The following is a 57,671-nucleotide window of genomic DNA, read 5'->3' as shown; positions in this document are numbered from 1 at the left end:
GATATTGGCTCAGAACCGCAACAATTTCATCCATTGTCTCTTTACTTGGCGGGTTTACGCCTTCAAGAGGGTAGTCCAAACCAAGAGCTTCCCATTTATGCGCCCCCAATTTGTGATAAGGAAGCAGCTCTACTTTTTTGATGTTATCCATGTCTTTAATGAACTCACCAAGTAGATGTGCATCTTCTGGTGTGTCTGTGTATCCAGGAACAATCACGTAACGGATCCAAGTCGTTTTACCAATCTTATGAAGGTAACGGGCAAAATCGAGAGTACGCTTGTTAGATACACCAATGAAATCATGGTGAATTTCATCACGCATGTGTTTCAGGTCGAGCATCACAAGATCAGCGGCGTCTAATACTTCATCAACCACTTCTGTGTGCTTACGAATATAGCCATTGGTATCAAGGCAAGTATGGATACCTTCAGCCTTAGCAGCTAGAAAGAAGTCACGGACAAACTCAGGCTGTAGCATTGCTTCACCACCAGAACAGGTGATGCCACCGCCAGAAGCTTTCATGAAGTGACGGTAAGATTTCGCCTCGTTGATGATTTCTTCTACAGTGACTTCTTTGCCATCATGAAGGTCCCATGTATCGCGGTTGTGGCAGTACATACAACGCATTAAGCAGCCTTGAAGAAATACAATAAAGCGGATACCAGGGCCATCGACAGTACCACAAGATTCGTATGAGTGAATGCGACCAGTTGTAGACATGAGCTATTCTCGGAGAGGAATTTATGCCCTTTATTTTATTACAAAAACGGTACATAAAATAGGGTCAAATCGTAACGAGACCTTTAAAAATAAAGGCAATCACCACGGAAGATGATTGCCTTTGTCAAACTTGAAAAGTAAACGTGAAAGCTTGAGTGATTCGCTAGAAGAACGCGAACATGGTAATGCCACCGGTGGTGTAGATAGACTCTTTCGCTTCTTTGTAATCTGGTGTTTTTGCGGTTAGTGCGAAGGATGCACCAACGTATTGGTTGTACCAAGCCATACCCATGACTGCTGTCGCTTGAAGGTTCTCTAGAGTTACGTCGTAGATAGCTGGATCTTCATTGTTTTTATTCGCGTATTCATCAACACCAGAGCGGTCACCTTCAATCGTTAAGTCATTGAAACGGTAACGACCTTCTAGGCCTGCATAGGTAAACCAGCCTGTGTTCGAAGCACCGATCATCCCTGGTTTAAATGGATTTTCGCTTGTGATATTAGCCGCACCAAAGTTACTACCTAGGTCAGTACCCCAACGGAACATAAAGCCTGATGAAATATCGCTTCTAAAGTTACCCACGTTGATTTCTGAAACGTTAGAGATCTCGAAGTCGGTATTCGCCAACGCTTGATTACGCATTAGGTTGAAATGACTTAGGTAACCAACGCTGCCTGCCCACTCATCATCAACTTGGTATTCCCAACCTAAAGGCTCATCTGATTTAGTGATCGAGTGAACAAGTTTTTGAGCATCTTCAGAAAGCGCTCGTTCACCGGTGGTACCAAACGTAATGTTAAAACGCTGAGCTTGTTGTGGGTTCAAGCTGATGTAGTTGAGTTCTGTGTGTAAGTAACCTGCGTATGGGCGGTCGTTCGCTGATGGCGTTTCTAATTCGATATCAGAAGGGGTATACATTTTGTGGCCAAGGGTGACCTCCCATTTATCTAAAGAGCTCGCGCCCCAGTAAGATAGGCTTAATGGTTTTACCCAATCGTATGGCGTAATGCTTGATGATGTGTAACCCAGAAACAGTCCGTTGGTATAGTCTTGGTCAACGCCAAAAACTCCATCATTGTCTAATGCGAAAGTGACCGTAGAACGTTCAGACGCCAAAGATGAAAAAGAGAGAAGAAGCAAGGGTAAACAACGAAGGTATTTCATGGAGCAGTTACTCTTAAATTATGAACCGCGATATTACCGTACTTTACTTGAATTTGTGGAAAAAAAGTGAATAGAAAGCGCCTTTTTTGTTCAATCTAACATTTAGGGAGAATGTTGGTGTTATTGGAATTAGCATCAGATATAAAAAAGCCCCGCACATTGGCGAGGCTAATTATTATTTACTGTCTATTGAGCGTGAGCTTATAGAGACTCAGTAAATGTACGTGCGATTACGTCAGCTTGTTGCTCTGCAGTTAGAGAGTTGAAGCGTACAGCGTAACCAGATACACGGATTGTTAGCTGAGGGTATTTCTCAGGGTGCTTAACTGCGTCTTCTAGAGTGTCGCGGTTAAGAACGTTCACGTTAAGGTGTTGACCACCTTCAATGCCAGCTTCGTGGTGGAAGTAACCATCCATTAGGCCTGCAAGGTTCGCTTTCTGACCTTCAGCATCTTTACCAAGAGCGTTAGGTACGATAGAGAACGTGTACGAGATACCATCTTGTGCATCAGCAAACGGTAGTTTACCTACAGACGTTAGTGACGCTACAGCACCTTTCTCATCACGACCGTGCATTGGGTTAGCACCAGGAGCGAAAGGAGCACCAGCACGACGACCGTCTGGAGTGTTACCTGTTTTCTTACCGTATACAACGTTAGATGTAATAGTAAGAACTGACTGTGTAGGGATAGAGTTACGGTAAGTCTTAAGCTTACGGATCTTGTTCATGAACGTAGAAACTAGTTCACAAGCGATATCATCTACACGAGCGTCGTTGTTACCGTATTTAGGGTAATCGCCTTCGATTTCAAAGTCAGTTGCGATGCCATCTTCGTCGCGGATTGGTTTAACAGTCGCGAACTTAATTGCAGATAGTGAGTCAGCTGCAACAGATAGACCAGCGATACCACAAGCCATAGTACGATGAACGTCACGGTCATGAAGAGCCATTAGAGACGCTTCGTAGCTGTACTTGTCGTGCATGTAGTGAATGCTGTTTAGTGCAGTCACGTACTGCTTAGCTAGCCAGTCCATGAATGTGTCTAGACGAGCCATTACGTCATCGTAGTTAAGAACTTCGTCAGTGATCTTGTCAGAAACAGGACCTACTTGAAGTTTTAGCTTCTCATCTACACCGCCGTTGATTGCGTAAAGCATTGTTTTCGCAAGGTTAGCACGAGCACCGAAGAACTGCATTTGCTTACCAACGATCATTGGAGATACACAACAAGCGATAGCGTAGTCATCAGACTCTAGGTCAGGACGCATTAGGTCATCATTTTCGTACTGGATAGAAGAAGTATCGATAGATACCTTCGCACAGAAACGCTTGAAGCCGTCAGGTAGTTGCTCAGACCAAAGAACAGTAATGTTTGGCTCTGGCGAAGGACCCATTGTGTATAGAGAGTTTAGGAAACGGAAGTTAGAACGCGTTACTAGCGTGCGACCGTCGATACCCATACCACCCATAGACTCTGTTGCCCAGATTGGGTCGCCAGAGAATAGCTCATCGTACTCAGGAGTACGTAGGAAACGAACCATACGTAGCTTCATGACGAAGTGGTCGATCATTTCTTGAGCTTCAACTTCAGTGATCTTGCCAGCAGCGATATCACGCTCGATGTAGATGTCTAGGAAAGTCGAAGTACGACCTAGAGACATTGCAGCACCGTTTTGAGACTTAACAGCCGCTAGGTAAGCGAAGTAAGTCCATTGGATAGCTTCTTGAGCAGTTTGAGCTGGCTCAGAGATATCGAAGCCGTACTTAGCAGCCATCTCTTTGATTTGACCTAGAGCGCGGTGTTGCTCAGAGATCTCTTCGCGAAGTTGCATTGTTTCTGCTAGATTTTCGCCGTTTTCGAATTGCTCTTGAAGAGAAGCAAACTGAGCTTGCTTGTCTTTCATTAGGAAGTCGATACCGTATAGAGCTACACGACGGTAGTCACCGATGATACGACCACGGCCGTAAGCATCTGGAAGACCAGTTAGAACACCAGACTTACGACATTTTAGGATGTCAGGTGTGTAGATATCGAAAACACCCGCGTTGTGTGTTTTACGGTATTCAGAGTAGATTTTAGAAACAGCTGGATCCAGAGTTTCACCGTATGCTTTACAAGAACCCTCAATCATACGAATACCACCGTTAGGGATGATCGCACGCTTAAGGGGTTTCTCTGTTTGAAGACCAACGATAGTTTCTAGATCTTTTTCGATGTAACCCGCATCATGAGATGTGATGGTAGAGATAACAGAAGTATCGAAATCTACAGGTGCTTTAGTTGCGTTTTCCTGTTTGATACCTTCCATTACCGAAGCCCAAAGCTTGTTAGTAGCCTCAGTACCTTCAGAAACTAGGAAAGACTCGTCGCCTTCATACGGCGTGTAGTTCTTTTGAATGAAATCACGAACGTTTACTTCGCTTTGCCACTTACCTGCAGCAAAATCTTCCCAAGCTTTAGCAAATTGCTCTGCCATGACATACCTACCTTTTTAGTAGAAAAAACACGTACATTAACACTGTAGAGCCAGCGCCCCTCGTAAGGGTAGTACACTCTTATTAATAACAATATATATGAGCATATGTGCTTAATATGGTTATATATATTGTCACTACTTTTTATATGTTATCTTTAACTCTATGTAATCAAGACTAAGCTAAAAAATTTCTGTAAACCTTAAACTAAATCAATAAATGCTAAAAAAAGTTGAAAAAAATTGAGTGACAGGGGTTGCCACCCAAACTTTTTTTTAATCCGGTTACTACTTTTGTGTAGTAAAGCAGCTTATAGCCAAGCTTTTAGACCATATTGGTTTCCTAGCATACCAACTGCAAGCATTGCTACTAGACAGGTAACCAAAACACCAACTGGGATAATAATCTTGTCTACAAATGATAGACGCTTAGCACGCTCTTTATCACCAATTAGGCCGTTGTTATCTAGAAGCATAGTCAGTGCCCATGCTAGTACAGGGTTAACGACCGCTGAACCGAAGATACAGATACCAGCTGCTTGAGAATCTTTTGAATCTTTAACCATCTGCATACCCGCTTCAAGTAGAGGTAGAGATACACCTACAAGTAGCGCAACACGCATCACTGGTGGCCATACTGCTACGTCCATTGGGAAGCCAAGAATCGCAACAATAATACATAGAGAGCCAAGCAAGATTGCGCCGCCAGGGATTGGACGTTTCGCGATAGCCGCTGGGATCATGTAAGTACCCCAAGATGAAGTGATGTTACCACCACCAACAGCTGTACCTACCATTTGACGAACTGAACACATAGTCATTGTGTCATCAACATCCATCAGAACTTTTTCAGACTTTTTAGGGTAGTTCAGTTCTTGGAAGATACGGTGACCTAGGAAGTCTGGTGACCACATTGCTACCGCTAGGATTGCAAATGGTAGAGAAGCGATGAAGTGCTCAACGTTTGGTAAACCAAGCATCCAACCTTCTTCAGTAGAACCCCACCAGTAGATTGGGTTTAGGTTTGGAATACCTGTTTCAGTTACGAATTTGATATCGAAACCAGCACCAAGTACTAAAGCAATAGCTAGACCAGTGAAAGCACAAACAGGGATTGCTAACCAACGCTTGTTCACTTTAGCAAGGAATGCGTATAGGCCGATAGTAACGGCAAGAACAATCAAACCAATGTAACCCATGCTACCAGCAGCCACAGTGTCAGACTGAAGACCAACCGCCCAAGCTTGAATAGAGTTGATTTGGCTCATGGTACCGGTTAGACCCAAGAAGATGAGCAAGCCACCCGCAGTACCTTCAGAGGTAAGGTTAACAAGTTTAGACCCACCTTTTAGGAAGCTAAGGATAAGACCGAAGACACCGATAAGGATTGCCAATGCAAGAGGGTGAGCACCAGCAAGAGCGATGGTACCAATAAGAGGAATCATTGGGCCGTGGTTACCGGCGAGGTTTGCTTTAGGGTTGAAGAAACCAGAAGCAAGAATACAGAATAGCAGTGCAGGGATAAGCATTTCTACACGAGCAACTTCGATAGCAAACTCTTTACCCAGGTTTACGTGATCCCAAGCTTGAGTTAGACCTTCGGCCCAAGACATCATTACTGCAGAGTACATCGCGATGATACCAATGGTACCAGCAAGTGCAGGAATAAGGTCTTCGAGTTCAAAGCGGAAATCACGGCCTGGAAGGTTTAGGCCAAAGCGACGAGGCTTCATAATTTGAAGTTCGTGATCTAGATAATCTGAGCGGTTCTCAAATTCAGAAGCAGGACGGTGTAGCTCTTTATAGCTTTTCTCTTCTACTTCAGAGTTCGCATTATTGACAACGTCTGACATAGATTCCTCATATTTTTATGTTCGTAATTCAAAGTTGAATTCTATAATTTCGCGTAATTGTGTTATTTCTTACTTACAACTCATTAGCATTTTGTTGCACGGTGTTGATGTGCTTTATGCAGCTAAGTTAGAAGAAATGTATGGCATTTTTTATGCCTTATTGTGTTTTGAGGAGTCTAACAAGCTTACCCTTTAGGGTGATTGATCTTGATCACTTTATGAGTGTATGTGAAAGAAAGCTACAGAATGCAGCGTTCCATTAACGTACCGTTGATAAATCGTGTAATTTGTTTTCACAAATTGACGTTTACCTCCTTTTATAAAGCATAGCTAATGGCGGAGTGCTCTGATTGACTGATTATTATTGAGTTATTTCATTTTTACCTACCTTCCACGATACCCAGTTCCACCGCTTACAATACAGTAGCCTTAAAATAATCGTGGATCATAGAGTGTGTCGCTTGCTGAATTCGTATTTATGGCTTTGTTGTTAACGACACTTCTTCGTTCACCAAACTTGTTTTTCTTGTGAGACGTTAGGCTACGAGAATCTCATTTTGGTTAACTTTATTTAAACAATGTAAGCGTTGGATTTATAGCTTATTGATAGAAGTCATTCATAAAATTGAGGTTAAAACGCTACATTTTGCATAATAAGTCAGAGTGAAGTGCTATTTATTCCAAATTATTAGGTTAATAATTTGTTGCATGTTAATCCGTGTGGTGCTAGTTTGTATCGCATGAAAAGGTCGGAGTACCTTGCATTTTCACAAACTTGGGAGAGAAAGCGCATGAAAGATGTACCGGCGCTGGACATAAAGGATCTACACAAAACGTTTGGTCAAAATGAAGTTTTAAAGGGAATTTCACTTTCTGCGCATAAAGGCGATGTGGTATCGATTATCGGATCTTCAGGTTCGGGTAAAAGTACTTTCCTTAGATGTATCAACCTTCTAGAGACACCTACTGCAGGCGAGATTTGGGTTAATGGTGAATTAATTCAGATGAAAAGTAACCGCCAGGGTGTATCTGTCCCTGCTAATGAAAAACAAGTTCAACGAATCCGTTCTCGTTTAGCGATGGTTTTTCAGGGGTTCAACCTTTGGTCTCATCTGACCGTTCTCGAAAATGTTATTGAAGCACCTGTCCATGTATTAGGTGTACCTAAAGCACAAGCTATTGAAAATGCAGAGCTACTGCTTAAGAAAGTAGGCCTGTATGAGCGTAAAGATTACTATCCGGGTCACTTATCTGGTGGACAACAACAACGTGCTGCGATTGCAAGAGCGTTAGCGGTTGATCCTGAAGTAATGCTGTTTGATGAACCAACGTCTGCACTTGACCCTGAATTAGTTGGGGAAGTGCTTGGCGTAATGCGTGATCTAGCAGAAGAAGGAAGAACCATGCTTGTGGTAACACATGAAATGGCTTTTGCTCGTGACGTATCAAACCATGTGATGTTCTTACATCAAGGCCTAGTGGAAGAACAGGGCGATCCAGCTAAACTGTTTACGAACCCTGAGTCTGAGCGATTACAACAGTTTATCTCCTCGATCTATTAATTGGTCTTGGCAGGTGAATGGCGTAATAGAACAGAATTGAAACATTACTGCTAAGGTCAATGGCAGTAATATAAACAATGAAACACAACAACACAGTTCAATAAGCAAAACAATATTAAAACTAGCAAAACATAAAAACCTAAATCACAGGAGTAGGGATATGAAAAAGTGGTTATTAGTCGCGGCACTTGCTGCAACAGCGGCAACAGGCGTAGCTCAAGCGAAAGAATGGAAAACAGTACGCTTTGGTATTGAAGGTGCTTACCCACCATTTAGCTGGACAGAAGCAGATGGCTCACTAAAAGGCTTCGACGTGGACATGGCTAACGCGCTTTGTACTGAAATGCAGGTGCAATGTAAGATCGTTGCACAAGACTGGGATGGTATTATTCCTTCTCTACTTGCTCGTAAATATGATGCGATCATCGCGGCAATGTCTATCACTGAAGAGCGTAAGAAGAAAATCGACTTCACTGGTAAATATGCACTTATCCCAAACAAGTTCATCGCTAAGAAAGGCGCTGGCCTTAACTTCGATGACCTAAGCGGTCAAAAAATTGCTGTTCAACGTGCAACTACTCACGATAAATATCTAACAGACAACTACGGCGACACGGTTGAAATCGTTCGTTACGGTTCTTTCGATGAAGCTTACCTTGATCTAGCAAACGGCCGTGTTGCCGCTGTACTAGGTGATGCTTCTGCTCTAGAAGAAGGTGTACTGAACAAAGCGGGCGGTGAAGCGTACGAGTTTGTTGGTCCATCACTAACAGATCCTAAGTGGTTCGGTGAAGGTTTTGGTATTGCTCTACGTAAGCAAGACAAAGACCTAACTAAGAAGCTAGATGCGGCGATCCTTTCTCTACGTGAAAAAGGCATCTACCAAGATATTGCGGCTAAATACTTCAACTACGACGTATACGGTCAGTAATCTCTAGCGTCACTTCTTAAGGGAGAGGCAATCCTCTCCCTGTCTTACCAACTTTTTTGCAGTTCTGTTGGAATTCATTATGTTTGATTTACAAGGATATGAAGTATCGATCCTGAAAGGGGCGTTGCTTACAATCGAAGTTGCTTTGCTGTCGCTCATTTTAGCTATGGTGCTCGGTATGTTAGGAGCCTTGGCAAAGCTTGCGCCATATCGCTGGGCTCGTGCTATTGCAACTCTCTACACAACCGTCATTCGAGGCATTCCCGATCTCGTGTTGATGATGCTGATTTTCTTTGGTGGACAGATCCTTTTAAACAACAGTTTGTATTCCATCAATGAGTGGCTCAATGAGTGGTTCACGTCCAGTGATCCTAACCATGAGTGGACCTCTTACTTACCTGATTATATTGATGTCAGCCCCTTTGTTGCTGGTGTCTTAACCATAGGCTTCATCTTTGGCGCCTATATGGCAGAAACGTTCCGTGGTGCGATCATGGCTGTCGACAGCGGTGAAATGGAAGCAGCAAAGGCTTATGGTATGAGCCCTGTGTTAGCTTTTCGTCGTATTCTACTACCACAAATGATTCGTCACGCTTTACCTGGTTTTGGTAACAACTGGTTAGTTTTACTTAAAACTACGGCTTTGGTTTCCATTATCGGCCTAGAAGATATGGTACGTGTTAGCGCACTAGCTGCCGGTTCAACTAAGATGCCATTTACCTTCTACATGGCAGTGGCACTTATCTTCTTGTTCTTCACTAGTGTATCGACTGGTTTACTTAAACTTGTTGAACGCAAATTCAGTATCCACGCGAGGTAGTTATGGACTTTTCATTGATAATTGAAAGCCTACCGATTTACCTTGGTGGTCTGTGGACAACGGCTTGGATGGTTTGCATCGCTCTGATTATTGGCTTGTTTGTTGCCATACCATTAGCTATCGCTCGCAACAGCCACAATATGTTGATTAACGCACCTGCGTGGTCGTTTATCTATTTCTTCCGTGGCACACCTTTACTGGTACAGCTTTACTTGATTTATTACGGCATGGATCAGTTCTTCCCTGTGAAAGATACCTTATGGGAAAACGCTTGGTTCTGTGCTTTGGTGGCATTCATCCTGAATACCTCTGCTTACACGGCTGAGATTATCCGTGGTGCAATCAACGGCTTACCTAAAGGTGAAGTGGAAGCGGCAAAAGCATACGGCATGAGCACACCGAAGACTTACCGTCGTATCATTTTACCAAGTGCTTTACGTCGTGCACTGCCGGCTTACAGTAACGAAGTTATCTTCATGCTTCACGGCTCTGCGGTAGCAGGTATCGTAACCATCATGGATTTAACAGGTGCAGCGCGTTTGGTTAACTCACGTTACTACGCTCCATTTGAGTCGTTCTTAACAGCAGGTCTGTTCTACATGGCGCTAACGTTTATCATCATTGCGATCTTCAAATACGCAGAGAAACGTTTCCTAGCTTACCTAAGACCACTTAGCTAATTGCATTCTAAATAGTTAAAAAACGGCGCTCATTGAGCGCCGTTTTTATTAGGAGAGATTGTTTAACTCGTTACTTAAACGTTGACCAAATTGGCGCGTGGTCTGATGGCTTTTCGATACCACGTAGTTCGTAGTCGATGCCTGCTTCAGTACATTTATCTGCAAGTTTTTGAGTTGCTAGTACCACGTCAATACGAAGGCCGCGGTTGTCTACAAAACCTTTTGAACGGTAATCAAACCACGAGAATTGATCGTTTACTTCAGGGTGCAGTAGACGGAAGCTGTCCACAAAACCCCAATCCATCAATGTTTTTAGCCATTCACGCTCTTCTGGTTGGAACGAACACTTACCCGTTTTCAACCAACGTTTTGCATTCGGCTCGCCGATACCGATGTCTGCGTCGATAGGGCTAATATTGATGTCGCCCATCACGATGATCTGCTCATCTTTGTTGTGATAGTCGTTCAGGTAGGTCATCAAGTCTTTGTAGAACTCACGCTTGTATGGGTATTTAGTTTCATGCTTGATGTTGTCCCCTTGAGGGAAGTAGCCATTGAGCACGGTAACCTTTTCGCCATTTTCATCTTCAAACGTCGCCATGATCATACGTTTTTGATGGTCTTCATTGTCTGTTGGGAAACCCTTCTGCACAGAGATAGGTTCTTGCTTACACAACATCGCTACACCGTAGTGTGCTTTTTGGCCGTGGAAGTAAACCTTGTAGCCCATTGCTTCAACATCAGCAATTGGGAAGGCCTCGTCGTGCACTTTTATTTCTTGTAAACCAATTACGTCAGGTTGGTGTTTGTCGATAACCGCTTGCAGTTGATGAAGGCGAGCTCTTAGGCCATTGATGTTGAAGCTAATTACTTTCATTTATTTTTATACCTCTCGTAAACCTTTGCCTATAGTGCAGCAAAGGTTTGTTGATTTGGTGGGTTTGATAGTTAATTGTATTTAACCATGCTTAATAATGTATGTCGCCATTTGCAGAGACAAAATGGCGACATAAAATGACGTGACGACTTACGTTTACGTTGAATCTATTGAGTCTTGAGTAAATCTAAAAAGAACGCGTATTCCAGTGCATCTTCTTTTAGTCGTTTAAATCGCCCTGATGCACCACCGTGACCTGCTTCCATGTCTGTTTTGAACACAAGTACGTTGTTGTCTGTTTTCATCTCACGCAGTTTTGCTACCCACTTCATAGGTTCAAAGTACTGTACTTGCGAATCATGTAGACCTGTTGTCACCAACATATTCGGATAGTTTTGAGCCTTTACGTTGTCGTATGGCGAGTAACTCAACATGTAATCGTAGTAGGTTTTATTGTTAGGGTTACCCCATTCGTCATACTCGTTGGTTGTGAGAGGAATCGATTCATCAAGCATGGTCGTTACTACATCAACAAAGGGAACATGAGCGCCAATACCTCGATACAACTCAGGCGCTTGGTTGATGATAGCCCCCATCAAAAGACCACCAGCCGAACCTCCCACCGCAAACACTTTATCTTTAGCGCCATAACCTTTTTCAACCAGGTTTTTGGTTGCATCGATGAAATCATTGAACGTGTTTTGTTTAGTCAGTTTTTTACCATCTTCATACCAAGGGCGTCCCAACATCTCTGAACCACGAATATGTGCAATAGCATAAACGAATCCACGATCAAGTAGGCTAAGACGAGCTGAGCTAAAAGTTGGTTCGATAGTGTGCCCGTAAGATCCGTAGGCATATTGGTAGATAGGGTTAGTGCCGTCTTTCTTGAATAGATCTTTGCGATAAACCAAAGAGACTGGTACTTGCTTACCATCGCGAGCCGTGATCATGATTCGCTCTGATTGGTAATTGTCAGCATCGAAATCGCCTAACACGGGTGTTTGCTTCATGATCTCGGGTTCACCTGTATTAAGGTCGAAATCATAGTAAGTGCCAGGAGTCGTTAGGCTGCTGTAATAGATTCGAACTTTAGAGTTATCTAGCTCATAGTTACTTGTTAAGTAGGCAGAAAAAGCGGTGTCGTTGAACTCAAGTGGAAATTCTTTGCCTGTAGAGAGTTGACGAACCTTCACTGTAGCCAGTCCGTTTGAACGCTGCTCGTAAACCAGATGATCATTAAACAGCTCAAAATCGACAAGCTGAGTGTTGTCGTCAGCTGGAATGACATCGACCCATTTTGAACGGTCATGAATGTCTTCGGATGTGGCTTTCATCAAACGGAAGTTGACCGCTTCGTAGTTGGTGTAGATGTAGTACCAATCTTTTAGCTTAGCGATGCTGTACTCAATACCCATTTCTCTTGGGTAGAAGGCTTCTGCTTTTGCGCTTGGATTGTTGGCATCAATAATTGAAACACCACTGGTTTCTGTGCTCGAGTGCCAAATGTATACCTCCTGACCATCTTTACTCTTACTGATGTTGGTGTAGTAAGCGCTGTCAGCTTCTTCGTAGATCAGCTCATCGCTTGCTTGGGGAGTGCCCAATACGTGGCGGTAAACTTGATAGCCAAGTAGAGTTTGTGGATCTTTTTTGATGTAGTAAAGGGCTTGGTTGTCGTTTTGCCATGCGATGGCGCTCGAAGCACCTTCAATTTCATCGTCTAGGTATTCACCGGTTGTCAGGTCTTTAATTTTAATGGTGTAAATACGACGACTCAGCGTGTCCTCGCCATAGGCCAGCATGTTTTCATTTGGGCTAATTGATAGGTCACCAATACTGAAAAATTCATGTTCTTTGGCGAGTTCGTTAACATCTAGAATGACTTGTTTGTCTATTCCTAAAAAGTGTTTTTCGCGTAAATGAATTGGGTATTCGTTGTCACCTGTCACTTTATTTGAGTAGTAATAGCTACCTTTACGAACGGGGACCGAATTGTCGTCTTTCGCGACTCGGCCTTTGATCTCTTCAAATAATTGCTCTTGGGATGCTTCCGTGTGTTTCAGCACCGTCTCGGCATACCGGTTTTCTTGCTCGAGGTGCTGCAAGATCTCTGGATCTTGGCGTTGATCATCACGCATCCAATAGTAATCATCAATTCGTGTATCACCATTAGTCGTCATTGAATGAGGGACTTTCTTAGCAACGGGAGCTTGAGTTTGTTGAGCGATAAGTTGCGATGGAGAGTAGTGGTTCATGGTTGTTATTCCTTGATTGCTGCATCCGGCGACAAGCGCTACCGATACGGCCAATGTGGTTAAAGCGAAACGCATCTTTATATCCTTAGTGTGCACCTTACTCGTTTTATTGCCAGCATCCTTTAGTGGTTAGTTTCCTTCCAGTGATATTATTTATAATTGGATTCTGGATATGCACTTTCATCGTAAGTGTCTGTTATTGTTTTTAAAAAATCAAAGTAATGTTTGATGAAATTAGTGGTAGACATCAGGCGAGGGTAAACGGGCAATATAAAAGGGACACGCCTTTCAGCATGTCCCTCTATTTATTAGGCAGGAGTTGCGTTTTACTTTAGATAGCCAATGGCATTTCGTTTGAGTGGTCAGGCTTACGATTAACCCAACGTAAACCAAGCATAGCGATAAGCGACATGCTAATCATCAAGCAACCCAGTGGCAGTTGATCTTGAGCTGGGAAGAACGATGCCAACAGTGTAGCAATACCGGCACCTAAGTTCTGCATACCACCCAAGATCGCGCCACCTGTACCAGCATGGTATGGGAATGGCGAAAGTGCACCTGTTGTTGCTGCTGGGAATAAGATACCAGCGCCCAAGAAGTAAATGGTTGCGCCGCCAATCAATGTCAATGCGGTTGTTTGACCAAACAGACCCGGGATAAGCACGACAGCTGAGCCAACTAAGATCGATACCAGGCCAATATTTAGTGCGCGACGTTCAGAGCGACGCTGCGCGATGTAACTCGAAAGACCTGCACCCACTAGGTAACCCGGAATCGGTAACACAAATAGCAAACTCACGGTGGTTGCCGGCAAGCCAAGTACACCGCCAAGCAATACGCCAGCTGCTGCCTCAAACACTGCTACGCCCGCAAATGTTGCCACTAGTACCAGCAAGAAGCCTTGGAAGCGTTTGTCAGACAGAACAAACTTGTAGCTGTTGACGACTGATTCATTTTTTCGTCGCTCTTTTGGCAATGTTTCCATCATGCTGGTCATCATGGTGATCACTACAGCGATACCAAACAGTGCTAGAAACAAGTAGCTAGAACGCCAGCCAAAAGCTTCTGTTAGGTAACCGCCCAATACAGGTGCCATTAATGGGGAGAAGATTACACACATGCTGATTAAGCTGTTTGCACGGTGTAACTCAGCGCCCTCAAAACAATCGCGAGTCAATGTACGAGACATTGCACCGCCACAACCAATTCCCAGTCCTTGAATAAAGCTACCCACCAAGAACCATTCGTATTCATGAGCAAATAAGGCTACCAAGGTACCTAGGATATAGATAACTAAGCCTGCGACGATGATTGGTTTACGACCGAGGCGATCTGAAAGTGGGCCGTAAACAAATTGCGACAAACCATAAGGGATCAGGTAACACGCCATCACTGCTTGAAGTGAAGACGCAGAAACCAAGAACTCACCTGCCATATGACCGATAGAAGGCACGTACATCGTTTGAGTCATTTGACCTACGGCTGTCAGAATAGCGATTAAGAAGGTAAGTTTCGCTAATGGAAACGAGGCGGACATTTGCGTATCTCTCCAAAAATTAAAAACGTAAAAAGCCTTAGCGCTCCATTAGGGAGAGCCAATTGAATAAAGCGATTAGGGAATCTAGGCGCGAGATATTAGAGTTTGATTGCCGAATTAGCAATCAAAAAGTGTGAAGTTGATCAAGATAAAAATCTATGGTATGGATTAGAAAAACTAATCCTTACTTTATGTGAAACGAGTAAGTGTTGCAGGAGGAAGCTATTGAAATATTATGAGTGATTGAACAAGGTTTTGGTTACCTGAGGTGGTGGTGCGCTCAATAATCTAAATCGTATAGCAGGTTTATGAAACGACAGATATCTTTGTATCAATACTCAAGATTAATAGAGTAGCCAGTCGGTCGCGTACACGACAAGCGTTATTAAGCAGGTCACAACAATTGTTATTACAAGTGCAGTCACTAACTTTTTCTTCAAACTTAGTGTGTTAAATACTTCGCCCTCTTGTTCTCTTAACCTCTTGTCTTCATCAAAGTGCCACTTGATCGCTAGGTAGCCACCGATAGCCAATACAATCAGCTTAAAAGCCCCTGCAAAGTATGGAAAGAAATTGGCCCAGCTCGCGTTCATCATCTATCTCCGTCGTTATCAAAAAAGATTCAATAGCATAATAACAAGCTTGCTTTTATAGCGCAGCGAGATGAAAAGGCATTTTTCAATTCCGGTAGGGGAGCTGCAAAGTGTTCTTATCGCCTTGAGAAAGGACGCAAGTCATACGTCATATTTTTAAAACGACAAAGATGAAGCTAAGTATCAGAAGTTAATAGCTCTCTCAGTCACAGAAGCGATAGACAAAAAGCATGATCTGTTAATATTTGCGTGAACTTTCGTTTTATATGTTAGCAATTTGTGATGTAATCATCCGCTAAGCTATTCGTCTAACTTATCTACATTGTGTACAGCCATTCGTTGTTGATGTGATAGTTATGGTTATGGAAGTCTTTTGGCTTAAATAAGGATATTAAATGCGTTCTCTATCGGTACAGTGGAAAATAACTCTACTAGCGGGTTGTTGTTTAATCATTACGTCGCTTTCTCTTATTGGTTTCTCGATCTACAACGCGACGAGTAAGCAACAAGTTATCAAATCTCAAAGCTCAGAATCAGTGATCACTAAAACTCAGCAGTTGTTATCGTCTGTTTCTCAGCTCAATGCACAAGAAACTCAACGTTATGTTGATGAAGCCATTTATCGCGCAGAGATGCTAGCGGCGAGTGCTCAGTTTTTAAAGAACAATGCGGATGAAAACTTTACACCAAGTGAAGAGCTTCGTACTGCATTAGATGAAATGGTGCGCAGATCGGTTTTAAACTTCGATTCGATTCAAGGTGCTTACCTCGTCTTTAAGCCTGATTTACTCGATAGCGAAGATTCGAATTATGTCGATGCCGATTATGTAGGATCTAACGAGAAAGGGCGCTTCGCTCCTTACTGGAAATTAGCGGATAATGGTGAGAATGTTCTCTCGAACGTCCTTTCGGAATCAACACTGAATGACAACAGCAATAGCGAGCGCTTTTACTGTCCTCTATCTTCAGGGCAAACTTGTATCAGCACCCCACGAGTTGTGAATAGTGGCGGTACAGCATTATTGACGTCCTCTATTTCAGTTCCAATTTTAGTCGACGATGTTGCGATTGGTTTTCTGGGTATCGACTTAAGACTTGATGGCTTAACCAGTGTGATTACTCAATCTGACCAGAGTTTGTTTAACGGTGCAGGTAAAGCGTATGTTGTTAGCCTAGATGGCTCAGTTATCGCTTCTGACGATTCAAGCATTGCAGTTGGTTCGAATTTCCAAAGCGATAATACCAACAGTGACTTAATGACCGATTTTATCTTCGGCGGTGAAGTAACAACGCAGTGGAGTGAGGACGGTGAGTGGTTACTTGCGTTTGCACCTGTCGTTGCTGCTAACCAAACTTGGGGGGTGTTGTTTGAGATCCCAAGAGATAGTGTCGTCGCTGATGCAAATAAACTGGATTCCATCATTAGCACTAAGCTAAGTGAAGGTATCAAAACAGAAGTGATTGCCGGTACGGTATTTATTATCTTCGGTTTAGCCATTATCGCATTTGCTTCGTTGTCCATTGTGAAGCCGATTCGTCAGGTAGTGGAAAGGTTGAATGACATCGCTTCTGGTGAAGGTGATTTGACCCAACGCTTAGAAGTGAAGTCTCAAGATGAAATCGGTCAGTTGTCGAAAGGCTTTAATCTGTTCCTAGATAAGCTGCAACATACAATTAAAGAAGTTATTCAAACTACAGAACAAGTGGCAAACACGACCAGTCAAGCGAAGGCATCTGCATCAAGTACTCGTGAAAGCAGCGAGTCTCAATTTAAAGAAGTGGATCTGGTAGCAACAGCGGCAGAAGAGATGACTCAAACTGCAGGCTTAGTGGTACAAAACGCAGAAGTTGCGGTAGACGCAGCTTGTGAGGCAAATCGTTCAGCTCAGCAAGGGCAACAAGTTATCGAGCTTTCCGCTGGTGAAATGAGGAAGCTGGTGGAACGCATGTCGAGCGCTGTGCCTATTGTTGAAGAGCTAGCAAAGAACAACGGTAATATCACCGAGATCTTAAGTGTTATCGAGGGTATCTCTGAACAGACTAACTTGTTAGCATTGAATGCGGCGATTGAGGCGGCTCGTGCTGGTGAGCAAGGTCGTGGTTTTGCGGTTGTTGCAGACGAGGTGAGAAACCTTGCAAGCCGTACACAATCATCCGTTGGTGAGATCAGAGCGGTGATTGATAAGGTCCATGCTGGAACACAAGATGTGGTGGAAGCTATCCAAGAAGGTAATATTCTTGCCAACGATACAGCGCTGCACGTTCAAAATGCAGTGGAGGATCTCGGCTCGATCTTTACCTCAATTGAAGCGATCAGTGACATGAACAATCAGATTGTGAGAGCAGCAGAAGAGCAACAATCGGTTTCTGGTGAAGTGAATCAGAGTGTGGTTAATATTCGCGACTTGAGTGCGAAGATCTTGGAACAAGCGGCAGCTTCTGAACAAGTGGGTAATGAAATTGATCTGCTATCTCAGCAGCAACAGAAATTGGTTAATCAGTTCAAGGTCTAAACCTTAAACAATTATTGGATAGAAAAAGGGACAAATGAATATTTCATTTGTCCCTTTTTTAGTTGTTTCTTGAAAAGTAGGTTAATAACTAGCGTTTGACGCTGCTTACTCTTCGATGAACCAATAGCCTTTGTTAACCAATTCAGTCACGACAGTTACGCCCGAAGGTGATAGAGCAGTAGCTGAAGTAATCACGGTCTCATCGCAAAGTATGTTGAGTAACGAAGAATCCGCTTCATCAACCTTGACCACTTCACCATTAATATAAGCGGTGTTGCTTTCATTTTCGTGGTAGAGCGCTTTCAAGCCTGATACTCGCTGGATTTCACCTTCTGAATCTAGGTGCTGGGCAATTTCTTCTTGAGTCCATAGTGGCTCAGGTGTAACTATATCAAGCTGGTGGCGTGATTGGCTCAGTAAGCAACCCATGAAGTCGCTAACCGTCTCTGGTTGTTCAAGGGCTGATTTGAGCATATTAGTTAGGTTACTTAAATCTGACGAACGAATCTTGCCGTAGCCGTCCTGCGTTTTGAACTCAGGATCATGTAAGTGAACATCACCCATATCATGAGCAAGTACAAAGTCGGCAAAGTTACTGATCAGCTCTTGCTCTTTCGGAGAGCGGTAGCCAATGGAGTAGCTCATTGATGGTTCTAGCGTATTGCCTTCGTGTGGAAAGCCTGGCGGGATATAAAGGATATCACCGGGTTCTAGGATTTCATCAATGACTGGCTCAAAGCCTTCGATTTGACGAAGAGCAGAAGCTTGGACGGTCTCTTTATATTGACCGACATCTTTTGCGCCGACTTTCCATTGACGCTTACCTTGGCCTTGAATGATGAATACATCGTATTGGTCAATATGCGGGCCAACACCACCTTCAGGTGCTGAGTAGCAAATCATTAGATCATCGAACAACCAGTTTGGTAATTGTTGGAACGCTTTCGTTAGCTCATTGGCACCTTGATGCCAATGGTTTGCTGCTTGAACGATCAATTGCCAGTGAGTTTCTGATAATTCACCAAATTTTTCTTCGGCGAATGGGCCGTGCTCTGCTGTCCATTGGTTGTTGAGGTTAGAAACAAAGCGAGAATCCACTTCTTCTTCCATCGATAAACCAGCAAGTTCTTCCGGCGAAATTGGGTCGACGAAGTTTTGGAAGCCACCTTTTAAGATGGTTGGTTTCTTATGCCAGTAATTTTCAAGAAACTCGGGCATAGAAAAGCTAAGTTGGTACATGTGAATCCTGTATGTTTTGATGCTAGTTGCTAGTTGCTAGTTGCTAGTTTGGCTTGTAAATCTTGCTGGACAATCTTGATTGCTTCTAACGCAACCTTTGGGTCGATCTCATTACTTTCGAGTAGGTAGATCAAGTCGACGGCTAACTTAACTTCTTCAGGTGCGTTGTCCAATGGTGATGATGTGTTATCAGTGCTCATTTCGCTTTGGGTTCTCTATATTAATCAGTCTTTCGATGTTCTTCATCGAGTCTTCACAGCGCTCTAAACGCTCTTTCGCTAACATCCAAGCGTTTTCTGCTTGTGCTTTACTATGACGCGGTGCGGAGTCTAGCGCTAACTTGCGTCGTTTAACTAAATCAACCAAACGTCTTTGCCAGTCTTGGTGCTGAGCCAAGTCATTATACAAATCGTTCAAGGTTTTCCCTGATTTACTTTTTCTGTCTAAGCGTAAATCGTGATTGGCGAGCTCGCGTTGCAAAGCCGCTATCTGGTTAGTTAATTTGTCGGTTAAGTAATTCGCGCGTGATGCAGAAAGTTGATTGGTGCTCTGTTCGCGAATAATGGTGTGATAAGTCGCTTGGGTTTCAAGTGCGTAGGGGAGTAGAGTCGAGGCGCCACATTTAAACAATGTTTTGTCGAAAAGCGCCTGATGATAAGAGCCTCGAGATTTATCTACCTGAGAACAGTGACCGAGTAAGGTATCAATGACACTTTTGATTTGTGAAAATTGACTCATTTTACTTCCTGTAATCCAATGGCTATAGGTTTACAAACCAAGCTTCGTAAGCCAGTTTTATCGCAAGTATACTGACAACCGTAACAAAGACTGGTCGTATAAACGTAGCACCAAATCGAATTGCGGAATGTGCCCCAACGAATGCACCTGCCATTAGGCAAACGCCCATGGTTAAACCCAATACCCAATCAATATGGCCAAGAATCGCGAAGGTCACCAAAGATGTGAAGTTACTGGTGAAGTTCATTGCTTTCGATAAGCCAGAAGCAAGCAAGATATTTAGGCGGTATAGAGCCATCGAGCTCACCGTCCAAAAAGCGCCTGTTCCCGGGCCTGCAACGCCATCATAAAAGCCAAGAACGAAGCCTTGATACTTTTGTTTCTTCTTAAGCACAGGGCAAGGTTTTGGTGACACGTTGTGATTGGCATTCGGTGTCTTATGAAAAATGGTGTAGATCGCTGCTGCAAGAATGATCAGTGGCAGGACTTTCTCTAGCCATTGAGTGCTGATGGCATCGACTGTTAGCGTACCTATGGTTGCGCCGATCAAGGTCGCTATAAATGCATTTATCCAACATTCTGGCTTAAATAGCTTTTTACGATAATAAGTAAAAGCTGCTGTTGAAGAAGCGAACGTGGCTGCAAGCTTATTTGTACCAAGCGCGATGTGTGGCGGTAACCCAAGGGATAACAATGCAGGGACTGTTAACATGCCCCCGCCACCGGCGACAGCATCAATAAAGCCTGCTGCAAATGCAACCAGCGCAAGTATAACCAACATGGTTGGTTCAATCATTTCCATAAATAGCTGTTGTTCTCGTTATTGGCCGTCAGAACAGCCACACGAATAGTCGATGGGCTATTCGTTTGATTGTGAATGCAGGGGCCAAGCGATGACTGACCCATAACTGCTCTAAGGCAGAAAAGTTAGTATTTTATTGTTCTTTTAAAAGGCGGTAGTGAATCGAGTAGGGACGTGCCATATCGCTTCGTGACTATGCGTCGATCAAGGATCGTGACTTTACCAGAATCTCTCTCCTTACGCAGCAGTCGACCCACAGATTGAATAAGCTTTTTACTCGCTTCTGGAACAGTAATCTGCATAAAGGGATTACCGCCGCGTGATTCAATATATTCCGAATGCGCTTGCTCTACTGGTGAGGTTGGAACGCCAAAAGGAATCTTGGTAATAACTAGGTTTTCAAGCAGCTCGCCCGGTAAATCCAGACCTTCAGAAAAGCTGCCAGTTCCAAAAAGCACGCTGGTTTTACCTTGATCTATTAGCTTTTTATGTTTTTTTAGAATTTCAGCGCGTGAAGTATCACCTTGCACCTGCAACGCCCATGACTTTTTAACGAAATCTGTTGCCAAAGCTTCTGCAACTTTATTCATTTGCCAGTAAGAAGAGAATAGAACGAGATTGGCTTTGTTGTCTTCTATTACCTTAGGCAGAATTTCAATAAGATATTCGGTAAATTGAGGTGCTTGTGGTTCGTATTTCATGGCAGGCACGATTAACTCCGCTTGATTCTGATAATCAAACGGTGACGCCAGGGCAAGAAACTGCACACCATCTTCTTCTTTTTGACTGATACCGGCTTGATGGCAGAAAAAACTGAAGGAGTTGAGTGCTCTCATTGTTGCAGAAACAAGCACGGCACCAACACAGCGGCTCCATATCTGCTGGTCAAGTTGCCAGCCAACCTCAAGCGGAGAAACATTGACAACAAAGTCGCCCTCACTCTCTTTATTAAGCTCTAGCCAGCGCGCTAAAGGCGCACCTTTTTCACGTTTTGGTTCAGCCATCAAGCGCCAAACTTGCGCTAAGTTCTCGGTTCTCTGTATATAGAAGCCGATTTCGGCGAGTGCAGGCTCTGCAAGTTTTGCAGAAAGCTCGCCATCTTTAACTCGTTCTGCAATCAGGTCTGCAATTTTAGCGACAGCCTGACTCGCTTTCTGAGAAAGTTGTTTGAGGTCTTTAGATTCGTTCTCTAACCATTCTGGCAAGTCACCATGCTCAAAGCGGTAAAGCCCATCTTCAAAATGAGTAGCATCGAACTGCTTACTGAGCTGCGTCAGAGTTGGGATCAGCTGTTGTACAGAATCCTGCAATTCATTTCTGAAACGGCCCACTCGCTTTTCATCCGCTAAGCCTGAAAGCTTAGTGATGGACTGGTTCAAACGCTCTAACCAAGAAGCGGCACCCTTTAAGCTCGCAGCCGCAGAAGAGTGATCTCGGGCTACATGTGGTAAGTGGTGTGCTTCATCGAAGATATAGATGCTATTTTCCGGCTCTGGCAGTATCACACCGCCACCTAGATCTGCATCAGCCATCACTAAACTGTGATTAGCGATGATAACGTCTGCTTTATCTAATTCTGAGCGTGCTTTTTGGAAAGGACAGTCTCTGTGAGTTGGCATGCTGTTGTTACAACTATGCTTATCACTGACAATCATCTGCCAAATCATGTTATCGATAGGCTTTGGCCATGAATCTCGGTCACCATCCCATTTGCCTTGAGCAAGGCTGCGATACATGGTTTGCAGTTGTTCAATATCTTTCTGTTTTGGCTTGGATTCAAACATTGCCATCTGACCGCCATCAGCCCCACAAGCGGCTGCCAACTTTTCCGCACAGCAGTAACGCTGTCGACCTTTCGCCAATATAAAAGAGAACTCCCTGTCAGTAAGCCTTCTATATAGAGGGAGATCTTTGTTTACAAGCTGTTCTTGTAGAGCAACCGTTGCGGTTGAAATAACAATTTTTCGGTTGTTTAAAACGGCAACAGGGATCGCTGCCATTAAATAAGCCAGTGATTTACCGATTCCGGTTCCCGCTTCAGCAACGATCATACGATTACTTTTGTGGTATTGACCACAAAGTGTCTTCGCAATCTCAGCGACAAGGTAGTTTTGTGCACGCCTAGGTACAAAGTTATCCAACTGTTCTTGGAGGTTTTGATAACTGGTGCGAATAGAATTTTGAATTTGAGTAGTTAGCATACTGTGACCTACGTAACGGAGCGAGGATAGTAGCACATATCACTAGCCGGTACATTTACCGCAAAATAGCTTGCTTTTAAATCAAAGGTAGATCTCGTTCACAAAAAAAAACTGAACCATCAGGAACTTAACGATTTTATTTATCTTGCGAAATATAAATATTAAAAAAGACTGGCTTATAGGTGTTAAATTCTAATGGTGAGTGTTTTTCGGCCTTATTGTGGAGTTAAATTCTATTTGTTACATTTTAGAGCTTATTTTCTTTGCTGGTGAAACTAAGGGTAAGTTGCTCGTAAAATGATGAAAATAAATGTAAGCAATTGATTTTGAATGTTTTGTGTTTTTTTAGGTTTGTTTTTAGTTTATTTGACACGCAGGATAATCTTTTGCAATCTAGACCTCGAAATTTAGTGACGGTGATTAACCAACAAAGAGTGGTAATGACCAGTCACCATAAATAACAGGGAACCGGGCAAGGATCTCCCATTCTTAGAAAAGGCAGTGGATTTATTATGAAAAAGACTCTATTAGCGTTAGCTATCGCAGCTACAGCAACTTCTGTTAATGCAGCAGAGATTTACTCTAACGACGATACAAAAGTGAGCCTGAAAGGTGAAGTAGATATTTACCTTAAACAGTCTGAAGTTGATCAAACTAAGTGGGAAAAAGACGGCAAAGACGCTGATGGTAATGACAAGTTTAAAGCAGTTGACACTACCGAAAAGAAAGAGCTTGACGTTTCTACTTGGGCTAAAATTCAGCTAGACGCAGAGCAAAAACTAAATGACCAGTTCACAGCATTCGCTTCTTTTGAAATCGAAGCAGATGACGACGGTAAAGCAAAGTTTGATGATGTGTGGGTTGGTTTCAAAACTGACACTTGGGGTATGGCTTTCGGTGAGACTGGCGACCTAGCAGAATCTGCTGATGCAATCCAAAAAGACGACATTACTAACGAAGGTAACTACATGGGCTCTACTGGTGGTCACCACCGCGAGTCTAAAGGTCACGGCGTTGTGTTCAAAGGTGAGTTTGTTGAAGGTCTAACTCTAGTCGCTGATGTGAACACGACTTCTGAAGAAGATGTAGACAACACTTACGGTATCTCTGCGGATTACGCATTCAGCAACTTCTCTATCGGTACTTCATACATTACTGGTGAAGCTGAAAAAGACATCGATTACTCTCTTGCAGGCCTTTCGGCTTCTGCTGAGTTCGGTGGCCTTTACCTTGCACTGACTTACGCTCAGTTTGAGGGTGCTAACGAGTTTGGTTACTGGGGATACAAAGGCTCAGAATCTGACAAGGATGCTAAATCGTACTTCAACGGCGACACAATGGGCTTCGCGGCGGCATACCAAATGGATAAGGTTCGCCTATACACAACTTACGCAATTGCAAACCTTGATGAAAATGCTACTGCAACAGGCAATAGTAAGCTTACTAAAGATACAGAGGTAGATAACCTAGTAGTTGGTGTTGATTACGCTTTCCGTGACAACATTTTGTTCCTAGCTGAGTACCAAACTGCAACTTTGGAATTTAACACGGCTGGTCAAAAAGATTACGATGCTGATACAGTAACAGCGGGCGTTTACTACACATTCTAATCTGTAGTTAACTATGCTATACAAAGGCCAGCTGTTAGCTGGCTTTTTTACATTTATCGATTAAGGAATCGTATATGAATAAGTGGTATTTGAGTATTGTCTGCCTATTCTCTGCACCATATGCAACAGCTGCTCTTGATTTAGCTTCTGGGGTTTCACTCAATACTTTGAACGGTGAGATTGTTGAAAGTGCAGAAGATGCCGTATTTGCCCCAGGCGAAAACCAACTCGTTCTAGATTATTCGGGGTATTTGAGCGATAAAGGCAAGCGCGAATTCATCAGTACAGTTCCTTACATCATGGTAGTTACTGTTCCTGAAAATGCAGATGTTGACGTTGATCTTGTAAGCCGAAAGTACGAGAAAATTGCAAAAAATGTAGACCGGGAACTGCCTATTTTCAATATTTCTGTAAACGGTGATGATGTAAAAGTAGCGCAAGAAGTTCTACCGAAATCTCAAGGCGTATTGCCTTACAGCAATATTCCTCAGTTGGTTAAAGATTACAACCAAGAAAGAGGTTTAGTTTTTGATTCAGGAAAGATTCGCTCATTGAAAGAAGAATTAGCCGCGGTTCAAACTGGTGCTGTGGTTGGTGCGACTGTTGCTGCTGATAGCACGGTTCAAGAGTCTGAAAATACGCTTCAACTTAAGCTTTGGTATTCAAGAGCCAGTGAAGAAGAGCGTAAAGCATTTCAAAAATGGTTGATTGACCAAAAATAAGATCAAAAGTTTTTAGAGCGAGGTGTTCTTATGTAACAGACACCTCGCTTTTTCATTTCTATCTAGTCTTTTATTAAATCTCTTTCCATTCACCTGGCTGGAGTTGCCCTACGTTCATGTCACCCATTGAGTAACGGATTAAACGCAGGGTAGGGAAACCGATATTCGCTGTCATTCGCCTTACCTGACGGTTACGCCCTTCGATGATAGTAATCGCTAACCAGGTCGTTGGTATTGCAGCTCTGAATCTTACCGGTGGATTTCTGTCCCATATCTCTGGCTCTGCCATTAACTCAACTTTTGCAGGCAGCGTCATACCATCTTTTAGTTCGACGCCTTTTCTCAATTTATCTAAATCCTCCTCAGAAGGTGCGCCTTCAACCTGCACCCAGTAAGTCTTTGGTGATTTTGAGTTTGGTTGAGTTAACTTGGCTTGAAAGATACCGTCATTGGTTAAAACCATTAACCCTTCACTGTCACGATCAAGTCGTCCGGCAGCATAAACGTCTTTTACTGGAATAAAGTCGGCGAGCGTCTTTCTACCTTCACCATCAGTGAACTGACTTAAAGTATCGAATGGCTTATTGAACAAAATGACTTTGCGATCTTCGAGTGCAATTTTAGGTTTTGTGTTCGCCGGTTTCGCTTTATATCTGTGTTTACTTGAGTACGATTTTTTGTGCGAATTGCCAGTGTTATTTCTATCACTGTTCCGGTTCTGCTTGTTGCCGTTTTGTTTTAATGTGGCGCCAGAACGAACAGGTTTGTCTGAACGAGATACGCTGCGTGAGTGAGTAGACATGTTAACTACCTTGCAAAAATGTAAACGAAGTGTGCTGAAAAGTTTTCACTGAAACGGAATTGAGCTATCATTTGCGCGCCTAAAAGACACAAAATAGAACAAGTTTATGGACTCTTGAGCCTGATTTGTTTAATTATACCAACGTGTTTTATTATAACAACGCACTCACGGATTTGGTTCATGCTGTCATTAGATTGCATGAAAATAAGATAGAGTACGACTATCGAGTAAGCAGTTTTCACTCTCAGAGTCGCTTACTGGTCAATTTATAACATTCTCACTATTCATGTGAGCTTGTAAGAACTATAGGGAAATTTCATGCCTACTGAAAAACCAACTATCATCTATACCATTACAGACGAAGCTCCGGCATTAGCAACTTATTCTCTACTGCCAATCATTCAATCTTTTACCGCTTCTTCAGGTATTGACGTTGATACTCGCGACATTTCACTTGCAGGGCGCATTATTGCCAACTTCCCTGACTACTTGAACGAAGAACAACGTATTGGTGATGCACTAGCAGAACTAGGTGAATTGGCTAAGACACCAGAAGCGAACATCATTAAGCTTCCAAATATCTCTGCATCAGTACCGCAACTACAAGCAACAATCAAAGAGCTACAATCAAAAGGCTACGCACTTCCAAACTACCCAGAAGAAGCAAACACTGACGAAGAGAAAGCAGTTAAAGCGACTTACGATAAGATCAAGGGTAGTGCAGTAAACCCAGTCTTGCGTGAAGGTAACTCAGACCGTCGTGCACCGCTTTCAGTTAAAAATTACGCGAAGAAAAACCCACACTCAATGGGTGCTTGGTCTGCAGACTCTAAGTCGCACGTTGCAAGCATGGAAGATAAAGACTTCTTCGGTAGCGAAAAATCGACAACAATCAACGGTGCGACAGAAGTGAGCATCGAGTTTGTAGGTAAAGATGGCGCTAAGAAAACATTGAAGCCTGCATTTGCACTGCAAGATAAAGAGATCATCGATGCTTCCGTGATGAACAAAGCTGCTCTAGTCGCATTCTTTGAAAAAGAAATCGCGTCAGCGAAAGAGCAAGGCGTACTGCTTTCTCTACACATGAAAGCAACCATGATGAAAGTCTCTGACCCTGTGATCTTTGGTCACGCGGTTAAGGTTTACTACAAAGAGGTTTTCGCTAAGCACGGTCAGCTTTTTGAAGAGCTAGGTGTTGATGTGAACAACGGCATCGGTGATGTATACGCTAAGATTGCATCACTGCCTCAAGATCAAAAAGCGGCAATTGAAGCTGACTTACAAGCGGTTTACGAAACTCAGCCACCACTTGCGATGGTTGATTCAGACCGTGGTATCACTAACCTGCACGTACCAAGTGACATCATTGTTGATGCATCTATGCCTGCAATGCTGCGTTCTTCTGGCCAAATGTGGGACCCGGAAGGTAAGCAAAAAGATACCAAAGCAATGATCCCAGATCGTAGCTACGCGAGCATCTACCAAGCAGTAATTGATTTCTGTAAAGAGAACGGCGCGTTCGACCCAACAACTATGGGTAGCGTACCAAACGTAGGTCTAATGGCTCAAAAAGCAGAAGAGTACGGTTCTCATGATAAGACATTCATTCTAGAAGCTGCAGGTCAGGTTCAAGTCGTTGATGCTTCAGGTTCAGTGCTTCTTGAGCAAGACGTGGAGGAAGGCGACATCTTCCGTATGTGTCAGGTTAAAGATGCACCAATCCAAGACTGGGTTAAGCTTGCTGTGACACGTGCTCGTGCTTCAGCTACTCCAGCGGTATTCTGGCTAGACGAGTCTCGTGCACACGATGCAGAGCTTATTAAGAAAGTGAATGCTTACCTACCTGAGCATGATACAGATGGTCTAGAACTGAAGATTCTTTCTCCATTGGAAGCGACCAAGTTCTCGCTAGTTCGTATTAAAGAAGGTCTAGATACAATTTCGGTAACTGGTAACGTACTGCGTGATTACCTAACTGACCTGTTCCCAATCCTAGAGCTTGGCACATCGGCTAAAATGCTATCAATCGTTCCACTAATGAACGGTGGTGGTCTGTTTGAAACGGGTGCTGGCGGTTCTGCTCCTAAGCACGTTCAACAAGTAGAGAAAGAAAACCACTTGCGTTGGGATTCTCTTGGTGAATTCTTGGCATTAGCTGCATCTCTAGAGCACCTAAGCGTGGTTACTGGTAACGCTAAGGCTCAAGTTCTCGCTGATGCGCTTGATAAAGCGACCGGTGAATTCCTAGACAACAACAAGTCACCATCACGTCGAGTAGGTGAGCTTGATAACCGTGGTAGCCACTACTACCTAGCGGCGTACTGGGCTAAAGCACTTGCAGAGCAAACTGCTGATGCAGACCTTGCAGCTGAATTTGCAGCAGTGGCAAGCCAGTTAGCTGAAAGCGAAGAATCAATTGTCGCTGAGCTAAATAACGCACAAGGTGTTGCTGGTGACTTAGGTGGTTACTACCTATTTGATGATGCACTAGTTTCTGCACTGATGCGCCCAAGTGCTACATTAAACGCATTTATCGACGCTTAGAATGCAGCGTTTCTGTGAGTGTTTTCTAAAGCGCTTACAGATGACATAATAAAAGACGCTTTAATGTAATCGTTAAAGCGTCTTTTTTGTTTCTGCCTATTTCACTGTCAAACCCGGTATCAAACTGCCTCTACGCAGAATATATGTCTCACCCAAGATCAAAAAAACCGCTCATTTAACCTACGTATAGGTATTAAAGGAGCGGTTTTCATAGTCTTTTAACGTTCTAATAGTGCTATTTAGGTCAACACGATATGGCAGCTTTGCCTATTTACTTGCACTGCCTTCTACAGGAACAACGGAGCTAGCGTGCGAGCCTTTAGGTCCACTTTCTACTTCATAGTCGACTTGCTGACCAGCCTTTAAGGTTCTGTAACCTTCCATTTGTATTGTGGAGTAGTGCGCAAAGATATCGCCTTCTTCACCTTCTGGACAAATAAAGCCAAACCCTTTGGCATTGTTAAACCATTTTACTGTACCTGTAGCCATGCTATACATCCCTCATGCATTTTGTTACTAACGTTGTTTATATCAAATCAATGTAAGTTCGATTGACATCATTCCCACCAACCAAAGTTGTTCAGTTGGCAGTTTGAATTTCAGACATTGCTTACGGAAATTAACGCTGCCCTGCGTACTTATTCCTTATTGTTAAATTTTCAAGCGTGTTATGAAACTGTATTAGAAAAACCTTTTAGCTCCAATGTAGCTAATGATTGAGCACAGTCAATAGTAAATTGGTATAAAAGTGATCAATTTTAATAACAAATCACACTTGAGATTTCCCACAAACTATTAACTAAATAGTAACTTAGAGCATTTCGTATCGTTATCGTCAATAGTTATGGCGTCTTTTTAATCAATCACATATGTTAATCCTGTGAATCGAGATCTTTTATTTGCAGCGATGGAAATGGTGGATTAGGCTCAGTATAGAGGAATATTTTTTGGTACTGTTTCTCGGTGAGGTTTCTTAGTACACCGTAAAGCGTGAATGTGGTAAATTTAAGTTACACAAACATTCACCACTTCCGAAAAATAACCCTTAGCAAAGCGATATGAGCAGAAACTTTGAATGGGCATCTCCAGGCTCAGATTTACTGGAGAAAGAAGCGACAAAAGTAAAGCCACCGGCAATGTATAACGTCGTACTGAATAACGATGACTACACGCCAATGGACTTTGTAATCGAGATCCTAGAGCGATTCTTCTCACTAGATATCGAAAAAGCAACGGAAGTGATGCTCAAGGTTCATTATGAAGGTAAAGCTATATGCGGCACATACAGTGCTGAAATAGCGGAAACAAAAGTAGCGCAAGTCACGATGTACTCAAAGGAAAATGAGCATCCGCTACTATGTACAATGGAGCAAGTATAAATTGCTCGAACAACACTGTTGTTCCCTTAGGAGGTACTTATGCTAAATAAAGAATTAGAGTCGAGTTTAAATGGCGCATTTGCTCGTGCGCGAGACAAGCGACATGAATTTATGACTGTCGAACACCTCCTACTAGCATTATTAGAAAATGATGCGGCCAAGGAAGCGCTCCAAGCTTGTCAGGCTGATCTCGATGCTCTTCGCAACGAGCTCGATATTTTTATTGATCAAACGACCCCACTTATCCCAGAAAGTGATGAAACTCGTGAGACCCAACCTACGTTGAGTTTCCAACGAGTACTTCAACGTGCTGTTTTTCATGTCCAATCTTCGGGTCGCAGTGAAGTAACAGGTGCTAATGTGCTTGTTGCTATTTTCAGTGAGCAAGAATCTCACGCAGCGTATCTCCTTAAGAAAAACGACATTAGCCGTTTAGATATCGTTAACTTCATCTCACACGGTATTACTAAAGCCAGTAATGAAGGCGATAGTGCTTCATCATCAGACTCATTTGGTGGTGCAGAGAATGCCGAAGAAGCTAATTCAGAAGACCGTTTAGAAAACTTTGCGACCAACTTAAATGAAGTTGCTAAGCAAGGTAACATTGATCCACTAATCGGCCGTGATAAAGAGCTTGAGCGAACTATTCAAGTCCTATGTCGTCGTCGTAAAAACAACCCTCTACTCGTTGGTGAAGCGGGTGTAGGTAAAACGGCTATTGCTGAAGGTCTTGCATGGCGTATCGTTGAAGGACAAGTGCCTGAAATTATTCAGAGTAGCGTAATTTACTCTCTAGATATTGGTTCACTGCTTGCAGGTACTAAGTATCGTGGTGATTTTGAGAAACGTTTTAAAGCGATTCTTAAGCAACTAGAGAAAGAAGAAGACGCAATTCTGTTCATCGATGAAATCCATACCATTATTGGTGCGGGCGCAGCATCGGGTGGTCAGGTAGATGCGGCTAACCTAATCAAGCCACTATTAAGCAGTGGTAAGTTGCGTTGTATCGGTTCTACGACCTACCAAGAATACAGCAGTATTTTTGAGAAGGAGCGCGCGCTATCTCGTCGTTTCCAAAAAATCGATATTGTTGAGCCTTCATTAGATGATACGACTAAGATTCTGATTGGCTTGAAGCCAAAATATGAAGCGCACCACGAAGTACGTTACACCAACAAGGCGTTACGTGCGGCTGTGGAGTTGTCTGCGAAATACATTAACGAACGTCACCTTCCTGATAAGGCGATCGATGTTATTGATGAAGCGGGTGCTCGTAGTCGGTTAGCTCCAGCAAGCCGTCGTAAGAAGACAGTTAGCGTAGCGGACATTGAGTCAATGGTTGCGAAAATGGCTCGTATTCCAGAGAAGTCAGTATCGTCTTCAGACAAAGATACGCTGCAAAAGCTGGACGACCGCATGAAAATGTTGGTGTTCGGACAAGACCCAGCTATCGACGTATTGAGCGAAGCGATCAAGCTAACGCGTGCAGGACTTGGTGCTGACAATAAACCTGTTGGTTCATTTCTATTTGCAGGCCCTACAGGTGTAGGTAAAACTGAGGTGACGGTTCAACTATCTAAGCTAATGGGTATTGAGTTACTGCGCTTTGATATGTCTGAGTACGGTGAGCGTCACTCAGTGAGTCGCTTAATTGGTGCTCCTCCTGGTTATGTTGGATACGATCAAGGCGGTCTGCTAACGGATGCGGTTATTAAAAATCCGCACTCGGTTGTACTGCTTGATGAGATCGAGAAAGCTCACCCTGATATCTTCAACCTATTACTTCAGGTGATGGATAACGGTACGCTAACGGATAACAACGGTCGTAAAGCGGATTTCCGTAACGTGATCCTTGTGATGACGACTAACGCGGGTGTGGCTGAGACAGAGAAGAAATCGATCGGCCTGATCCAACAAGATCACGCACCAGATGCGATGGGCGAAATTAAGAAAGTCTTTACTCCTGAGTTCCGTAACCGTCTTGATAACATCATTTGGTTCAATAGTCTTGACCCAAGTGTGATTAGCCAAGTTGTCGACAAGTTCATTGTTGAGCTTCAGGTTCAGCTGGATGCTCGTGGCGTATCTCTAGAGGTTTCTGAAGATGCTCGTCACTGGTTAGCAGACAAAGGCTATGACAAGACAATGGGCGCTCGTCCAATGGGGCGTGTGATTCAAGAGAAGCTTAAGAAGCCTCTTGCGAATGAACTGTTGTTCGGTAGCTTAGTTGATGGTGGTACGGTTAAAGTAACACTTAAAAAAGACGAACTTCATTTTGTCTATGTTGGTGCTAAAGAAGAAGTGATGCACTAACAAAGAGGCAGATAGCTCTATAGCATAGGCATAAAACGCATGACTTAGGTTGTGCGTTTTTTTTATGTTTTGAAGATACGAGATACGAGATACGAAGAAAAGGGGTTAAGACAAAGTGGCAAACGGTAGGCAATAAAAAACGGAGCATTAAGCTCCGTTTCTTATCGTATTCGATAATTAAAAATTAACGAGCACGGAAGACGATGCGGCCTTTAGAAAGGTCGTATGGAGTCATCTCAACAGTTACTTTATCACCAGTAAGAATACGGATGTAGTTCTTACGCATTTTACCAGAGATGTGTGCTGTCACTACGTGACCGTTTTCAAGCTCAACACGGAACATTGTGTTTGGTAGAGTATCAAGGACAGTGCCTTGCATCTCGATTACGTCTTCTTTAGCCATCTAATCCTCTTTCGAAACTTGGCGGTTTTCAACGGCTTGATTGTGCCGTCAAAATCAAAATATGTAAAGTTGTGGCGTATTCTACCCTTGCCACCGCTGATTTACTAGCCTTTGATGACGTTGAAATCGTACTTTATAGTTCATAGCAGGGCATTCATCGATTTGATAACCCAAATATAGCCACTGTTGGTGTTCTTTCTGAGCATGTTGGATTTGGAACAAAACGCCGAGAGTGCCCATGGATATATCGATATCTGGATCGAAAAAGGTATAAAACGCACTGGTACAGTGAGACATCACATCGGTAACAGCTATGCCAACGAGGTCGGTCTCGTTGTAAATATGCATGAACTTAGTGGTTAACCACTCATTTTGAGAAAATTGCAGAAACTCTTCTTTTTTAGGTGGGTACATCGTGCCTGAACGATGACGCGTGGTGATATAACGGCTATATAAATCAAACCAGTTTTCATCCATTTTATCTTTGAGCTCCCAACGAAAGGACTTCGCCTTGTTGAGAATTCTTCGCTGACTTTTGGAAAACTTTACGTCGGGGATTGAAAGGCGAATCGCCTGACATGCTGAACAATTATCGCAATGTGGCTTATAGATAGTAGCGCCGCTGCGACGAAAACCATTCGCAAGCAGAACTTCATAATTTTCTGAGGTGTGCATGTGCTCATCAAGCGTGACTGCAACTCTCTCTTCAAGGTGTGGGAGATAGCTGCACGCGTGATTGTCTGTCAATCCAATTCTGATTTGTTGTAAATCTGGATTCATTAAGGCATATCCTCTAGCCATTGGTTTTCAAAGCATGCATCGTTAACAGGCTTATCTTTTAGTAATTGCAGAGAGCTGAGAAACTCTTCTCTTTCTACTTCTAATGCACCCAAAGACTCCAAGTGAGGGTTCATGACTTGGCAATCAATGAGCTTCCCTCCAGACTGAGCAAAGTGGTGACAAAAATACCATAATGCGATTTTCGAGGCATTGGTCTTTAAGCTAAACATCGATTCACCGCAAAAGACTTGTCCTCTTTGTAAGCCATACAGCCCACCGACTAGCTCGTCACCTTGCCATACTTCTACCGAGTGACAGAAGCCTAACGAAGCTAGCTCTCGGTAGGCGGCCTGCATGCCGCTGTTTAGCCAGGTCTCTTCTTCCGGTCTTAACGATGAGCAATAACCGATAACTCTATCCGTCGCTTGGTTGATGCTGATACGGTAATTATGTTTTCTTTGAAACTTTTTAAGACTTTTTGATGGTTTGAATGTCTTAGGATTAAATACCGCTCGTGGTGCTGGGCTCCACCAAAGTATAGGCTCACCTGGGCCATACCATGGAAATATACCGTGACTATAAGCATTTAAGATTCGCATTGGCGATAGATCTCCCCCAAAAGCAAGAAGGCCATTTGGCTCATCCAGTGCGTCGAAGGGAGATGGAAACTCTATACTAGTAGTATCGAGTTCAGTTAGGTATATAGTCATAAGTACCGCGTAACAGATTAATCACTGACCATGAGGTCATTAGGAGTTCTACCATGAAGAAGTTGCTTTGGATTTTACTTGTTTTGCCCATGTTGGCAAATGCAGCTTATAACCGAAATCAAGCTCGACCGGTGAATGAGGTTGTTTATGGTGAGATTGATACCGTGAGATATATTACTCAACAAGAGATAGTGGAATCGAAAGCGAGCGGCTGGGAGACACTATTAGGTGCTGCGATTGGTGGTTTAATTGGTAACCAATTTGGTGGTGGTACAGGTAAAGAAGTAGCAACGGCTGTCGGTGCTGTTGCTGGGGCTGGAATCGCTCGTAACCGAGGTAATAGCCAATATCGCGTGGAGTATAAATTGGTTGAACTGCTGGTTAAAACCAAAGATGACAAGCTCGTCAATATCATCCAAGACGTCGATAGCACGATGTTGTTTAACCGAGGTGACGACGTGAGAATCCTCTATTTTTCAGATGGTGTTCGCGTTGATCTCGTGTACTAGTATAAAAATACGATCGGTTGGCTAATTAATCACCTTTTTGAAGGGGATTAGCTCTGGAGTTCATTGGAAAAGTTCGTTAGTCTGCAAGTACGAAGAATTATTCATCACCCGAAAATAAATACTCGCCAGTGACTTCGGGTGGTACAAGGACTAAAAGATTTAATGGAAAGCCTTACGTTACAACCAATTCAAAAAGTGAGTGGGGAAGTTAACCTACCTGGCTCAAAAAGTGTTTCTAACCGTGCGCTTCTTTTGGCTGCGCTTTCAACTGGAACGACTCGCCTAACTAACTTATTAGACAGTGATGACATTCGCCACATGTTGAATGCTCTGACCCAGTTAGGCGTTGATTATCAGCTATCAGCGGACAAAACCGTATGTGAAGTGACGGGCGTTGGTGGTGCATTTTCAAGTGACAAAGCACTCGAACTTTTCTTAGGTAACGCAGGTACTGCGATGCGTCCGCTTGCGGCTGCGCTTTGTTTAGGTCGTGGTGAATACGTCCTAACTGGTGAACCGCGCATGAAAGAGCGCCCGATTGGCCACCTAGTGACCGCTCTACGAGAAGCTGGCGCTGACGTTGAATATTTAGAAAATGAAAACTACCCACCGTTAAAAATCACAGGCACGGGTCTGAAAAGCGGTACGGTTTCGATCGACGGTTCTATTTCTAGCCAATTTTTGACTGCATTTTTGATGGCAGCACCGTTAGCAGAAGGTGAAGTGACCATCAAAATTGAGGGTGAATTGGTTTCTAAACCATACATCGATATCACGCTACACATTATGAAACAATTTGGTGTGGACGTGATCAACAACGATTACCAAGAGTTTGTCATTCCAACGGGGCAATCATACAAAGCACCAGGTGATTTCCTTGTCGAGGGCGATGCATCTTCCGCGTCTTACTTCCTAGCAGCAGCTGCGATTAAAGGTGGTGAAATTAAGGTAACGGGGATTGGTAAAAACAGTATCCAAGGTGATATCCAATTTGCTGATGCACTTGAACAAATGGGTGCTGAAATTGAATGGGGTGATGACTACGTTATCTCTCGTTGTGGTGAGCTGAAGGGCATTGATATGGACTACAACCACATTCCTGATGCAGCGATGACGATTGCGACCACTGCACTGTTTGCAAAAGGCACAACAGCGATTCGTAACGTCTACAACTGGCGTGTGAAAGAGACCGATCGTCTTGCGGCCATGGCAACCGAACTACGTAAAGTGGGTGCTGAGGTAGAAGAGGGTGAAGACTACATCATCGTTAATCCAGTGGCTGAATTGAAACATGCGGCGATTGATACTTACGATGATCACCGTATGGCAATGTGTTTTTCGTTGGTCGCGCTAAGTGATACGCCGGTAACGATTAATGATCCGGGTTGTACATCAAAGACATTCCCTGACTACTTCGACAAGCTGAAGATGCTGAGTCAATAAGAACGCTAAGTTGATAAAACTCAGGAAGTAAAAAAGCTTGCCTAAATGGCAAGCTTTTTAATTACTGCTGAAGCGTAAATTCTTTTGAAAGATGGTGCGCTAAGTATTTAAACATGTTAAATACTGCGGTTGTATTCTCTGTCGGCATCCCATTGCTGTCTAGGAAGTATTCGCCTTTGAAGACGAGTACATCGTCTTTCTCTACTACGCTGTTTGCGCGCATGCCTTCAATGTAGTCATCATGTGATTGGATAATTTGGTTTGCGATAAGCAGTAAATCAAATTCTGCTATTACTTTCTTTGTCATGAGTTTATCTCTGATAACTGAATATAACGTTGAGTTTATGATGTCGAACTAGAAATTCAATGATTTCACAACCGATTAAGAGAGTCTTTTCGAATATCCACAATTTATTTTGTGATTTATGGCAAAAATAATGGAATGGGGCTCGCGTTCGATTCATGGACAAGCTTAGTATGAGCCCGTTTAGAGTTAATGCCTGATGAATAGGCCCTTGCTAGTATTCTTTTCGAGTACTTTATAGCTTCTTTATATTGTGACCCTTTTATCTGTGAGTCGACGAATTGTCGAGCGATCAGATCCAATTTTGAAAAAAGCGGTTGATCTTCTAGTAATCTCGCACAATAGTAAAAAAAGAAGCAATGAATTTAGAATATCATGCGTAAAAGCCCACAAGTTAAATTGTTGGTGCTAAAGCATCGTGATTAAGGACGTTAGAGTCAATATGGGTAAATCGCTCGTTATAGTGGAGTCGCCGGCCAAGGCTAAAACTATCAATAAATACCTTGGCAAAGACTTTGTCGTTAAGTCGAGTGTAGGTCACGTACGTGATTTACCAACGGCAGGTCAAAGTACTGGTAAAAAGGCTGCTGCAGTTTCAACAAAGGGTATGAGCCCAGAAGAAAAAGCTCGTATCAAGAAAGAAAAAGATCGCAAAGCTCTTATCAAAAAGATGGGTATTAACCCGTATAAAGAGTGGGAAGCAAATTACCAAGTATTACCGGGTAAAGAAAAAGTTGTTGCTGAACTGCAAAAACTGGCTGAGAACGCAGACCATGTTTATCTCGCAACCGATTTGGACCGCGAAGGAGAAGCTATCGCATGGCACCTTCGTGAGATCATCGGTGGCGATGAAACGCGATACAAGCGAGTGGTGTTTAACGAAATCACCAAGAACGCAATTCAACAAGCTTTTGAAACTCCAGGTGAGCTAAACATCGATGGCGTAAACGCACAGCAAGCACGACGTTTTATGGACCGTGTTGTTGGCTTTATGGTGTCACCTCTGCTTTGGAAGAAAGTAGCACGAGGCCTATCCGCTGGCCGTGTTCAATCAGTGGCTGTAAAGCTTCTTGTTGAGCGTGAGCGCGAGATCAACGCCTTTATTCCAGAAGAGTTCTGGGATGTGCATGCTGATACAAAAACAGCAGAAAAAACAGATTTTAGACTTCAAGTCGCACAAAAAGACGGTGTTGCGTTTAAACCTGAAAATGAAGCGCAAACGCAAGCTGCATTGAGTGTTCTTGAGAAAGCACAATACGAAGTATGTAAGCGTGAAGACCGCCCAACGAAGAGTAAGCCGTCTGCACCGTACATTACTTCAACGCTTCAACAAGCTGCGAGTACTCGTCTTGGTTATGGCGTAAAGAAAACCATGATGTTGGCGCAACGCCTATATGAAGCGGGCTACATTACTTATATGCGTACTGACTCAACCAACTTGAGTTCAGAAGCGGTAGAAGCAGCTCGTGAATACATCGGTTCTGAGTTTGGTGCAGAGTACCTGCCACCTAAAGCGCTTGTATACGGTAGCAAAGAGGGCGCTCAAGAGGCTCACGAAGCGATTCGTCCTTCAAGCGTTGATGTTAAGTCAGAAGACTTAAATGGCGTAGACGCAGACGCACACAAGCTTTACTCGCTGATCTGGAATCAATTCGTAGCGTGTCAAATGACCCCTGCGCAGTACGACTCAACAACAGTAAGCGTTAAAGCTGAAGAGTACACGCTAAAAGCGAAAGGTCGTATCCTTAAATTCGACGGCTGGACTCGTGTTCAACGTCCGATGGGTAAAAACGAAGATACGATCCTGCCTGCAGTACAAATTGGCGATAAGTTGGATCTTATTGCATTGGATCCTAAGCAACACTTTACTAAGCCACCGGCTCGTTTCACTGAAGCGGCGCTTGTTAAAGAACTTGAGAAACGTGGTATCGGTCGTCCTTCAACATACGCGTCGATCATCTCTACCATTCAAGATCGTGGTTACGTGAAAGTTGAGCAGCGTCGTTTCTATGCTGAGAAGATGGGTGAAATTGTTACTGACCGTCTAGACGGCAGCTTCAATGACCTAATGAACTACGACTTTACGGCTCGTATGGAGCAGAAGTTAGACCAAATCGCTGAAGGCGAAGCAAGCTGGAAAGGCGTGCTAGATAATTTCTTCAAAGATTTTACCGGTGATTTGGAAAAAGCGGACCTCGACGAAGATGCAGGCGGCATGAAGCCAAATCACATCGTTGAAACCGATATTGAGTGTCCAACTTGTGGCCGTAATATGGGTATTCGTACTGCTTCGACAGGCGTATTCCTAGGCTGTTCTGGTTATGCACTTCCACCAAAAGAGCGTTGTAAGACAACGATTAACCTTGGTGATGAAGAAGGTATTATCAACGTTCTTGAAGAAGATGTTGAAACCGCAGCCCTTCGTGCTAAAAAGCGTTGCCCGATCTGTGAAACGGCAATGGACGCTTATCTGATTGATGACAAGCGTAAGATGCATGTATGTGGTAACAACCCGAACTGTGAAGGTTACGTAGTTGAACACGGCGAATTCAAAGTAAAAGGCTATGATGGCCCGCTTGTTGAGTGTGACAAGTGTGGTTCAGATATGGTTCTGAAGAATGGTCGTTTCGGTAAGTACATGGATTGTACGAGTGAAGATTGTAAGAACACTCGTAAGATTTTGAAAAACGGCGAAGTTGCGCCACCAAAAGAAGACCCAGTACATTTCCCTGAACTTCCATGTGAAAATTCAGACGCGTACTTTGTGCTTCGTGATGGTGCTTCTGGTCTATTCATGGCAGCAAGTAACTTCCCTAAATCACGTGAAACTCGTGCTCCTTTAGTGGAAGAATTAGTTCGCTTTAAAGACCGTATTTCACCGAAGTTCCAATACCTAACGACAGCTCCAGTGGCTGATCCAGACGGTAAGCCGACAGTGGTTCGTTTTAGTCGTAAGACAAAAGAGAACTACGTTCGTACAGAAGTGGATGGTAAGCCTTCTGGTTGGACCGCCTTGTACATTGACGGTAAATGGGAAGTAACGGATAAACGTAAAAAGCCCAAAGAAAAGTAACTGAACGTTATTGATATAAAAAGCAGCCAATAGGCTGCTTTTTTTCGACTTATATATGACTAATTATGCAACTGATTGAAATTAAGTCTTAGTTGTAATCTTTTATTAAATTCATAGCGTAAAATAAATCAAGAGATTAGTCACACAATCTTATGTAACTGTAACGAATGTGTAACTTAATTAGAATATTGTAACTCACAGATCAGTGTTTAGTTGTATACCTGATGTGTGTTGGGTGTTAATGTAATGTTTCGCTCAAACAGTGTAATGTGAGCTGCTTTAAGTCTTAGGAAAGCAATCAGCTTACATAGCACAGAATGGCGTATTAAAAATTGAAATCGGCTGGAAAGTCGATAACGTATATAAAACCAAGTGCAAACAATAGTGCACGAAAAACAACGTTTGGCTTAGGATACTGTCACTGTATGTGAATGGATATTCGCTAAGTACCGAAATCATTGTCAGTGCTCATCCCCCAGAGGAAGATACCTCTACGAGTACTGACATCGACAAGCTATAAATATATGGAGAATAAAATGGCTGGTGTATTGGGAATGATTCTTGCTGGTGGTGAAGGCTCTCGCTTAAGACCTTTAACTGAATCGCGCAGCAAACCCTCGGTTCCTTTCGGTGGTAGTTACCGCTTAATTGATTTCGCTTTAAATAACTTCGTTAACGCGGATCTAATGAAGATCTATGTATTAACGCAGTTCAAGTCACAGTCACTGTTCCACCATATGAAAAAAGGTTGGAATATCAGTGGTATAACAGATCGTTTTATCGACCCAATCCCTGCTCAAATGCGTACGGGTAAGCGTTGGTATGAAGGCACGGCAGATGCGATCTACCAAAACCTTCGCTTTATGCAGTTAGAAGAACCAGATCAAGTTTGTATCTTTGGTTCTGACCACATCTACAAAATGGATATTAAGCAAATGCTTGATTTCCACAAAGAGAAGAAAGCAGCACTAACGGTTTCAGCTCTACGTATGCCTTTGGCTGAAGCATCAGAGTTCGGTGTTATCGAAGTTGATGCGGAAGGGCGTATGATTGGCTTTGAGGAGAAGCCTGCAAACCCTAAACCAATTCCAGGTGACCCAGACTCCGCATTGGTTTCTATGGGTAACTACGTATTTGAAGCAAATGAGCTTTTTGCAGAGCTCGTTGAAGATGCAGATCGTGAAGGTTCTTCACATGACTTTGGTAAAGACATTATCCCTAACATGTTCCCACGTGGTGATGTGTTTGTGTATGACTTCAGCACCAACCGCATTACTGGCGAGAAAGAAGAAGTTTACTGGCGTGATGTAGGTACGATTGACGCGTACTGGCAAGCGCACATGGATCTTCTTGAGAAAGATGCACCATTCTCACTATACAACCGCAAGTGGCCACTGCACACTTACTATCCACCATTACCACCTGCGACGTTTACAGACTCGGCTAATGGTCGTGTTCAAATCATCGATAGCTTAGTGTGTAACGGTAGTTATGTTCGTGGTTCTCGTATCGAGAAGTGTGTACTTGGCTTCCGTAGCAATATTGCATCAGCGTGTGACATCAGTGAGAGTATCTTATTGGGCGACGTAAAAGTGGGCGAGGGCTGTGTACTTCGTCGTGTTATCGTCGATAAAGATGCAGACATCGCACCGGGCACACAGATTGGTGTAAACCTGAAAGAAGACAAAAAGCATTACCACGTCTCTGACGATGGTGTAGTAGTAATCCCTAAAGGAGCACGAGTTGGTTACTAAGACTCTCTCGGTACTTTTTGTAGCGTCTGAAGTAGAAGGCTTGATTAAGAGCGGTGGCTTGGCTGATGTAGCCAAGGCACTGCCTAAAGCGTTACAAACACTCGAACAGGACGTTCGAGTGACCATCCCCGCTTATCGCAACATCCCAAATATTGATTCTGCAGAAGTTGTTCTATCGACAGAGCTCGATCATTGGCCGCATACGGCTTATCAAGTTAAGAAGTTAATTGTTGAAGGCGTACAAGTGTTTGGTATTGAATGTGCTAAATACTTCGACCGTCCAGAAATGTACGCTGAAAATAATCAGGCTTATGCTGATAATGGTGAGCGTTTTTCGTTCTTCAGCGCAGCATGTTTGGATATGCTTCCTAAGCTTGGTTTCCAACCTGATATTATTCATGCGAACGATTGGCATACTGGCTTTGTTCCTTTCTTGCTTAAATCTCGCTACCAACAGCATGAATTCTTTGAGAACACGCGCAGTGTCATTTCAATCCACAACGCGGTGTTCAAAGGCGTATTCTCATACGATGAGCTGCAATGTCTTCCTGAAATGCACAGTCGTAATGTTCCTGAAGTTGCGGTCAGTGATACGCACGTGACTATGCTTAAAGCCGGTGTACTATGCGCAGATAAAGTGAACGCAGTAAGCCCAACGTACGCGGAAGAGCTAAAAACAGAGCTTGGTAGTCATGGCATGGCGGCTGAGTTTCAACGTAGAGCTTCAGACTTAGTCGGAATCCTAAATGGTTGTGACTACGGTGCTTGGAATCCAGAAACGGATGCATTTCTTCCTCGTAAATACAAAGCGACCAAACACAGCATGGCGCGTGGAAAATCAGCGTGTAAACAGAAGCTTCAACAAGAAGTCGGCTTACCGGTCATCGATTGCGCAGTGTATGGGATGGTTTGTCGCTTAACGAACCAGAAAGGCGTTCACTACTTGTTGCCTATCATTGAACAATTCTTGAAGAATGATCTTCAGATTGTGATTGTAGGTACGGGTGACCCTGTTTTAGCGAGCCAACTTAAAGAGCTATCAGCGCTGCATTCAGACAAATTCTCTTTTGTAGAGGCATACAACAATGAATTAGCGCATCTAGTTGAAGCGGGTTCTGACTTTTTCTTGATGCCTTCTGAGTTTGAACCTTGTGGTTTAAACCAGATCTACAGTATGGCTTATGGCACCTTACCGATCGTTCGCTCTGTCGGTGGTCTAAAAGACAGTGTGAATGATTATGACGAGGATCCTGAAGTGGCGACCGGCTTTGCTTTTGAAGAGCCGACTCCGCAGGCTTTGTTGGCCGTTTTACACCGTTCGTTGCTGCTTTACGCACAAAACCCATCTGAAATTAAGCGTGTTCAGCTTTATGCGATGCAACAAGACTTTAGTTGGGAAGATGCTGCGAAAGAGTATTTAACGATGTATCACTCGGCATTTTAACGCTCTGTTTTAGCTGATGCACAGCAATTGTCTTTAATGAAAGAGGCGCTCTAATAATAGGGCGCCTTTTGCTATCTGGTCTGAGTACATCACGTTTAGAAAGACAAAGCTTGCAAACTCATTTAAGTCAGGTAGAAAAGGAAGTGAAGCATTCACAGCGCTAATGATAGGTTTGACACTATTATCACCTAATCTTCTTAATTGCGTGATATCCTTAGCCATCGCCTTGTGATGAGGCTTAGCTCCATTTTAATAATTAAAGCGATAGGTATGTCTGAAAGTTTATTATTTCATAAAACATTTACTCACCCTACTAGCGATGAGTGGGTGGTATTTGTGCATGGTGCCGGAGGTAGCTCCTCTATTTGGTTCAAGCAGATCAAGGCGTATAAACAGCATTTCAACCTGCTCCTCATTGACCTGAGAGGGCATGGTAAATCAGACAACATACTTAAAGAGCTGATATCAAACCGTTATACATTCAAAGCTGTCACGCTCGATATTCTTAAAGTATTAGACCACCTTAAAATCCGCTCCGCACACTTCGTTGGTATGTCGTTAGGAACCATTATTGTCCGTAATGTTGCGGAGTTAGCGGCAGGGCGCGTGCGTTCAATGGTATTAGGTGGTGCGGTAACTAAACTCAACACTCGCTCGCAAGTATTGGTTAAGCTAGGAAATCTAAGCAAACATATCATTCCTTACATGTGGCTTTATAGCCTTTTTGCTTACATAGTGATGCCACAAAAAAGCCAAAAAGAGTCTCGTCACCTGTTTATTCGTGAAGCCAAAAAGCTGTGTCAAAAAGAGTTTAAGCGTTGGTTTATATTGACGGCTGATGTGAACCCCTTAATGAAATATTTCAAAGATAGGGAGTTACCGATACCAACCCTTTATCTGATGGGAGAGCGTGACTACATGTTCATCAAGCCCGTTAAAGAAATGGTTGAGGCGCACGAGTCGAGTGAACTGGTCGAAATTGCTAACTGTGGTCATGTGTGTAACGTTGAAAACCCTGAAGAATTTAACCAGCACTCTATCGAGTTTATCCAAAAGCAAATCCAGTGATTTCTAAGTCGGTCATTTGAACTCATAATAGAATTGAAATAAAAACGGGAAGCTATTTGTAGCTTCCCGTTTTTGTTTTGAGGATAAATCAAATGAAGCGGCTAAGACCTCATTAAGCTCGTCTACTCAGGAGAGTTAGCTCCGCATTGCCAACAAGAACCAAATTGTGCCTCGTTCACTTCATGACATTCACTGCAGCGCCACTCTTCATAGATGATAGAATCTTGCTGTTTTTGGTAGTCATTGACAATAGCACGCGCCTTAGTGGCCATTTCTGGCTCATATAGCCATACGTATGGGTCAGTTTCTTCTGTGAACGGGATTTCCCCTTTCAAACCAAACAAACCCTCACCACGGACTTCACAGGCAATATTCTCACTTTCTAGGAGTCCGCAGATGATATGTGCCTCTGTCGGATTTGATGCACTGAAGATTTTCATTGATATAGAACCTTATCCGGCCACAATTATTATTCCGTAACCGGTGCTGAACGAAACTTGCTCATCAACCATTTAGCGATAATTGGGAACACCCCTAATAATGCAAATGACAATAGTACAGAAGGTGAAACGATGCCTGAAAGCGAATCAATTTCTGCGAGTTGGGTACCAGCATTCAAGAAGACTGCAGTACCAGGCAACATGCCGATTTGGCTTGTTACATAGTAGCGAGTCACCGACATGGGTGTTAAGCCCATCAACAGGTTGATAAGGAAAAACGGAAACACTGGGATAAGTCGCAAAGAAAACAAGTAAAATGCGCCATCTTTTTCAACGCCTTTATTAATCGTAGTGAGTTTGTCGCCAAACTTAGTTTGAATCCAGTCTCGCAGTAGGTAACGACTACTCAAAAAGGCAAGAGTTGCGCCTATTGCACTGGCGAAAGATACTAATAACAAACTATTCCAGAAGCCAAACAGCGCAGCACCAAGTAGTGTAACAACGGCTGCTCCCGGGATGGAGAAGGCGGTGATCAATACATATGCGATAAAGTACGTCGCCGCGGCGGCAATAAAGTTACTTTCAATGTAGTCGTTTAGCACCGCTTGCTGTGCTTTGGCGTTTTCGAGCGTGAGGTATTGGCCAAAATTAATGCCTAATAAAAAGATCGTTACGACCAATACAATACCTAATATCATTTTCTTACTCATTGATACTTCCTCAAATTTTCAATGCAGACCATTAGTATAGATAGACAAGCAAAGCATAGATTAACTTTCACTAGATATAAAAAAAGCCGCAGAAATGCGGCTTAGTTGTATAAAAAGGTGTACTGAAAATGTTAATTGACGCGACTGATAAGCTCTTCACGACGTTGCTGCGGGATAACCGACCAATGGGTGCCATTGATCGCCCCCTCTAGTGCCCAAAGCAGTTCAATACTGACGGAGGACGCATGAGATTCCTTGATGGCATTAAATGCGTTTACAGAGCCAGATTCATATAAACGTTCTACGGAATCAATTCCAGCTTTCTTCAACATGCGCTCGGTGGCGAGTCGAAGATTCGGGAGGTCTTTGAGTCGAGTTGGCTTAGCAGCGGACTGTTCAGCTTTCTCTTCTTTTGCAAAGCCCAGAGATGTAGTCGCAAGCTGCAAGATTTTCTCTTGGTCTTGCCATAAGCCTTCGGGTAGAGCGAAATATTTAGTTACGACAGGGAAACCACGCTTTTTGTAGACGTACGGTTGAAACCCTTGTTGCTCGAACTGTTTTGTTGTGCCTTTGTCTGCTCGTATGTGCAACTGGTCATTAACAACCAGAGCAAACATAGTGTCATCAGCAAAAAGACCGAATCCACCAAACATTGAGCGTGACTTTATTTTTCCTAGGGGCTCAAATAACTTCATTGAGTCCTTTAGTATCGGTTTATCCATGTTATTTATCTCGGTGTATTTGAACTACGCCACCAAATAAGCAGGTCCGAGAGATTAGCAAAATGTTGCAATTACATTGTCAATAAGCCGTAAATTACTAAATTATTAGTAGTTACTGCATTTTGCCATCGGTAACCCCGCTACCATACCAACGAGTGGTTTAGGCCGGAAGCTTTGCGTCTCACCTTTTCAAGTGATTTGCCCTGTGCGTGACTGATTGAATAGAATAAAGTTTTTGTTGAATGAGGCTCACACTTGTTATTTCAAAGTGTGATGTTGCTTCAATTAATGATCTTTATCATATGAAACTAGGTTTATTTTAGTTGCTGATAAAAAAAACGCACCCAAAGGTGCGCTTGATGAAAATAAACTCAATTTATCAGTTAATTTAACGTTTTAACTGTACTACGTTCAACAATTTCTGGGTGCATTTCGAAGACGCGTTTTTCATGGTCTTTGTCTTTAATACGCTCAAGCAGAATTTCGAAGGCGTTCTTACCGACACGGCGCTTCGGTTGGTGAACGGTAGTCAATGGTGGAGAGAAGTACTCAGCCAGTTCGATGTTATCGTAGCCAATGATAGAGATATCTTCAGGGATACGGATGCCTTTCTGCTGTAGGCGGCTCATCAAGCCTAGTGCCATGGTATCGTTGAAACAGAATACAGCTGTCGGGCGATCTTCCATCTCAACAATTTTGTCAGCGGCTAGAACGGCAGTATCACACTCAAAGTTACCTTCGATGATCATGTCGTCATTTGCAGTAATGTTAGCTTCTTCCAAAGCGCGCTTGTAACCAGCGATACGCTCCACACACGCCGCTTTGTCTAAGTGGCCACTTAAACAAGCAATCTTTGAGTGACCGCGGTCGATTAGGTATTTAGTCGCTAGGTAGCCACCTTCTTCAGAGTTATCGATGATCTTATCTGCTTGAGAACTCTCCGGGCCCCAGTCCATGACTACTTTAGGGATGTCAGCGTGACGGTCTAACATCTCTCTCAGTTCTTCAGTTAGGTCTGAACACATAACCAAGATGCCATCTACACGTTTCTCTGCAAGCATTCGAATGTAGTCACGTTGCTTCTCATAGATACCACCCGTGTTACACAGGATCAAAGTGTAACCTTGACGGTAGCAGTAGCTCTCAACACCATCGATAACTTCTGAGAAGAATAGGTTGGTTGATTGAGTCACTAGCATGCCGATGGTTCGTGTTGAATTACACTTCAAACTACGAGCAACAGCACTTGGTGCATAGTTTAATTCGTCTACCGCTTTATTTACTTTTTCTTGAGTCGCTTCTGCAACAAAGCGTGTTTTGTTGATTACGTGAGAAACGGTTGTGGTTGATACGCCTGCTAAGCGAGCGACATCTTTTATAGTGGCCATGGTTTTATCCTATTAGAAGCTACTTTCCCCAAAGTACGGAGTGAAGTAGCCGTTAAGCTACCTAACTAAGAGCTTAAATTTGTAGGGCTCTTTGGGTACTAAAGTGTTAAAAAACAAAAAACCGCTAGTGAGCGGCTTGTTTTAACACCGAAATGCTCTGAACTTAATAAGCATAGCATTTCGTGAATGTTTCATATTTTATCGTTTGCGGTCACAATTCTAGACTGACTAGAAAATACTCGCAATACAATTCACCCAGAAATCCGGGTGAATTGTCACATTCTACGGAATTTATTTACCTAGTCATCAGTTAAGCTTATTCACCAGCTAAATATTGAGCATCTAATTGACAGAAAGCCATTAGCAGAGAAGATACAGCAGCGTAGAAACCGAATTCATCAACATCGTGACACTTAACGTTGAATTTCGGGATCCAAGTTAATAGCTGTTGCTCGATAAATTGTTGCTGAACTTCGAACGATTTTTCTAGTACTTCTTCTGATTCTGTTTCATTAGAATGAATGATTAGGTTACCTAAGAAGTCGAGTTCGATAGCGATGTGGTCTGCTGGTTCTTTTAGATCTTGGTTAACCACTAGGTTGTGCTTAGCCATGATCTCTTCCATCTCTTTCGCTGGTTTATCGTTTAATAGGCCAGTTTCACCGATGTACATTGAAGCATAAGGAAGGGCGCCATGCTTATCTGTCTTTAGGAAAAGGTCGCAAAAGTCAGCAGACAGTTCTAGTTGTGCATCTTCGCGAGTTTGTAGGCGGTTCAGTGCATCAACTAACTTATCAATAGCAGGCTTTAGAGTTTCATTTTCGCCTAAACCAGTTAAGAAAGAACGAATTTCAACAGAGTGGTAGTGGTCAAGTTCGTCTTGAGTGAGCTCTTTGGCGAATAAGCTTGATAGCCACCAGTAAATTTCTGCTCTTTGCTCATTGAACGCTTTCGTATCTTTCATTACATAGATCCTGATTTAGTCTTGTGGTGTCTTTTCGCACACCAAGGCTGATGACGAGGTTATTTGCGAAATGCAAAGTTACTCGTTAGTAGTAATGCCTATATTGAATTGTGCTAGACGACAAATAGCAAGGTTTAAGATTGTCTTGTATCAAAAAAAATCCATGTTTCTGGCATTTATCTTCAGTACCACTAGAATTGTTACTAGTTATGAATAGAATAGTCACCGAAACTATTAAATAAGAAAAGTGGTGTAGATGAGCTATCACGTATTAGTCGTAGAAGATGATGTGGTGACCCGTAGTAAACTGGTTGGTTATTTCCAGAACGAAGGTTATACAGTTAGCGAGGCCGAGAGCGGTGCTCAAATGAGAAGCGTGTTAGAAGAAAACAATGTTGACCTCATTATGCTGGACATCAACTTACCAGGCGAAGATGGATTGATGCTAACTCGCGAATTACGCAGTCAATCTGACATTGGAATTATTTTAGTTACTGGACGCACGGATAGCATCGACAAAATTGTTGGCCTTGAAATGGGCGCTGACGATTACGTTACTAAACCCTTCGAACTTCGCGAGTTATTAGTTCGAGTTAAAAATCTACTTTGGCGCATTTCTGCTGCTCGTAAAACGACAGCAGGTGAGGCTGAAGAGTCACAAGATGAGTCAGTGGTTCGTTTTGGTGAGTGGACATTTGATATCCCTCGTCGTGCGTTAAGCAAAAACGGCGAGCCGGTAAAACTGACGAAAGCGGAATACGAACTATTGGTTGCGCTGTCTTCTTACCCTAATCAGGTATTAAGCCGCGAACGTATTCTTAATATGATCAGCCACCGTGTTGACGCGCCGAACGACCGTACTATTGATGTACTGATTCGTCGTATGCGCGCAAAAATGGAGTTCGATCCGAAGAACCCACAAATTTTTGTGACAGTGCACGGCGAAGGTTACATGTTTGCTGGTGACTAGATTCTTAAAGAGCCCTTAGTCAGCAAGAGAACTCAAACTTAAAAAGCCGAGACATCATTGATGTATCGGCTTTTTTATTCTTTTGGGATTTTATGTCGTTTGCCTATTGAGGCTGTGCTGCCGAAAAGGCGTTGTCGTCTTCAGCTAAGCTAGAAGCTTCAGGTATTACGATTGGCTCTTCAGCAACATCGCTACTGGTGTCTAACCAGTCGCGTAGGCTTTGCCAAACTAATCCCATTGTCTCGTGCCAGTAACGTTCTGTCTGTTCCAGATAAATCGCTTTAGGCATGTATTTGTTCCAAGGTTCTACTATGCCGCCTTGAGCAAGGTAGTTGGTTGGCGCTGGCAATGGTTTCATACCTGCTGCATTAAATTCGTTCAGAGCGCGTGTCATGTGGCTTGCTGAAGTCACCAATACCATTTTTTTGTTTTTCACGAACGCTGCTGCTTGGCGAGCTTCTTCCCAGGTATCTTTGGCTGTTTCCAGTAAAATGATGTCAGGTTTTGCCACGCCAAGTGCTAAGGCTACCTTAGCCATCATTCTTGCGTTACTGACCTCTGTACCAGCACCGTAGCCAGACAAAATCAGTTTAGCGCCAGGGTAGAGGCGTAAAATACGAATCCCTTCACTTAAACGCATCAAGCCTTTTCTGTTCAGTTCAGATGTTGGTGGGATCTGATCATCAACGACGTGTCCGCTACCAAGAACCATCACGTAATCGACAGTCTCATCGACCGGTAAAAATGCAGTGTGCTGCCTTTCCATTGGCATTAATAGTTGACTAGAAACTGGTTGGAAAGCGATTAGGAAAATGCCACAGAGGGCAGAGAGGGTAATTAAGCAACCAGTCTTTCTTTTAGTAGTAAACATCACTAGGGCTAAGCCCAGAAATGCGAGAATTAACATTGCTGGTAGTGGCATCAATAATGAAGACACTACTTTTTTCAGCTCAAACATATCCGAATAGTCCGAAAAAACATCACTTAGTAGTAAAAAGAGACATCGCCTCTTTATTCCTGAAATTCCTGTGACAGAATAGCAGGCACGATAGGACATAATAACTCAAGTAGCTGTGACTGAAGACCGTAATTTCGACGATATTGCCCACAAATTTGCAAAAAATATTTACGGCTCCGACAAAGGAGAGATCCGTCAGATCATCGTATGGGAAGATTTAGAACAAGCTTTGAGCAAGTTTGAAGGTTCTGCTTCTCCATTGCATGTGCTTGATGCCGGAGGCGGGTTGGCACAGATGTCGCAAAAAATTGCGGCGCTTGGTCATAAGGTTTCTCTATGTGATCTGTCTTCTGAGATGCTAAAGCTGGCTCAAGAAGGGATCACCGAAGCGGGGCTGTTAGAGCAATATCAGTTTATCCATTCTCCGGTACAAAAAGTGGCAGAGCATCTCGATGATAAAGTTGATTTTGTGATGTTTCATGCCGTTATGGAGTGGCTGGCCAACCCTAAAGAAGCACTCGATTTGCTACTTGAACAAGTTAAACCAGGTGGTGTTGCCTCGATAATGTTTTACAACCACCACGGATTAGTCCTGAAAAATGTGATTTGTGGCAACATTCCTCATGTATTGAATGGGATGCCACATCGAAAACGGTTTAAGCTGCAACCACAAAAAGGCTTGAAGCCTGAAGAGGTTTACCAATGGATAGAAGACGCTGGTCTAGAAATCTGTGGTAAATCTGGCATTCGCTCCTTTAGCGACTACATAGGAAATATGGAGTACATGGGCGATTACCAATTTGAAGATGTATTGGAACTAGAAAAGCAGCTATGTCGCCAAGAGCCATATCTGTCACTAGGCCGTTATATTCACGTTTGGGCTCAAAAACCTGCGCAATAACAGTGATGAATGTGGTAAAAGAAACCACAATATGCGCTATGCAATCGTAAGAAGCCCGCGTTATAAAGAAATAGGCGTCATATCTACTGTGTTTGATATGACGAAGAACAGTAACAGGAACCACAATGAGTGAAATGACTCAAACTGCCGAAGAGCAGCCAATTGATGAGTTGGTGGGCTGGGTCAAGCAGCATGATTTTTCATTAAACTTGCCGCCAGAGCGCTTAGCATTTTTGATTGCTATCGCAGTATTAAGCAATGAAAGGTTCGATGAAGAGCTGGGCGAGGGTGAACTGCATGATGCGTTTACTATCGTCACTCGACTGTTTGAAGATACTGGTGAAGCCTCAGCGTTTCGTGCCAATAATGCAATTAATGAGTTGGTTAAACAGAAGCTGATTAGCCGCTTTACCAGCGAAATTACCGATGGCGCAAGCATCTACCGCTTGTCACCGTTGGCAATTGGTATCTCAGATTATTATTTACGTCACCGTCAGTTCTCTAAATTAAAACTGTCTATCCAACTTTCTATGGTTGCGGATGAAATGGCAAAAGCTATTGAAGCAGCACAGAAAGGTGGAACGCCAGGGCATTGGAGAAAGAACGTTTACGGCGTGCTCAAGTACTCTGTTGGTGAAATTTTCGATCAGATTGATCTTAACCAACGCGTTATGGATGAGCAGCAGCAGACCGTAAAACAGCAGATTGCCGACCTTCTTAATAAAGATTGGCGTGAAGCGATCAACAACTGTGAAGTCTTGCTATCAGAAACCTCAGCCACGCTAAAAGAGTTGCAAGATACCTTGCAAGCGGCAGGTGATGAACTGCAAACGCAGATCCTCGATATTCAAGAAATTGTTTACGGCGACGATGAACTCGAGTTTGTTGGCGAAACCCTGTTTGGTCTGCAAATGAAGCTCGACCGAATCACAAGTTGGGGCCAACAAGCGATTGATTTATGGATCGGCTATGACCGTCACGTTCACAAGTTTATCCGTACCGCGATTGATATGGATAAGAACCGTGCCTTCAGCCAACGTCTACGTCAATCTGTGACGGAATACTTTGATGCGCCGTGGCTACTAACTTATGCCGACGCTGAGAAGCTGACGGATCTTCGTGATGAAGCACTAGTGCTTCGTGATGACGAAGTAACAGGACAAGCGCCACTCGACGTAGAGTACGAAGAATTTGAGCAAGTGAACGATCTGCTGTCTGAAAGTATTGCAGATATGTTAAAAGCTCACAAACAGCAAGGTGCGCCAATCGATCTTGGCCTTGTGTTACGCGACTACCTCGCTGAACACCCTCGCACACACCATTTTGATTTAGCCAGAATTGTTGTCGACCAAGCGGTGCGCTTAGGTTACTCAGAGTCTGACTATCAGGCTATTCAGCCAGATTGGCAGGCAATCAACGATTTCGGTGCAAAGGTACAAGCCAATGTCATTAACAAGTACTGATGATTACATGCCAGAGAAACTGGTAAAAGCGATAGCGAACCCACTGTTCCCTGCGCTAGACAGCATGCTGCGTTCAGGTAAGCATATTTCAACAGAAGACCTAGATAACCACGCGTTACTGTCTGATTTTGAAGTTGAGCTTCAGCATTTCTACCAACGCTACAACACAGAACTTGTGAAAGCACCGGAAGGTTTCTTCTATCTGCGTCCGCGTTCTACGTCTTTAATTGGTCGTAGTGTGTTGTCTGAGCTAGACATGCTTGTTGGCAAGGTATTGTGTTTCTTGTACCTAAGCCCAGAGCGTTTGGCACACGAAGGTATCTTCACTAACCAAGAGCTATTTGAAGAGCTAATGGCACTAGCGGATGAGAAAAAACTCATGAAGCTAGCAACAAACCGTGCGTCTGGTTCTGATTTAGACAAAGAAAAACTGTTTGAAAAAGTGCGTACTTCTCTGCGTCGCCTACGTCGTATCGGCATGTTGATTGCGATTGGCGAAACGGGCAAATTCCGTATCAGCGAAGCGGTATTCCGTTTTGGTGCGGACGTACGTGTTGGCGATGACATGAAAGAAGCTCAACTGCGCCTTATCCGTGATGGTGAGGCTGTGGTGCATACTCAAGAACCTAACCAAGGTAGCTTGTTGAATGAAGAGAAAGCTGAAGCTACATCAGATGTAGATGAAAACGGTCAACAAGATATTTTTAACGATCAAGCTGACTTTGACCTTGAGTCAAACGACGGCGAACAAACAAAAGTAGAAGGTGAAGCATGATTGAAAGAGGTAAGTATCAATCATTAACCATGGTCAACTGGAACGGCTTCTTCGCACGTACTTTTGATATTGATGGATTGGTTACAACGCTTTCTGGCGGTAACGGTGCAGGTAAGTCGACCACAATGGCGGCATTCATTACAGCACTTATCCCTGACCAAAGCCTTCTGCATTTCCGTAACACAACGGAAGCAGGCAGCTCACAGTCATCACGTGATAAAGGCCTTTACGGTAAGCTTCAGCCAGGCGCATGTTATGCAGCGTTAGATGTGGTGAACTCTCGTAACCAACGCCTACTGTTTGCAGTAAAACTGCAGCAAGTTGCTGGTCGTGACAAGAAAGTAGACATCAAGCCGTTCGTTATCCAAGGTCTTCCAAGCCATGTGAAGCCAACGGATGTATTGATTCAGAACGTTTCAGACAGTCATGCTCGTGTATGTCAGCTAAATGATGTGAAGGCCGCAGTTGCACAATACGAAGGCGCACACTTCAAAGCGTTCTCTTCGATTGTGGATTACCACTCACAGATGTTCGAATACGGTGTGGTACCGAAGAAACTGCGTAATAGCAGCGACCGTTCTAAGTTCTACCGTCTGATTGAGGCATCACTTTATGGTGGTATCTCAAGCGCAATTACACGTTCTCTGCGTGATTACCTTCTACCGCAAAATGGTGGTGTGAAGAAAGCATTCCAAGATATGGAATCGGCACTGCGTGAGAACCGCATGACGTTAGAAGCGATCAAGACAACTCAGTCGGATCGTGACTTGTTCAAGCATTTGATCACTGAATCGACCAATTACGTGGCAGCAGACTACATGCGCCATGCAAACGATCGTCGTAACAAGCTTGATCAAACCATGAAGTTCCGTGGTGAACTGTTTGGTTCGCGTGAAACTTTACTAGAGCAAAACAACCTGTTGAATCGAGTTCAAGAAGAACTTGAGTTGCTGGTGGATCAAGAATCGTCTCTAGAACAAGACTACCAAGCGGCTTCGGATCATCTTCAATTGGTTCAAACTGCACTTCGTCAGCAAGAGAAAATTGCTCGCTACAGCGAAGATCTAGAAGAGCTTAATGAGCGTCTAGAAGAGCAGATGATGGTGGTTGAAGAAGCTCAAGAGCGAGTACTTCTTGCAGAAGAGCAGGCAACCATTACTGAAGAAGAAGTGGATAGCCTGAAAACTCAGCTTGCTGATTACCAACAAGCATTGGATGTTCAGCAGACTCGCGCACTTCAATACCAGCAAGCGGTTCAAGCATTAGAGAAAACCAAGCAGTTGCTAGGTGATGAATCTATTACGGCAGAAAGTGCGTTGACCTTGGTTTCTGAGTTAAAAGCACAAGAAGAGTCAAGCACACAGAAGCTACTGTCTACTAAGCACAAGCTAGACATGTCTTCAGCAGCTTCTGCACAGTTCGATAAAGCGCTGTCTTTGGTTAAGAGCATTGTTGGTGATGTTGAACGTAAAGAAGCGTCTCACAGCGCTAAACAAGCTCTAGATAAAGGTCGTAACGCAAAACACGTTGTTGAGAACGAACAGCAATGGCGTGCTCAGCATCGCGACATGGCTCGTGATGTGGCGCAGCAGCGTCAAGCGAAAGAGCTGGCGACTGAATACCAAAAGCAACACAATATTTCACTGACTGACGAAGCGGTTTTCGAAGAAGAACGTGAACGTCATGCCATGCAGATCGAAACGCTTGAGTATGCTCAAGAAGAGCTGCGTGAAGCGAAGAGTGAACAACGTCGTGTTCAGCAAAACCACGATCAAGAGATTCAAAAGCTTGAATCTGTTGCTCCTGCGTGGATCACAGCAAATGATGCGCTTGAGTCGTTGAGAGATCAAACCGAAGCTGAGCTAGAAGATAGCCAAGCTGTGATGACGCAAATGCAGCAAGTGCTTGAAGATGAAAAATCTCAAGTGGTGGCTAAAGATCAACTGGCAACGCGCCGAGCTGAACTTGAGCAAGAGATCGAGCGTCTAGCGTCACCTGGTGGTTCTAACGATCCTCGTTTGAAAGGCTTAGCAGATACCCTTGGTGGCGTTCTGCTTTCTGAGATCTACGACGACATCACGATTGGCGATGCACCATACTTCAGTGCGATGTATGGCCCGGCTCGTCATGCGATTGTGGTTTCAGATCTTGATGGCATCAAAGAGAAACTGATTGATCTTGATGATTGTCCTGAAGACCTTTACATCCTTGAGGGTGATGTAGACGCGTTTGATGACAGCTCGTTCAATGCCGATGAGTTAGAAGGCGCGGTGTGTGTTCAACTGAACGATCGCCAGATGCGTTACTCTCGTTTCCCTGAGATCCCACTGTTTGGCCGTGCAGCTCGTGAGCAACGTTTAGAGAAACTGCGTGAAGAGCGCGATGTGGTTGTTGAGAATCACGCGAAAGCTGCGTTTGACTCTCAAAAACTTAATCGTTTATACCAAGCATTCAATAGCTTTGTAGCGAAGCACCTGCACGTTGCGTTTAACGCAGATCCAGAGCAAGCACTTACAGTCGTTCGTGAGAAACGCAACCAAGTAGTGCGCTCGTTAGCTGAACTGGATTCGAAAGAGCAACAACAACGCAGCCAGCTTCAACAAAGTAAACAGGCGATTGCTGCGCTTGATAAGTTAGCGCCTATGGTTCGTATTCTAGAAGACGAAACGCTCGCTGAACGTTTAGCTGAACTAGAAGTACAACTAGAACGTCTGAGTGAAGCTAAGTCTTACCTGAACACTCATGGCAAAGCGCTTGCGTCATTAGAGCAAATCGTTTCTGCACTAGACGCTGACCCAGAGCAATTCGAAGCTTTGGAAGCTGAGTACCGCCAGGCGGACAATGCGCTACAAACGCTAAAAGGCAAAGTATTCGCACTGTCTGATCTGATTGAGCGTCGTCACTACTTTGCTTACGCAGACTCAGTTGACCTGCTTAACAAGAGCAGTGAATTGAGTGAGCAACTGAAAGCGAAACTGGTTCAAGCAGAACAAGCTCGTGCGAAAGGCCGCGATGGCTTGAACCAAGCTCGCGAACAGATGAACCAGTACAACCAAGTATTGGCAGCGCTGAAGAGCTCGCATCAAGCGAAGCAAGAGACTGTTCAAGAGTTCAAACAAGAGCTTCATGAGTTCGGTGTTAACGCTGATGAAGGTGCAGAAGAGCGCGCGGTTCGTCGTCGTGATGAACTTCAAGAGCGCCTGCATACGTCTCGTAGCCGTAAGAGCGAATACGAACGCACGATTACCTCAACTGAACTTGAGATGAAAGCACTGGCTAAGCGTCTTAAGAAAGTACAGAAAGAGTACACAGAGCTTCGTACCTTCGTGGTCGCAGCCAAAGCCGGTTGGTGTTCAGTACTGCGTTTAGCTCGTGAGAATGACGTTGAACGTCGCCTACACAAGCGTGAACTGGCTTACCTAACGGCTGGTGAACTTCGTTCAATGTCGGATAAATCACTGGGTGCACTGCGTTTGGCTGTGGCTGACAACGAAGACCTACGCGATTCACTGCGCCTATCTGAAGATAACGCACATCCAGAGCGTAAGGTTCTGTTCTACATTGCGGTATACCAACATCTTCGCGAGCGTATTCGCCAAGACATCATTCATACGGATGATCCGGTTGAAGCAATTGAAGAGATGGAAGTTGAGCTAGCTCGATTAACAGAAGAACTGACGCAACGTGAAAACCGCCTAGCGATCAGCTCTGAGTCGGTAGCAAGCATTATTAAGAAGACGATTCAGCGCGAGCAGAACCGTATTCGAATGCTAAACCAAGGTCTGTCGAATATTTACTTTGGTCAGGTTAAGGGCGTACGTCTGAACGTTAAGATTCGTGAAAGCCACGAAATCTTGCTATCAGGCCTAGCGACTCAACAAGAGCAGCACAAAGACTTGTTCGAAACGACTCGTTTCACTTTCTCAGAAGCGATGGCGAAGTTGTTCCAACGTGTGAACCCACACATCGACATGGGCCAACGTTCTCCGCAAGTTCTGGGTGAAGAGCTGCTTGATTACCGTAACTACCTAGAGCTAAGTGTTGAAGTTAACCGTGGTTCGGATGGTTGGCTACAAGCTGAATCCGGCGCACTGTCTACCGGTGAGGCGATTGGTACTGGTCAATCTATCCTACTGATGGTGGTACAGAGCTGGGAAGAAGAATCTCGCCGACTTCGTAGCAAAGACATTGTTCCATGCCGCTTGTTGTTCCTTGATGAAGCAGCACGTCTGGATGCGAAGTCTATCTCTACACTGTTTGAACTGTGTGACCGTCTAGGTATGCAGCTTCTGATTGCAGCACCGGAGAACATCAGCCCAGAGAAAGGTACAACCTACAAACTGGTACGTAAGGTCTTCAAAGATCATGAACACGTACACGTTGTTGGCCTGCGCGGATTTGCTCAGAATAAGCCAGCCTCTTCAGTCCAAGAGCTTATCGAAGAAACTGAACAATAAACAGAAGCTGACTCACTTCTACTAATTCAAAGCCCCTCATCGTAGGCAATGTAGATCAGATAAGGATCGGTTGACCGATCCTTCTTCTGAGAGATAATCG

45 protein-coding genes, 1 pseudogene and 1 riboswitch (1 of these 47 running past the window's edge) are annotated in these 57,671 nt (G+C 43.6%); of the genes and pseudogenes, 21 read left to right on the top strand and 25 right to left on the bottom strand.

All coding sequences use genetic code 11. The features are described from left to right. The 4 genes from pflA to JC606_RS09460 all read right to left on the bottom strand — a co-directional run. Positions 1 to 721 carry the 5' portion of a pyruvate formate lyase 1-activating protein gene (gene pflA, locus JC606_RS09475; protein ID WP_198778491.1) on the bottom strand. It extends 20 nt beyond the left edge of the window, so only the first 721 of its 741 coding nucleotides appear in the window; the start codon lies at positions 719 to 721; its stop codon lies beyond the left edge, outside the window. A 163-nt stretch (positions 722 to 884) separates the two neighbouring features. Next, positions 885 to 1,886, bottom strand: coding sequence for a lipid A deacylase LpxR family protein (locus JC606_RS09470; protein ID WP_137407688.1), 1,002 nt, complete (start codon positions 1,884 to 1,886; stop codon positions 885 to 887). Positions 1,887 to 2,087: 201 nt separating this feature from the next. Then, complete coding sequence (gene pflB, locus JC606_RS09465; RefSeq protein ID WP_198778490.1) at positions 2,088 to 4,364, bottom strand: formate C-acetyltransferase; 2,277 nt, start codon at positions 4,362 to 4,364, stop codon at positions 2,088 to 2,090. Between the two features lie 308 nt (positions 4,365 to 4,672). Then, a complete protein-coding gene (locus JC606_RS09460) occupies positions 4,673 to 6,214 on the bottom strand; it encodes a DUF3360 family protein (protein ID WP_137407690.1) in 1,542 nt (513 codons plus the stop codon). Positions 6,215 to 7,005: 791 nt separating this feature from the next. Between JC606_RS09460 and JC606_RS09455 the strand changes: the two genes are divergently transcribed. The 4 genes from JC606_RS09455 to JC606_RS09440 all read left to right on the top strand — a co-directional run bounded on the left by JC606_RS09455 (position 7,006) and on the right by JC606_RS09440 (position 10,207). Continuing rightward, positions 7,006 to 7,776, top strand: a complete 771-nt coding sequence (locus JC606_RS09455) for an ABC transporter ATP-binding protein (RefSeq protein ID WP_004737410.1) — start codon at positions 7,006 to 7,008, stop codon at positions 7,774 to 7,776. Positions 7,777 to 7,936: 160 nt separating this feature from the next. Further along, entirely contained in the window at positions 7,937 to 8,707 is a 771-nt protein-coding gene (locus tag JC606_RS09450) for an ABC transporter substrate-binding protein (RefSeq protein WP_004737411.1), read from the top strand. 79 nt (positions 8,708 to 8,786) lie between these two features. Continuing rightward, positions 8,787 to 9,527 carry an ABC transporter permease gene (locus tag JC606_RS09445; protein ID WP_063524191.1) on the top strand — a complete coding sequence of 247 codons (741 nt, stop codon included), beginning with the start codon at positions 8,787 to 8,789 and terminating at the stop codon, positions 9,525 to 9,527. A gap of 2 nt (positions 9,528 to 9,529) precedes the next feature. Beyond that, a complete protein-coding gene (locus JC606_RS09440; protein WP_137407691.1) occupies positions 9,530 to 10,207 on the top strand; it encodes an ABC transporter permease in 678 nt (225 codons plus the stop codon). A 70-nt stretch (positions 10,208 to 10,277) separates the two neighbouring features. On the opposite strand, the gene xthA is transcribed toward JC606_RS09440, so the two are convergent. The 4 genes from xthA to JC606_RS09420 form a co-directional block, all read right to left on the bottom strand. Beyond that, the gene (xthA, locus tag JC606_RS09435; RefSeq protein WP_137407692.1) at positions 10,278 to 11,084 is read right to left on the bottom strand and encodes an exodeoxyribonuclease III; all 807 of its coding nucleotides are present in this window, start codon (positions 11,082 to 11,084) and stop codon (positions 10,278 to 10,280) included. Between the two features lie 167 nt (positions 11,085 to 11,251). Then, positions 11,252 to 13,342 carry a S9 family peptidase gene (locus JC606_RS09430; RefSeq protein ID WP_198778501.1) on the bottom strand — a complete coding sequence of 697 codons (2,091 nt, stop codon included), beginning with the start codon at positions 13,340 to 13,342 and terminating at the stop codon, positions 11,252 to 11,254. 331 nt (positions 13,343 to 13,673) lie between these two features. Next, positions 13,674 to 14,879 carry a multidrug efflux MFS transporter EmrD gene (gene emrD / locus JC606_RS09425; RefSeq protein ID WP_198778489.1) on the bottom strand — a complete coding sequence of 402 codons (1,206 nt, stop codon included), beginning with the start codon at positions 14,877 to 14,879 and terminating at the stop codon, positions 13,674 to 13,676. Positions 14,880 to 15,223: 344 nt separating this feature from the next. Then, entirely contained in the window at positions 15,224 to 15,472 is a 249-nt protein-coding gene (locus tag JC606_RS09420) for a hypothetical protein (protein ID WP_004737417.1), read from the bottom strand. A gap of 395 nt (positions 15,473 to 15,867) precedes the next feature. Here JC606_RS09420 and JC606_RS09415 point away from each other — a divergent pair, with 395 nt between their 5' ends. After that, positions 15,868 to 17,985, top strand: coding sequence for a methyl-accepting chemotaxis protein (locus tag JC606_RS09415; protein WP_198778488.1), 2,118 nt, complete (start codon positions 15,868 to 15,870; stop codon positions 17,983 to 17,985). Between the two features lie 105 nt (positions 17,986 to 18,090). Here JC606_RS09415 and JC606_RS09410 read toward each other — a convergent pair whose 3' ends face one another. The 5 genes from JC606_RS09410 to dinG form a co-directional block, all read right to left on the bottom strand. After that, on the bottom strand, positions 18,091 to 19,224 hold the full coding sequence (locus tag JC606_RS09410; protein WP_198778487.1) for a ribosomal protein uL16 3-hydroxylase: 1,134 nt from the start codon (positions 19,222 to 19,224) through the stop codon (positions 18,091 to 18,093). 29 nt (positions 19,225 to 19,253) lie between these two features. Next, a complete protein-coding gene (gene rsmS, locus JC606_RS09405; protein ID WP_004737421.1) occupies positions 19,254 to 19,424 on the bottom strand; it encodes a pleiotropic regulatory protein RsmS in 171 nt (56 codons plus the stop codon). After that, on the bottom strand, positions 19,414 to 19,962 hold the full coding sequence (locus JC606_RS09400; protein ID WP_198778486.1) for a primosomal replication protein: 549 nt from the start codon (positions 19,960 to 19,962) through the stop codon (positions 19,414 to 19,416). Before JC606_RS09400 ends, rsmS begins: the two co-directional genes overlap by 11 nt. Positions 19,963 to 19,984: 22 nt before the next feature. Next, on the bottom strand, positions 19,985 to 20,764 hold the full coding sequence (locus JC606_RS09395) for a sulfite exporter TauE/SafE family protein (RefSeq protein ID WP_105025280.1): 780 nt from the start codon (positions 20,762 to 20,764) through the stop codon (positions 19,985 to 19,987). A gap of 125 nt (positions 20,765 to 20,889) precedes the next feature. Further along, the gene (gene dinG / locus JC606_RS09390) at positions 20,890 to 22,965 is read right to left on the bottom strand and encodes an ATP-dependent DNA helicase DinG (RefSeq protein ID WP_198778485.1); all 2,076 of its coding nucleotides are present in this window, start codon (positions 22,963 to 22,965) and stop codon (positions 20,890 to 20,892) included. A gap of 512 nt (positions 22,966 to 23,477) precedes the next feature. On the opposite strand from dinG, the gene JC606_RS09385 reads away from it, so the two are divergent. Then, a complete protein-coding gene (locus tag JC606_RS09385; protein ID WP_198778484.1) occupies positions 23,478 to 24,575 on the top strand; it encodes a porin in 1,098 nt (365 codons plus the stop codon). A 74-nt stretch (positions 24,576 to 24,649) separates the two neighbouring features. Continuing rightward, positions 24,650 to 25,297, top strand: coding sequence for a DUF2057 family protein (locus JC606_RS09380; RefSeq protein ID WP_198778483.1), 648 nt, complete (start codon positions 24,650 to 24,652; stop codon positions 25,295 to 25,297). Positions 25,298 to 25,370: 73 nt separating this feature from the next. Here JC606_RS09380 and JC606_RS09375 read toward each other — a convergent pair whose 3' ends face one another. After that, positions 25,371 to 26,099: a pseudouridine synthase gene (locus JC606_RS09375; protein WP_198778482.1), complete on the bottom strand. Its 729-nt coding sequence runs from the start codon at positions 26,097 to 26,099 to the stop codon at positions 25,371 to 25,373. 318 nt (positions 26,100 to 26,417) lie between these two features. On the opposite strand from JC606_RS09375, the gene JC606_RS09370 reads away from it, so the two are divergent. Next, the gene (locus tag JC606_RS09370; protein WP_198778481.1) at positions 26,418 to 28,643 is read left to right on the top strand and encodes an NADP-dependent isocitrate dehydrogenase; all 2,226 of its coding nucleotides are present in this window, start codon (positions 26,418 to 26,420) and stop codon (positions 28,641 to 28,643) included. 267 nt (positions 28,644 to 28,910) lie between these two features. Here JC606_RS09370 and cspD read toward each other — a convergent pair whose 3' ends face one another. Then, positions 28,911 to 29,132, bottom strand: a complete 222-nt coding sequence (cspD, locus tag JC606_RS09365; protein WP_004737429.1) for a cold shock domain-containing protein CspD — start codon at positions 29,130 to 29,132, stop codon at positions 28,911 to 28,913. A gap of 569 nt (positions 29,133 to 29,701) precedes the next feature. Between cspD and clpS the strand changes: the two genes are divergently transcribed. Together clpS and clpA are read left to right on the top strand one after the other, a co-directional pair. Further along, the gene (gene clpS, locus JC606_RS09360) at positions 29,702 to 30,022 is read left to right on the top strand and encodes an ATP-dependent Clp protease adapter ClpS (RefSeq protein ID WP_004737430.1); all 321 of its coding nucleotides are present in this window, start codon (positions 29,702 to 29,704) and stop codon (positions 30,020 to 30,022) included. A gap of 39 nt (positions 30,023 to 30,061) precedes the next feature. Continuing rightward, the gene (gene clpA, locus JC606_RS09355) at positions 30,062 to 32,335 is read left to right on the top strand and encodes an ATP-dependent Clp protease ATP-binding subunit ClpA (protein WP_004737431.1); all 2,274 of its coding nucleotides are present in this window, start codon (positions 30,062 to 30,064) and stop codon (positions 32,333 to 32,335) included. 184 nt (positions 32,336 to 32,519) lie between these two features. Here clpA and infA read toward each other — a convergent pair whose 3' ends face one another. The 3 genes from infA to aat form a co-directional block, all read right to left on the bottom strand. Beyond that, positions 32,520 to 32,738: a translation initiation factor IF-1 gene (gene infA / locus JC606_RS09350; RefSeq protein ID WP_001040192.1), complete on the bottom strand. Its 219-nt coding sequence runs from the start codon at positions 32,736 to 32,738 to the stop codon at positions 32,520 to 32,522. Between the two features lie 81 nt (positions 32,739 to 32,819). Then, positions 32,820 to 33,518, bottom strand: coding sequence for an arginyltransferase (locus tag JC606_RS09345; RefSeq protein WP_198778480.1), 699 nt, complete (start codon positions 33,516 to 33,518; stop codon positions 32,820 to 32,822). After that, positions 33,518 to 34,228 (bottom strand): leucyl/phenylalanyl-tRNA--protein transferase, encoded by a 711-nt coding sequence (gene aat / locus JC606_RS09340; protein ID WP_198778479.1) that lies wholly within the window; start codon positions 34,226 to 34,228, stop codon positions 33,518 to 33,520. The genes JC606_RS09345 and aat overlap by 1 nt, the downstream gene beginning before the upstream one ends. 53 nt (positions 34,229 to 34,281) lie before the next feature. Between aat and JC606_RS09335 the strand changes: the two genes are divergently transcribed. Then, the gene (locus JC606_RS09335) at positions 34,282 to 34,737 is read left to right on the top strand and encodes a glycine zipper 2TM domain-containing protein (RefSeq protein WP_004737434.1); all 456 of its coding nucleotides are present in this window, start codon (positions 34,282 to 34,284) and stop codon (positions 34,735 to 34,737) included. 162 nt (positions 34,738 to 34,899) lie between these two features. Further along, positions 34,900 to 36,180, top strand: coding sequence for a 3-phosphoshikimate 1-carboxyvinyltransferase (gene aroA / locus JC606_RS09330; protein ID WP_137407705.1), 1,281 nt, complete (start codon positions 34,900 to 34,902; stop codon positions 36,178 to 36,180). Between the two features lie 61 nt (positions 36,181 to 36,241). Here the strand turns inward: aroA and JC606_RS09325 are convergent, their stop codons facing one another. After that, a complete protein-coding gene (locus tag JC606_RS09325) occupies positions 36,242 to 36,487 on the bottom strand; it encodes a YciN family protein (protein ID WP_004737436.1) in 246 nt (81 codons plus the stop codon). Between the two features lie 439 nt (positions 36,488 to 36,926). On the opposite strand from JC606_RS09325, the gene topA reads away from it, so the two are divergent. The 4 genes from topA to JC606_RS09305 all read left to right on the top strand — a co-directional run bounded on the left by topA (position 36,927) and on the right by JC606_RS09305 (position 43,823). Beyond that, a complete protein-coding gene (gene topA / locus JC606_RS09320) occupies positions 36,927 to 39,557 on the top strand; it encodes a type I DNA topoisomerase (protein WP_004737437.1) in 2,631 nt (876 codons plus the stop codon). A gap of 524 nt (positions 39,558 to 40,081) precedes the next feature. Next, complete coding sequence (gene glgC / locus JC606_RS09315; protein WP_083803037.1) at positions 40,082 to 41,311, top strand: glucose-1-phosphate adenylyltransferase; 1,230 nt, start codon at positions 40,082 to 40,084, stop codon at positions 41,309 to 41,311. Next, positions 41,301 to 42,755, top strand: a complete 1,455-nt coding sequence (gene glgA, locus JC606_RS09310) for a glycogen synthase GlgA (RefSeq protein ID WP_198778478.1) — start codon at positions 41,301 to 41,303, stop codon at positions 42,753 to 42,755. Before glgC ends, glgA begins: the two co-directional genes overlap by 11 nt. Positions 42,756 to 43,025: 270 nt before the next feature. Continuing rightward, positions 43,026 to 43,823: an alpha/beta fold hydrolase gene (locus tag JC606_RS09305; protein WP_008220088.1), complete on the top strand. Its 798-nt coding sequence runs from the start codon at positions 43,026 to 43,028 to the stop codon at positions 43,821 to 43,823. Between the two features lie 122 nt (positions 43,824 to 43,945). On the opposite strand, the gene JC606_RS09300 is transcribed toward JC606_RS09305, so the two are convergent. The 5 genes and pseudogenes from JC606_RS09300 to torD form a co-directional block, all read right to left on the bottom strand. Beyond that, a complete protein-coding gene (locus JC606_RS09300; protein WP_061034220.1) occupies positions 43,946 to 44,263 on the bottom strand; it encodes a putative signal transducing protein in 318 nt (105 codons plus the stop codon). Between the two features lie 29 nt (positions 44,264 to 44,292). Beyond that, positions 44,293 to 45,005, bottom strand: a pseudogene (locus JC606_RS09295) (TVP38/TMEM64 family protein). 99 nt (positions 45,006 to 45,104) lie between these two features. Then, on the bottom strand, positions 45,105 to 45,695 hold the full coding sequence (locus JC606_RS09290) for a TfoX/Sxy family DNA transformation protein (protein ID WP_083803036.1): 591 nt from the start codon (positions 45,693 to 45,695) through the stop codon (positions 45,105 to 45,107). 127 nt (positions 45,696 to 45,822) lie between these two features. Further along, positions 45,823 to 45,908: riboswitch (cyclic di-GMP riboswitch) on the bottom strand. Between the two features lie 170 nt (positions 45,909 to 46,078). Next, positions 46,079 to 47,083, bottom strand: coding sequence for an HTH-type transcriptional repressor PurR (gene purR, locus JC606_RS09285; protein WP_061034224.1), 1,005 nt, complete (start codon positions 47,081 to 47,083; stop codon positions 46,079 to 46,081). Positions 47,084 to 47,399: 316 nt separating this feature from the next. Then, positions 47,400 to 48,047, bottom strand: coding sequence for a molecular chaperone TorD (gene torD / locus JC606_RS09280; protein ID WP_198778476.1), 648 nt, complete (start codon positions 48,045 to 48,047; stop codon positions 47,400 to 47,402). Between the two features lie 256 nt (positions 48,048 to 48,303). Between torD and torR the strand changes: the two genes are divergently transcribed. After that, positions 48,304 to 49,017, top strand: a complete 714-nt coding sequence (gene torR, locus JC606_RS09275; RefSeq protein ID WP_004737446.1) for a two-component system response regulator TorR — start codon at positions 48,304 to 48,306, stop codon at positions 49,015 to 49,017. A 103-nt stretch (positions 49,018 to 49,120) separates the two neighbouring features. Here the strand turns inward: torR and elyC are convergent, their stop codons facing one another. After that, positions 49,121 to 49,975: an envelope biogenesis factor ElyC gene (gene elyC, locus JC606_RS09270; protein ID WP_198778475.1), complete on the bottom strand. Its 855-nt coding sequence runs from the start codon at positions 49,973 to 49,975 to the stop codon at positions 49,121 to 49,123. Positions 49,976 to 50,090: 115 nt separating this feature from the next. Between elyC and cmoM the strand changes: the two genes are divergently transcribed. The 4 genes from cmoM to mukB all read left to right on the top strand — a co-directional run bounded on the left by cmoM (position 50,091) and on the right by mukB (position 57,571). Beyond that, positions 50,091 to 50,876 (top strand): tRNA uridine 5-oxyacetic acid(34) methyltransferase CmoM, encoded by a 786-nt coding sequence (cmoM, locus tag JC606_RS09265; protein WP_171366657.1) that lies wholly within the window; start codon positions 50,091 to 50,093, stop codon positions 50,874 to 50,876. 125 nt (positions 50,877 to 51,001) lie between these two features. Continuing rightward, positions 51,002 to 52,339 carry a chromosome partition protein MukF gene (gene mukF / locus JC606_RS09260; protein ID WP_198778474.1) on the top strand — a complete coding sequence of 446 codons (1,338 nt, stop codon included), beginning with the start codon at positions 51,002 to 51,004 and terminating at the stop codon, positions 52,337 to 52,339. Next, positions 52,320 to 53,114: a chromosome partition protein MukE gene (gene mukE, locus JC606_RS09255; protein ID WP_061032871.1), complete on the top strand. Its 795-nt coding sequence runs from the start codon at positions 52,320 to 52,322 to the stop codon at positions 53,112 to 53,114. Before mukF ends, mukE begins: the two co-directional genes overlap by 20 nt. Beyond that, positions 53,111 to 57,571 carry a chromosome partition protein MukB gene (mukB, locus tag JC606_RS09250; RefSeq protein WP_198778473.1) on the top strand — a complete coding sequence of 1,487 codons (4,461 nt, stop codon included), beginning with the start codon at positions 53,111 to 53,113 and terminating at the stop codon, positions 57,569 to 57,571. Before mukE ends, mukB begins: the two co-directional genes overlap by 4 nt. Positions 57,572 to 57,671: the final 100 nt, after the last annotated feature.

Origin of the sequence: Vibrio sp. IB15 (genome assembly GCF_016406055.1) — a bacterium.
GTDB classification, from domain to species: domain Bacteria; phylum Pseudomonadota; class Gammaproteobacteria; order Enterobacterales; family Vibrionaceae; genus Vibrio; species Vibrio chagasii.
Note: the sequence above shows the minus strand (reverse complement) of the source record. Positions and strands in the feature narration are given on the sequence as shown.

Bases quoted from the DNA above. Each gene is read 5' to 3' on its own strand.
- JC606_RS09470 (WP_137407688.1), bottom strand. From the start codon at position 1,886: ATGAAATACCTTCGTTGTTTACCCTTGCTTCTTCTCTCTTTTTCATCT.
- pflB (WP_198778490.1), bottom strand. From the start codon at position 4,364: ATGGCAGAGCAATTTGCTAAAGCTTGGGAAGATTTTGCTGCAGGTAAG.
- JC606_RS09460 (WP_137407690.1), bottom strand. From the start codon at position 6,214: ATGTCAGACGTTGTCAATAATGCGAACTCTGAAGTAGAAGAGAAAAGC.
- JC606_RS09455 (WP_004737410.1), top strand. From the start codon at position 7,006: ATGAAAGATGTACCGGCGCTGGACATAAAGGATCTACACAAAACGTTT.
- JC606_RS09450 (WP_004737411.1), top strand. From the start codon at position 7,937: ATGAAAAAGTGGTTATTAGTCGCGGCACTTGCTGCAACAGCGGCAACA.
- JC606_RS09445 (WP_063524191.1), top strand. From the start codon at position 8,787: ATGTTTGATTTACAAGGATATGAAGTATCGATCCTGAAAGGGGCGTTG.
- JC606_RS09440 (WP_137407691.1), top strand. From the start codon at position 9,530: ATGGACTTTTCATTGATAATTGAAAGCCTACCGATTTACCTTGGTGGT.
- xthA (WP_137407692.1), bottom strand. From the start codon at position 11,084: ATGAAAGTAATTAGCTTCAACATCAATGGCCTAAGAGCTCGCCTTCAT.
- JC606_RS09430 (WP_198778501.1), bottom strand. From the start codon at position 13,342: ATGAACCACTACTCTCCATCGCAACTTATCGCTCAACAAACTCAAGCT.
- emrD (WP_198778489.1), bottom strand. From the start codon at position 14,879: ATGTCCGCCTCGTTTCCATTAGCGAAACTTACCTTCTTAATCGCTATT.
- JC606_RS09420 (WP_004737417.1), bottom strand. From the start codon at position 15,472: ATGAACGCGAGCTGGGCCAATTTCTTTCCATACTTTGCAGGGGCTTTT.
- JC606_RS09415 (WP_198778488.1), top strand. From the start codon at position 15,868: ATGCGTTCTCTATCGGTACAGTGGAAAATAACTCTACTAGCGGGTTGT.
- JC606_RS09410 (WP_198778487.1), bottom strand. From the start codon at position 19,224: ATGTACCAACTTAGCTTTTCTATGCCCGAGTTTCTTGAAAATTACTGG.
- rsmS (WP_004737421.1), bottom strand. From the start codon at position 19,424: ATGAGCACTGATAACACATCATCACCATTGGACAACGCACCTGAAGAA.
- JC606_RS09400 (WP_198778486.1), bottom strand. From the start codon at position 19,962: ATGAGTCAATTTTCACAAATCAAAAGTGTCATTGATACCTTACTCGGT.
- JC606_RS09395 (WP_105025280.1), bottom strand. From the start codon at position 20,764: ATGGAAATGATTGAACCAACCATGTTGGTTATACTTGCGCTGGTTGCA.
- dinG (WP_198778485.1), bottom strand. From the start codon at position 22,965: ATGCTAACTACTCAAATTCAAAATTCTATTCGCACCAGTTATCAAAAC.
- JC606_RS09385 (WP_198778484.1), top strand. From the start codon at position 23,478: ATGAAAAAGACTCTATTAGCGTTAGCTATCGCAGCTACAGCAACTTCT.
- JC606_RS09380 (WP_198778483.1), top strand. From the start codon at position 24,650: ATGAATAAGTGGTATTTGAGTATTGTCTGCCTATTCTCTGCACCATAT.
- JC606_RS09375 (WP_198778482.1), bottom strand. From the start codon at position 26,099: ATGTCTACTCACTCACGCAGCGTATCTCGTTCAGACAAACCTGTTCGT.
- JC606_RS09370 (WP_198778481.1), top strand. From the start codon at position 26,418: ATGCCTACTGAAAAACCAACTATCATCTATACCATTACAGACGAAGCT.
- cspD (WP_004737429.1), bottom strand. From the start codon at position 29,132: ATGGCTACAGGTACAGTAAAATGGTTTAACAATGCCAAAGGGTTTGGC.
- clpS (WP_004737430.1), top strand. From the start codon at position 29,702: ATGAGCAGAAACTTTGAATGGGCATCTCCAGGCTCAGATTTACTGGAG.
- clpA (WP_004737431.1), top strand. From the start codon at position 30,062: ATGCTAAATAAAGAATTAGAGTCGAGTTTAAATGGCGCATTTGCTCGT.
- infA (WP_001040192.1), bottom strand. From the start codon at position 32,738: ATGGCTAAAGAAGACGTAATCGAGATGCAAGGCACTGTCCTTGATACT.
- JC606_RS09345 (WP_198778480.1), bottom strand. From the start codon at position 33,518: ATGAATCCAGATTTACAACAAATCAGAATTGGATTGACAGACAATCAC.
- aat (WP_198778479.1), bottom strand. From the start codon at position 34,228: ATGACTATATACCTAACTGAACTCGATACTACTAGTATAGAGTTTCCA.
- JC606_RS09335 (WP_004737434.1), top strand. From the start codon at position 34,282: ATGAAGAAGTTGCTTTGGATTTTACTTGTTTTGCCCATGTTGGCAAAT.
- aroA (WP_137407705.1), top strand. From the start codon at position 34,900: ATGGAAAGCCTTACGTTACAACCAATTCAAAAAGTGAGTGGGGAAGTT.
- JC606_RS09325 (WP_004737436.1), bottom strand. From the start codon at position 36,487: ATGACAAAGAAAGTAATAGCAGAATTTGATTTACTGCTTATCGCAAAC.
- topA (WP_004737437.1), top strand. From the start codon at position 36,927: ATGGGTAAATCGCTCGTTATAGTGGAGTCGCCGGCCAAGGCTAAAACT.
- glgC (WP_083803037.1), top strand. From the start codon at position 40,082: ATGGAGAATAAAATGGCTGGTGTATTGGGAATGATTCTTGCTGGTGGT.
- JC606_RS09305 (WP_008220088.1), top strand. From the start codon at position 43,026: ATGTCTGAAAGTTTATTATTTCATAAAACATTTACTCACCCTACTAGC.
- JC606_RS09300 (WP_061034220.1), bottom strand. From the start codon at position 44,263: ATGAAAATCTTCAGTGCATCAAATCCGACAGAGGCACATATCATCTGC.
- JC606_RS09290 (WP_083803036.1), bottom strand. From the start codon at position 45,695: ATGGATAAACCGATACTAAAGGACTCAATGAAGTTATTTGAGCCCCTA.
- purR (WP_061034224.1), bottom strand. From the start codon at position 47,083: ATGGCCACTATAAAAGATGTCGCTCGCTTAGCAGGCGTATCAACCACA.
- torD (WP_198778476.1), bottom strand. From the start codon at position 48,047: ATGAAAGATACGAAAGCGTTCAATGAGCAAAGAGCAGAAATTTACTGG.
- torR (WP_004737446.1), top strand. From the start codon at position 48,304: ATGAGCTATCACGTATTAGTCGTAGAAGATGATGTGGTGACCCGTAGT.
- elyC (WP_198778475.1), bottom strand. From the start codon at position 49,975: ATGTTTGAGCTGAAAAAAGTAGTGTCTTCATTATTGATGCCACTACCA.
- mukF (WP_198778474.1), top strand. From the start codon at position 51,002: ATGAGTGAAATGACTCAAACTGCCGAAGAGCAGCCAATTGATGAGTTG.
- mukE (WP_061032871.1), top strand. From the start codon at position 52,320: ATGTCATTAACAAGTACTGATGATTACATGCCAGAGAAACTGGTAAAA.
- mukB (WP_198778473.1), top strand. From the start codon at position 53,111: ATGATTGAAAGAGGTAAGTATCAATCATTAACCATGGTCAACTGGAAC.